General features: G+C 39.1%; 44 protein-coding genes and 1 pseudogene (1 of these 45 cut by a window edge). 7 read left to right on the top strand and 38 right to left on the bottom strand.

Annotated elements, in window-relative coordinates:
• Positions 1-866: 866 nt before the first annotated feature.
• The 3 genes and pseudogenes from M3Z76_RS19815 to M3Z76_RS04030 form a co-directional block, all read left to right on the top strand.
• A pseudogene (locus M3Z76_RS19815) lies at positions 867-995 on the top strand (thiamine biosynthesis protein MoeB); the annotation flags it as partial.
• 125 nt (positions 996-1,120) lie between these two features.
• Positions 1,121-1,642: an isochorismatase family protein gene (locus M3Z76_RS04035; protein WP_293920792.1), complete on the top strand. Its 522-nt coding sequence runs from the start codon at positions 1,121-1,123 to the stop codon at positions 1,640-1,642.
• A gap of 620 nt (positions 1,643-2,262) precedes the next feature.
• Entirely contained in the window at positions 2,263-3,444 is a 1,182-nt protein-coding gene (locus M3Z76_RS04030; RefSeq protein WP_293920793.1) for an FtsW/RodA/SpoVE family cell cycle protein, read from the top strand.
• A gap of 230 nt (positions 3,445-3,674) precedes the next feature.
• Here the strand turns inward: M3Z76_RS04030 and M3Z76_RS04025 are convergent, their stop codons facing one another.
• Positions 3,675-4,058, bottom strand: coding sequence for a hypothetical protein (locus M3Z76_RS04025; RefSeq protein ID WP_293920795.1), 384 nt, complete (start codon positions 4,056-4,058; stop codon positions 3,675-3,677).
• Positions 4,059-4,323: 265 nt separating this feature from the next.
• On the opposite strand from M3Z76_RS04025, the gene M3Z76_RS04020 reads away from it, so the two are divergent.
• From M3Z76_RS04020 to M3Z76_RS04005, 4 genes are read left to right on the top strand one after another with little or no spacing between them, the layout of a single operon-like run.
• Positions 4,324-4,488 carry a hypothetical protein gene (locus M3Z76_RS04020; protein ID WP_293920797.1) on the top strand — a complete coding sequence of 55 codons (165 nt, stop codon included), beginning with the start codon at positions 4,324-4,326 and terminating at the stop codon, positions 4,486-4,488.
• Between the two features lie 12 nt (positions 4,489-4,500).
• Complete coding sequence (locus M3Z76_RS04015) at positions 4,501-5,379, top strand: polyprenyl synthetase family protein (RefSeq protein ID WP_293920798.1); 879 nt, start codon at positions 4,501-4,503, stop codon at positions 5,377-5,379.
• Positions 5,380-5,391: 12 nt separating this feature from the next.
• Positions 5,392-7,458, top strand: coding sequence for a sensor histidine kinase (locus M3Z76_RS04010; RefSeq protein WP_293920799.1), 2,067 nt, complete (start codon positions 5,392-5,394; stop codon positions 7,456-7,458).
• Positions 7,448-8,053, top strand: coding sequence for a response regulator transcription factor (locus M3Z76_RS04005; protein ID WP_293920800.1), 606 nt, complete (start codon positions 7,448-7,450; stop codon positions 8,051-8,053). The genes M3Z76_RS04010 and M3Z76_RS04005 overlap by 11 nt, the downstream gene beginning before the upstream one ends.
• A 176-nt stretch (positions 8,054-8,229) precedes the next feature.
• Here M3Z76_RS04005 and M3Z76_RS04000 read toward each other — a convergent pair whose 3' ends face one another.
• The 37 genes from M3Z76_RS04000 to M3Z76_RS03820 all read right to left on the bottom strand — a co-directional run.
• Positions 8,230-8,538, bottom strand: a complete 309-nt coding sequence (locus tag M3Z76_RS04000) for a hypothetical protein (RefSeq protein ID WP_293920801.1) — start codon at positions 8,536-8,538, stop codon at positions 8,230-8,232.
• A gap of 12 nt (positions 8,539-8,550) precedes the next feature.
• Positions 8,551-9,360 carry an enoyl-CoA hydratase/isomerase family protein gene (locus M3Z76_RS03995; RefSeq protein ID WP_293920802.1) on the bottom strand — a complete coding sequence of 270 codons (810 nt, stop codon included), beginning with the start codon at positions 9,358-9,360 and terminating at the stop codon, positions 8,551-8,553.
• 12 nt (positions 9,361-9,372) lie between these two features.
• The gene (locus M3Z76_RS03990; RefSeq protein WP_293920803.1) at positions 9,373-10,365 is read right to left on the bottom strand and encodes an acyl-CoA dehydrogenase family protein; all 993 of its coding nucleotides are present in this window, start codon (positions 10,363-10,365) and stop codon (positions 9,373-9,375) included.
• Positions 10,362-11,507 (bottom strand): acyl-CoA dehydrogenase family protein, encoded by a 1,146-nt coding sequence (locus M3Z76_RS03985; protein ID WP_293920804.1) that lies wholly within the window; start codon positions 11,505-11,507, stop codon positions 10,362-10,364. The genes M3Z76_RS03990 and M3Z76_RS03985 overlap by 4 nt, the downstream gene beginning before the upstream one ends.
• Before the next feature lie 80 nt (positions 11,508-11,587).
• Positions 11,588-12,361 carry a DNA repair protein RecO gene (gene recO, locus M3Z76_RS03980; RefSeq protein WP_293920806.1) on the bottom strand — a complete coding sequence of 258 codons (774 nt, stop codon included), beginning with the start codon at positions 12,359-12,361 and terminating at the stop codon, positions 11,588-11,590.
• A gap of 148 nt (positions 12,362-12,509) precedes the next feature.
• Entirely contained in the window at positions 12,510-13,427 is a 918-nt protein-coding gene (gene era, locus M3Z76_RS03975) for a GTPase Era (protein ID WP_293920808.1), read from the bottom strand.
• Entirely contained in the window at positions 13,402-13,821 is a 420-nt protein-coding gene (locus M3Z76_RS03970; protein WP_293920810.1) for a cytidine deaminase, read from the bottom strand. The genes era and M3Z76_RS03970 overlap by 26 nt, the downstream gene beginning before the upstream one ends.
• A gap of 23 nt (positions 13,822-13,844) precedes the next feature.
• Positions 13,845-14,195 carry a diacylglycerol kinase family protein gene (locus M3Z76_RS03965; RefSeq protein ID WP_293920812.1) on the bottom strand — a complete coding sequence of 117 codons (351 nt, stop codon included), beginning with the start codon at positions 14,193-14,195 and terminating at the stop codon, positions 13,845-13,847.
• Entirely contained in the window at positions 14,195-14,671 is a 477-nt protein-coding gene (gene ybeY, locus M3Z76_RS03960) for an rRNA maturation RNase YbeY (RefSeq protein WP_293920814.1), read from the bottom strand. Before ybeY ends, M3Z76_RS03965 begins: the two co-directional genes overlap by 1 nt.
• Before the next feature lie 11 nt (positions 14,672-14,682).
• Positions 14,683-16,782 (bottom strand): HD family phosphohydrolase, encoded by a 2,100-nt coding sequence (locus M3Z76_RS03955; RefSeq protein WP_293920816.1) that lies wholly within the window; start codon positions 16,780-16,782, stop codon positions 14,683-14,685.
• A gap of 149 nt (positions 16,783-16,931) precedes the next feature.
• Positions 16,932-17,891 (bottom strand): PhoH family protein, encoded by a 960-nt coding sequence (locus M3Z76_RS03950; RefSeq protein ID WP_293920819.1) that lies wholly within the window; start codon positions 17,889-17,891, stop codon positions 16,932-16,934.
• A gap of 11 nt (positions 17,892-17,902) precedes the next feature.
• Positions 17,903-19,021, bottom strand: a complete 1,119-nt coding sequence (locus M3Z76_RS03945) for a sporulation protein YqfD (RefSeq protein WP_293920820.1) — start codon at positions 19,019-19,021, stop codon at positions 17,903-17,905.
• Positions 18,993-19,226, bottom strand: a complete 234-nt coding sequence (locus M3Z76_RS03940) for a hypothetical protein (protein WP_293920821.1) — start codon at positions 19,224-19,226, stop codon at positions 18,993-18,995. Before M3Z76_RS03940 ends, M3Z76_RS03945 begins: the two co-directional genes overlap by 29 nt.
• Before the next feature lie 57 nt (positions 19,227-19,283).
• Positions 19,284-19,745, bottom strand: a complete 462-nt coding sequence (locus M3Z76_RS03935) for a hypothetical protein (protein ID WP_293920822.1) — start codon at positions 19,743-19,745, stop codon at positions 19,284-19,286.
• Positions 19,746-19,777: 32 nt separating this feature from the next.
• On the bottom strand, positions 19,778-20,773 hold the full coding sequence (floA, locus tag M3Z76_RS03930; RefSeq protein ID WP_293920823.1) for a flotillin-like protein FloA: 996 nt from the start codon (positions 20,771-20,773) through the stop codon (positions 19,778-19,780).
• Position 20,774: 1 nt separating this feature from the next.
• The gene (locus M3Z76_RS03925) at positions 20,775-22,100 is read right to left on the bottom strand and encodes an NfeD family protein (RefSeq protein ID WP_293920825.1); all 1,326 of its coding nucleotides are present in this window, start codon (positions 22,098-22,100) and stop codon (positions 20,775-20,777) included.
• A gap of 188 nt (positions 22,101-22,288) precedes the next feature.
• Positions 22,289-23,233, bottom strand: a complete 945-nt coding sequence (gene mdh, locus M3Z76_RS03920) for a malate dehydrogenase (protein WP_293920827.1) — start codon at positions 23,231-23,233, stop codon at positions 22,289-22,291.
• Positions 23,233-23,586, bottom strand: a complete 354-nt coding sequence (locus tag M3Z76_RS03915; protein WP_293920830.1) for a BMC domain-containing protein — start codon at positions 23,584-23,586, stop codon at positions 23,233-23,235. The genes mdh and M3Z76_RS03915 overlap by 1 nt, the downstream gene beginning before the upstream one ends.
• Positions 23,579-23,863 (bottom strand): EutN/CcmL family microcompartment protein, encoded by a 285-nt coding sequence (locus M3Z76_RS03910; RefSeq protein WP_293920832.1) that lies wholly within the window; start codon positions 23,861-23,863, stop codon positions 23,579-23,581. The genes M3Z76_RS03915 and M3Z76_RS03910 overlap by 8 nt, the downstream gene beginning before the upstream one ends.
• A 58-nt stretch (positions 23,864-23,921) precedes the next feature.
• Positions 23,922-24,782, bottom strand: a complete 861-nt coding sequence (locus tag M3Z76_RS03905; protein ID WP_293920834.1) for a phosphate propanoyltransferase — start codon at positions 24,780-24,782, stop codon at positions 23,922-23,924.
• Positions 24,783-24,794: 12 nt separating this feature from the next.
• On the bottom strand, positions 24,795-25,379 hold the full coding sequence (pduL, locus tag M3Z76_RS03900; RefSeq protein WP_293920836.1) for a phosphate propanoyltransferase: 585 nt from the start codon (positions 25,377-25,379) through the stop codon (positions 24,795-24,797).
• A gap of 176 nt (positions 25,380-25,555) precedes the next feature.
• Entirely contained in the window at positions 25,556-25,843 is a 288-nt protein-coding gene (locus M3Z76_RS03895) for a BMC domain-containing protein (RefSeq protein WP_293920838.1), read from the bottom strand.
• 15 nt (positions 25,844-25,858) lie between these two features.
• The gene (locus tag M3Z76_RS03890; RefSeq protein ID WP_293920839.1) at positions 25,859-27,352 is read right to left on the bottom strand and encodes an aldehyde dehydrogenase family protein; all 1,494 of its coding nucleotides are present in this window, start codon (positions 27,350-27,352) and stop codon (positions 25,859-25,861) included.
• 16 nt (positions 27,353-27,368) lie between these two features.
• Positions 27,369-28,019 (bottom strand): ethanolamine utilization microcompartment protein EutL, encoded by a 651-nt coding sequence (eutL, locus tag M3Z76_RS03885; protein ID WP_293920840.1) that lies wholly within the window; start codon positions 28,017-28,019, stop codon positions 27,369-27,371.
• An 11-nt stretch (positions 28,020-28,030) separates the two neighbouring features.
• Complete coding sequence (eutC, locus tag M3Z76_RS03880; protein WP_293920841.1) at positions 28,031-28,993, bottom strand: ethanolamine ammonia-lyase subunit EutC; 963 nt, start codon at positions 28,991-28,993, stop codon at positions 28,031-28,033.
• A 9-nt stretch (positions 28,994-29,002) separates the two neighbouring features.
• A complete protein-coding gene (locus M3Z76_RS03875) occupies positions 29,003-30,370 on the bottom strand; it encodes an ethanolamine ammonia-lyase subunit EutB (protein WP_293920842.1) in 1,368 nt (455 codons plus the stop codon).
• A gap of 6 nt (positions 30,371-30,376) precedes the next feature.
• The gene (locus M3Z76_RS03870; RefSeq protein ID WP_293920844.1) at positions 30,377-31,792 is read right to left on the bottom strand and encodes an ethanolamine ammonia-lyase reactivating factor EutA; all 1,416 of its coding nucleotides are present in this window, start codon (positions 31,790-31,792) and stop codon (positions 30,377-30,379) included.
• Positions 31,793-31,813: 21 nt separating this feature from the next.
• Positions 31,814-32,311, bottom strand: coding sequence for a EutP/PduV family microcompartment system protein (locus M3Z76_RS03865; RefSeq protein WP_293920845.1), 498 nt, complete (start codon positions 32,309-32,311; stop codon positions 31,814-31,816).
• Positions 32,312-32,321: 10 nt separating this feature from the next.
• Positions 32,322-32,663 (bottom strand): ethanolamine utilization microcompartment protein EutS, encoded by a 342-nt coding sequence (eutS, locus tag M3Z76_RS03860; protein ID WP_293920846.1) that lies wholly within the window; start codon positions 32,661-32,663, stop codon positions 32,322-32,324.
• A 50-nt stretch (positions 32,664-32,713) separates the two neighbouring features.
• Positions 32,714-33,946 (bottom strand): ethanolamine utilization protein EutH, encoded by a 1,233-nt coding sequence (eutH, locus tag M3Z76_RS03855; RefSeq protein WP_293920847.1) that lies wholly within the window; start codon positions 33,944-33,946, stop codon positions 32,714-32,716.
• An 80-nt stretch (positions 33,947-34,026) separates the two neighbouring features.
• Positions 34,027-34,605, bottom strand: a complete 579-nt coding sequence (locus M3Z76_RS03850) for an ANTAR domain-containing response regulator (RefSeq protein ID WP_293920849.1) — start codon at positions 34,603-34,605, stop codon at positions 34,027-34,029.
• Positions 34,598-36,013, bottom strand: a complete 1,416-nt coding sequence (locus M3Z76_RS03845; protein ID WP_363320660.1) for a sensor histidine kinase — start codon at positions 36,011-36,013, stop codon at positions 34,598-34,600. The genes M3Z76_RS03850 and M3Z76_RS03845 overlap by 8 nt, the downstream gene beginning before the upstream one ends.
• Positions 36,014-36,290: 277 nt before the next feature.
• Positions 36,291-36,464, bottom strand: a complete 174-nt coding sequence (rpsU, locus tag M3Z76_RS03840) for a 30S ribosomal protein S21 (protein ID WP_004227078.1) — start codon at positions 36,462-36,464, stop codon at positions 36,291-36,293.
• A 219-nt stretch (positions 36,465-36,683) separates the two neighbouring features.
• Positions 36,684-37,352, bottom strand: coding sequence for a deoxyribose-phosphate aldolase (deoC, locus tag M3Z76_RS03835; protein WP_293921124.1), 669 nt, complete (start codon positions 37,350-37,352; stop codon positions 36,684-36,686).
• Positions 37,353-37,461: 109 nt separating this feature from the next.
• Positions 37,462-39,714 carry an ATP-binding cassette domain-containing protein gene (locus M3Z76_RS03830; protein ID WP_293920886.1) on the bottom strand — a complete coding sequence of 751 codons (2,253 nt, stop codon included), beginning with the start codon at positions 39,712-39,714 and terminating at the stop codon, positions 37,462-37,464.
• A 322-nt stretch (positions 39,715-40,036) separates the two neighbouring features.
• A complete protein-coding gene (gene mtaB / locus M3Z76_RS03825; protein ID WP_293920888.1) occupies positions 40,037-41,371 on the bottom strand; it encodes a tRNA (N(6)-L-threonylcarbamoyladenosine(37)-C(2))-methylthiotransferase MtaB in 1,335 nt (444 codons plus the stop codon).
• Between the two features lie 20 nt (positions 41,372-41,391).
• Positions 41,392-41,710 carry the final stretch of a 16S rRNA (uracil(1498)-N(3))-methyltransferase gene (locus tag M3Z76_RS03820; RefSeq protein WP_293920890.1) on the bottom strand. 425 nt of this gene lie beyond the right edge of the window, so the window shows 319 of its 744 coding nt (coding positions 426-744); its start codon lies off the right edge, out of view; the stop codon is at positions 41,392-41,394.

Below are 41,710 nucleotides of genomic sequence, written 5' to 3'. Positions count from 1 at the left end.
TTTTTTTATGCAAAGATAAAATTACTGAAAATTTAGATTTTTATAAAGCGTTGAATTATTTTAATGCGACACTAGTGAGTTTGGATATTTTTATAAAATTATTCACAAAAATAACCTGTAATGAATTCATCTTGTTCCTTTAGGAAACTCTAGCAATAAACCGAGTCCTATTGAGATTTATTTTATAATTCGTAACCTCCTTAAATTTATGACGATTGAAACAATATCAGAGATTTCAGCAACATTTCAAACAACCGTTGCGCACCAGTTTATCTATGGAATAATGTTGCTTATCATAACTCTAACAAAATCAATAAACAGTGTATATCCGTATTTACCGCAATTTCCAAATTTAAGTTTTTTGCGGTAAATACGAATATACATTCATTTTTAATTATGCTAGAATTCTCAAATGAAATAATTAGGAGGTTTTTTAAATGAACTAAAAAATCACTGGAAATCATTAGACTTTCTTCAGAAAAAAAGTTTAATGGATAAGCATATGTTGAAGGGCATTAGGTGCCGATACATTTCAATTATTGCGGGAACAGACCAAGGATGCTATTAATCATATTTCAGAACAGTCGCATTGATTTTTTATGGCACATCGTAAAGCAATTTAACTGTTTATTCAAAATCTCTAAAAACGAGTGATTAGTAACATACCTCATTATAATTTTTAATATTTTTTTCACATTTAATATTAAATATTAAAGAAAAGGAGAAATAGTAGTAATCATTACTATTTTTGTTGTGCAAGAAATGGAATTATTCAATATAAATTTATCATTATAGAATAACCATTTTATACACAATATTTATTCGCATTAAAAGAGCAGCTACCAGCAGAGAAGATCACCCATTGCAATGATTTTCTTATTAGCTTTCATGTAAAAGAGTATCAGCTTACCGCATTTAAGGATGGCCGTGTCTTCGTACATGGCACTGCCGATATACAACAGGCAAAAAGCATTTATTATCAATATTTTGCTTAATAAAGGAAAAACAAGAATCAAATAGAATATATTAATATAGATAACTTAAAGGAGCAAATAACTAGATGAAAACACCACCATTTACAGCATCCTCAATTTAAATTCAAATTGGAGGAGGAAACTTCATGCAAGCTTTATTCATCATCGATGTACAAAATGGCTTAGTTGATTTAACACAATGTGACGATACATTAACAAAAATCGAACAATGTATTCAAACATTTCAGGTACAGGAAAAGCCTATTATTTTTATTCAGCATTTCGACGAGGCACAGGAAAGCGTGCTTCATCCTACTAACAAAGGCGCACAAATTATCGAACGCTTTCAACCATATATAGAGCATCTTGTGATCAAAAAAACACCAAGTGCCTTCTATCAAACAAACTTGCAGGAGCTGTTAGGGAATTTTGGTGTTGAGCATGTCTATATTACAGGCTTTAATACGGAGTTTTGCTGTCAATTTACAGCGATTGCTGCCTATGATCGAGGCTTCCGCACAACCTTTATCGAGGATGCAACAAATACAGTGAATAATGTCGAAACCTACGAAATGACAGGCTTAGATATTCGGGATTTTGTTGGCACTGTGCTGCATTGGTCGAATGTCATTGAAGTGCTAGATATGGAAGAGTATTTAGAGAGTTAATAGAAAAAGCAACCTCCCTTTTTTGGTGGTTGCTTTTTCTTGTAGTATCATTCCATTTATATAGAAAACATCGGTATATCAAAAATCTTCAAATATTTGTCGATTAAAAGTTTAGAGGGGTAAATATATTAAGAGAAAATATTCATTAATTCCCATAACTTACTCTATTGCGGTAAATACGGATATACATTCATTTGGAATTATGCTAGAATTTCCAAATGAAATAATTAGGAGGTTTTTAACATGAACTAAAAAATCACTGGAAATCATTATACTTTCTTCATAAAAAAAGTATAGTTGAAGAGACATTAGGTGCGGATACATTTCAATTATTACGGAAACAGACCAAGGATGTTATTAATCATATTTCAGAACAGTCGCATTGATTTCTTATGGCACATCGTAAAGCAATTTAACTGTTTATTCAAAATCTCTAACAACGAGTGATTAGTAACATACCTCTTTATAATTATATTTTTTCGCATTTAAAATTAAATATTAAAGAAAAGGAGAAATAGTAGTAATCATCACTATTTTTGTTGTGCAAGAAATGGAATTATTCAATACAAATTTATCATTATAGAATAACCATTTTATACACAATTTTAGGAGTTAGCTTTATGAAATTTAAAATAAAACTAGATTATTTAATCATTACTTGTATTTTTTTGCTTTGTATAGCGAGTTGTTTATTTATTTATTCAAGCAGCTCGATAAATGGACAATATGTAGGGGCTATTAATTTTGTTTATAAACAGATAATATTCTATATTGTAGGGTTTATACTAATAATTTTCATCTCACAATTAGATGCCAAACAAATAAAAGCCATCTCTTTAGCTATGTATTTTATTTTATTTATTTCGTTAATAGGTCTAATCTTTGCACCCGAAAGTATCGCTCGACCTGTTAATGGAGCAAAAGCATGGTATCAAATTCCTTTTATCGGCACTTTCCAACCATCAGAATTCTTAAAATTTTCTTTTTTGATAATAACTAGTTGGATAGTTGTTCATCACAATACAAAATATGAAGTGCATACATTTAAGTCAGACATTCTATTACTTTTAAAAATAGGTATTCTTACTTTACCTCCTGTTATTTTAGTGTATATACAACCTGATACAGGAATGATTTTGTTATATGTATCAATGCTATTTCCAATGTTATTTTTTTCAGGTATCCAAAAAAGAATTCTAATTTCAATCTTGGGTATACCCTTGATTCTGATAAGTTTTATCGTAACTTGTTACTTATTTTTCCATGAATTTTATCAAAATAAAATACTCAGTCTTCTATCACCTCATCAAATTTCTAGAATTAATGGTTGGCTTGACCCTTTCAATCATGGGGACTCTGCTTATCAAACCAAACAGGCATTATTAGCGATTGGTTCAGGTGAAATATATGGAAAAGGATTTATGAAAAATAATGTATATATTCCCGAAAAGCATACCGATTTTATTTTTGCTAATATTGCAGAAGAAACTGGATTTTTGGGTGCTTCTGTAATAATAATATTATTATTCATATTAATTTTTCGATTTGTACAAATTGCATTGCTTGTCAATACACAATTCGCTATTCTCTTGATATCAGGAATTATTGGTTTGCTTTCATTTCAGGTATTTCAAAATGTAGGAATGACAATAGGATTATTACCTGTAACTGGTGTCACACTTCCTTTTTTAAGTTATGGAGGAAGTTCTCTGCTTTCGAATATGATGTTAGTCGGGATAATAATCTCTATCAAAAATTCATATAGATACTTTATGTTTGAGAATACGGGAGAGGAAGAATAAAATGGATTCAAAACAACTTAAGGTTCGGGTTTATGTTCTTTTTTTTTATGTATAACCTTATTATTTTGTGTATATGTAATATACGTTGTTCTTACATATTTATCATAAGATATTGCATTTAAATTTTTCATAAAAAAAAGAATTCATTTTGTTTAATCTTTCATCAAAATGAATTCTTTTTATATTGAATTATTTATATGTTGCAGATCAAAATAACAATATATGTAATCTTAATCCCATACAGTTACAATATGATACACAGTTCTGAAATTATCTTTGTGTAAATTGTAAGCTCCCCTAGATAGCCCACTCCAATTTGCACAATTATCCCCTGAAACTCCTGATGTTGTAGCCAATGTTCCCGGTAGTGGTATTCCGATATCTCTAGCTAAATTAAAAGTAACTTTATCTGTTCCTGCGACGCATGCTTTAAGATTGCCACCGTCTGATCCAAATGCAACAACACTTTTCATAGACCAAGTGCCCAAATTTTGCCACCCCGCCGCAGCTGGAGCTACTTCTTGAAATTCTGATGCACTAGCATCTTTCAAATTAAATAATGATATGCTCATAAAGCTTACAACTACCATTAAAATTAACTTCATTTTTCTCATTTTAAATTACTCTCCTTTACTATTGAAACTAATTTAAGCAATACAAATAACACTTTTCGACATCATAACAACTGGTGCGCATCCAGATTGTTGTACGAAAGTATCGTACATATTGCTTAACTATACTTTAGCAAAACTTATAACTCATGAATATCCGTATTTACCGCAATTTTAATAATTTGTTTTATTACGGTAAATACGGATATACATTCATTTAGAACTATGTTAAAATCTCATAAATGAAATAAATTAGGAGGTTTTCACAATGAATCAAAAATTATGGGAAGTTATTCAACTTTTTAAGGAAAAAAATTTTATTGGACAAGCGGAATGGGCATATGCGGAAGAAGTATTAGATACGGATATGTTTCAATTATTGAAGGAACAAATGGAGGGAAAAATTCAACTAATTTCTGAGCAATGGAAATAGTTTAAATCTTTTATGACAACAAAAAAAACAATCCAACTCTTTATAAAAAATTTTCTAGTCACAAGGAATTTGCACCCAAAAATGAAACAAATCATTTTTGGCTTATTACATAGTGAAGGGAAAATATTTCACGAAAATAGCCAGTTCACTTGGGGAGAGTTTTCTTATCACATTTCCTTTTTAATTGTGGGAGAATCTCTTATTTCTCAAGCAGCCGCAATGGAATTATTATTATTAGCAACTGATTTATTTGATGATTTTGTTGATGGAGATAATCCACAATCATTGTCTCCTGCGAAACAAGGTGTTCTAGCACCTGCCTTATTAATGGAAGCGCTCCATTTGTTTAGGCAAGAAACAACACAGTCATTTCCTACAACTTGGAACTGTATTTATCAAAATTTACAGCAGGCAAGTAACGGACAGTGGCTCGATATTTCAATTACCGCTGATCATCCTACCGCAACAGAACAATACTATTTTCAAATGATAGAGAAAAAATCCTGTTCCTTTATACAGCTTATTTTTGAGCTGTATAATACAAAACAAAATCCAGTCTTAATTGAAATTGCAACAACAATTGGCTATGCAGCGCAATTAGCTAATGATATAGGAGACATTTTTGCATCAAATAAAAATGATTTACAACAGAAAAAAGCGACTTTGCCGCTTATTATGGCATTAAAAAAAGATGACGGTTGGTTAAGGGCACAATTGCAACTTCCCAATTTTGATGTAAAAGAAGTCCAAACATACATAAAAGAAACAGGTGCGATAGATTATTGTACAATTTTAGCTAAAAAATATAGTAAGCAGGCAAAAATATTATTACAGCAACAGTATCCAAATAAACCGCGAGAAATTGCACATATCATGGCAATGATTGAATAGAGGTTTTAAATCATGTATCGACATATTTTACTATTTATAGCACTACTGACGATTTGGGTATTTGCTTTTTGGCATGGCTATGCATATCGCCTGTCTTACACTAGTATAGAAAATTCCAGTATCAGGGATTTTATAATCATTACACTATATAACGATTCTACTTATTTTATTGGAGCAGCATTTTTAATTATTGGCTTTTATACGTATACGAAAAAGCCAAAATCCATTGTCATACAGCGCTATTTTTATTTAATGTCTGTTGCAGGAATTGCGATTACCTATGCGAAACCTTCAAGTTATAGAATTCCTATTGCCTATGAAATTGAAACACTTGCTGTGAGTTTTTCTGCTTATTTTTTACTGTATTTTTTTGAACGTTTTCCTACAACAAATCAATCAAAATTGTTCTATCAAATAAAATGGTTTATGTTTGGACTTGCTCTTATTATTAATATTTTAGAAATAGTTAGAGGGTTACTTAGCCTTCAAGATAGCACCTTGTTCAGTAGATTAATTCCTATATTATTAATTACCAACCTACTGATTACATTGCTTTCATGCACTGTCTTAATCATTCGCTTATGGTGCTTCAATACAAAATGGATTCGTAATCAATTAGCTATTTTTCTTGTTAGCTCTATTCTAGCATTTAGCCCATTACTAGGTAGTTTAATTTTAGATGGGCTATTCCACCTTGAAAATTTGCCATTTAACTATACAATACTTACTATCATTCTATTTCCTCTTACGTTAATGTATTTACTAACAAAACAAGAAGTTTTCGATTTTAGTTATTTGGCTAGTCGAGTATTGATTCCTGTAAGTGCATTGGTCTTGATGCTGAGTGTGCTAATTACTATTTTACATTTTATTGTGGAGCTACCAACTAAACAAATAATGCAGAATCTTATTATTTTAGGAAGTGGTTTCACCCTTTTTCTTCTTATACATAAGGGACTCAGACGCTTAGAAAAACCGCGCATAGAGGTACAACTTATTGCCATGCATCAACAACGAAGACAGATGCTCAAAGAATTGTATCATCAAACCTTTTTACCACTTTGCGCGGAACATACGGTAAAACTAATACAGCGTATGCTTGATGTGCAACATGTTGCCGTTATTTGGGCTAGCCCTATGGCAACTGTTTTGTATGATACTGGGCTTTTGGAGAAGCAGGATATTCAGTCATTGTTAAAAAAATATGAAAATACAAGCCAAATAAATTACCAATATCCTTATCATCTATTACCGATTACAGATGAATCTAAATTACTTGGACTTGTAGTTATTGGACAAAAAATAAATTTGGCAGAATGGACAAAAGATGAGTTAATTTTACTAGAGAGCATTTATTTTGAGGTATTACAATTATTTTTGCATGCCCAAGCTTTAGTACAACTCGAACAAGAGTTAAAATCCACTGAACATGCTTCTTCCCTTATACGACATACTAATAAACGATTACTTGCTAGTGTGGAGGACGAGCGAAAAAACCTTTCTATCTTTTTACATGATGATATTTTACAGCAACTGCTTGTACTATTATATGAAATACGTGCAACTAACTCTTATCAAGTTCTAGATGAGCCGTTAGCACAAACAATTGCTACAATTCGTGAGAGATGTCAGGAATTATATCCAACCATTGTCGAAAATTTAGGGCTAAGATTAAGTTTACAGTCATTACAAAAAAGCTTGCAAACACAATATCAAATCCCTATCTACCTATCTTGTGACATAGATGATACCATTCTAGCACCAGAGCTTGCCAAACATATTTATCGTAGCATCAAGGAGCTACTGCAAAATGCAGGAAAACATGCAAATGCGACATCGATTACAGTGACACTTGAAGCTTATCTAGACTCGCTTGTTATAATTGTAGAGGATAATGGTGATGGCTTCACACTGCCAGATGACGAATATTTATATGCTGAGCAACATTTTGGTTTACTTACATTAAAGCGTAGAACAGAGCAATTTGCTGGAACAATGATGATTTCTTCAGTCTTGCAACAGGGTACAAAAATAACTATTACGCTACCACTTGAAAGGAATGAAACAGATGGCGATTAATGTATTGCTTGTAGATGACCATATCGTCGTGCTGGAAGGATTGAAAAAGCTATTAGAAAATGATGCGGAAATACACGTTATTGCTATGATTTCAGATCCTAGTACGCTTGCGAATACCATAGATCAACTTCAACCCGATATTATTTTAATGGATATTCAAATGAAGGGCTATAACGGATTACTTTTAACAAAGCAGCTTTTAAAAAGTAATAAGGAGCTGGCGATTATTATGCTGTCAGGCTATAACGATGATGCCTATTTACAGGGGGCCTATAATGCAGGAGCTCGCTCTTTTGTAGCGAAGGACCAACCGCCACAAGAGCTGATTGCTACAATTAAATCCGTCTATGAGGGAAGTTCTGTATTTCCTCCATTTGTAGAAGGACAAGTTGATTTTTTGTTAACGTCGAAAGAGCAGGAAGTTTTACACTGGCTATCGGCAGGAAAAAGCAATATAGAAATTAGTGAAACACTCCATATTAGCAAACGCACAGTGGAGCATCATATTACCTCACTTATGCGCAAACTACATGTAGATAATCGCATGCAAATTGTATTAAAGGCGATGGAGGATGGCTTACTTAATACACAATAGCCTAAAAAAGCAACTACCCTTTTTATGGTAGTTGCTTTTTAATTTTAATGACTATTCATAGAATCCTTATATTGCTTTAGCAAATCCTCAACCGAATGATCCACCGTATAATTAGCTGTTATTTTTTCTTCTACCGTCATCTGATTGATTAGCTTCTCTACTCTCAAAGTATTTTCCTATTGTGCTAATATATCTGAGTGTGTGAAGTAATCATCTATTGACACATTATATTTTTCTGCTAACAATTCTATGATTTCTTGCATTTGTGGTGAGTAGGTTTGTCGGAATCCCATTTTAGTTTGAAGTGCATAGTCCATCACCTCATCATCGCTGACTTGCATATTTGACTCATTCGCGATTTGTTGAAGAAGCCATTGTTCAAGCATATGGTTCAGTAATTCCTCATCTGTTAAATGAAATTCTAACCGATTTAATTCATGCACAAGCGCTAGAAATAACAAACACAATGCTTGATAACCATGCATAGTTTATTTTACTCATTCCGTAAACCTCGGCTTACGCTTCTCCACCACTGCTTGCACACCCTCATGAAAATCAGCAAGCTCTGTGACAAGCCCCATTTGTGAGGATATATAGTCAAGCGATGAACGTAAGGACATCGTTTGGCTTTGATAAACAGCGCGTTTAATAAACTGAATCGCCGTTGTTGGTCCATTTGCTAACTTTTCTGCATAGGCTTGTGTGTATTGCGCTAGCTCCTCGTCCGGTACAACAAATGTGACAAGCCCTGCCTCTTTCGCCTCATCCGCAGATAATATACGTGCTGTCCATAGCATATCAAGTGCTTTATCAATGCCAACAAGCTTCGGTAAAAAGTATGCGCCACCGTCGCCTGGCACAATACCAACATTAACATAGCTCTCGGAAAATTTCGTAGACTGTGCAACAATGCGAATATCGCACATTAACGCCATATCAAGCCCTGCACCAAAGGCAAAGCCGTGCACTTGTGCAAGAACTGGCTTATCGATTTCCTCCAGTAACAAAGGTACACGTTGAACACGCTTCCATAGAGAATTTTTGCGGGCAAGGGCCGTTGATGTAATATCAGCCTTGCTTTCAAAAAAGCCTTTACCTGCCGCCATCGCTTTAATATCGCCACCTGCACAAAAGCATTTACCATTCCCTTTGACGATTAGTACACGAATTGCATCATCATCGCGTACCGTTTCAAGTGCTTGAATCCACCTTGTAAGCATATCCTCGCTAAATGCGTTCATTGCTTCAGGGCGATTGAGCGTAATTGTTGCAATTCCGTCCTGTACATCGAATAATAAGTCAGCCATTCAAAGTCCCCCTTATTTCGTCGTCATCCATGCCCATAGGTCTTCTATTTGTAGCAATTCTTGCGCTAACTGGTTTTGCCAGTGATGTGCAGTGAAGCCTTCATCGCGCCATGCCCATAGGCGGCGTGTGTAGTGCTGTAAGCTATGCTCATATGTCACACCGATTGCGGCATGCACTTGGTGTGCAGAGGTTGCCACGATTTTACTTGCTTCATCTAGACGGATGCTGGCGAATGCTATTTCAGATCGTTCCATTCCATGTGCTATATTTTCAATTGCTGCTGTTGCAATCGCAGCTTCCCCTGCAAGAATCGCTATGTGTTGCTGGATGAGCTGGAAGCGATGAATAGGACGACCAAATTGCTCACGTTCCTTTGAATAACGCACTGTCAGCTGGAATGCTTTATCGAGTGCACCACTCATTGCAGCTAGCTTCGCTGCAGTGCTATAGCTAATAAGTTGTTGCAGTTGCTGCTTAGATAAAGCTACCTGTGCGATAATCCCAGCTTGTTGGAAGCTGACCGTATCGCGCGGTTCGGCTGCTAAATTCGTTGCTTGTGTAATGGTTGCCTGTGATAAATCAATGACCATTAGCTGCTTTTTTGCCACAAGGACAAGCTGTTGTGCAACCCTTGCCCATGGAACATGATGCAGGGTACCATCCGCCTTATCATACTGCTCATCAAATAAAATTGTTGTTACTGTTGAATAAGGGGTAAGTCCCATCGCTTCCAATATAAAGTTAGCAAGTGTATGCTCCAGTATAGGTGCTGGCACAGCATAGTAGCCTACTAGCTGATAGAGCGCTAATAAATCTGCAATATCGCCATTTGCTCCACCGTGTTGCTCTGTTACAGCGACTTTCAACAGCTCATTGTCCTCTAGCTGCTGCCAAAGTGCACTTGCCCATTGTCCTTCCTCTAGTAAATCTACTGTCTCCTTTGTAACGAAGTCTTTGCACATTTTTTCAAACACATCTGAAACGATTTCTAGCATTTCACTCATTGCGCAATAACCCCTTTCGCTACAATGCCGTACAGTACTTCTGATGTACCGCCTCTTATTGTAAAGCCTGGCGCATGCAAAATGGATTGTGCCATATAGCGGTCAAATGCACGCTCCGCTTGCAGGCTCGGATATGCTCGCACGAGGAGCCTTGCGATTTCAGGTGTTTTTTGTTCAAATTTTGTACCGATGCTTTTGACGAGCGCTGCTAGAATTGCTACTTCGCCACCTTCTTCTAACACCTGTGCAACGCCGAGCGATAAATTGCGTAAGCTCCACATTTCGGCTAATAGTTTGGAGGCAGTTGCTAAGCCAACTATATCATTAGCCTTTTTTAGCTCCGCAATTAATTCATTTAATAATGGAAATGTGCTTAAAATGCGCTCAGGTCCACTACGCTCAAAGGCAAGCTCTGCCAAGCCTTGCGCCCAACCATTGCCAAGTGTCCCAACAACCATATTATCAGGAATGAAAACATTATCGAAAAACACATCATTAAAATGACGCTCACCTGTTAAATAAGGAATCGGCGTAATTGTTACACCAGGTGCATGCAAATCAATGATTAATTGACTTAAACCTTTATGCTTATGCTGCTCATCATAAGGCGCTGTGCGCACAAGTGTCACCATATAGTGCGCATCATGTGCGTTACTCGTCCACGTTTTTGCGCCATTGACAAGCCAGCCCCCCTCCACCTTTTCGGCCTTCGTTCGTACAGACGCCAAATCAGAGCCGCTATTTGGCTCACTTAAGCCAATTGCAAAAAAACATTCCCCTTGAATGATTTTGGGTAAGAAAAATTGGCGCTGCTCCTCTGTGCCAAAACGCAACAACAAAGGCCCTGTCTGTCTATCAGCAAACCAATGTGCTGCAACAGGTGCACCAGCTGCCAAAAATTCCTCCGTTAAAATATAGCGCTCAATTGTACTGCGCTCTGCCCCACCATAATGCTTTGGCCATGTCATACCAATCCAGCCCTGTGCTGCGATTAACTTTGAAAAGGCTGAATCACTTCCACTTAACCATGAATCACATTTCGTTTGAAATGTCCCCGCTTTAAGATGCTGCTGTAAAAAAGCACGTACCTCTAAACGAAATGCTTGCTGCTCTCTCGTAAACTGCACAACTGGTAATTTCATTTCTCCCATCCCCTTTTGTCATGCTTCTACTTTATTTTATCGCTTGCCAAGTATGGATGTCTAATAATTTCGAATTGTCCTTAATTTTCAGAATTGTTTGTGTGCCAGGCACCTCCCATTTTGTCTAGCTGCTCGATAAAGCTTCTGGACTTCAAACGAATGCCCGTTTGCTCCTCATAAATTGTTGTCACAATTTTTTTAATAAACATCTTCGTTTGCGGCTTTAAATCAAGCTTCCCTACTTGCTCAATTGGCATCATATAAAACATCCGAATCAGCTTAAGCTGGGTTGGTGATAAGCGAATGATATATGGATCATGGTGGAAGCAGCGATGGCATAAAAAGCCTCCCTGTGCAAAGGAGAAGGCGAATTCTCCATCTGAGGAGCCGCAGCTTGCACACGCATGTAAAATTGGTTGTACTCCTGCGAACGGCAGCATTTTCCAATCTACAAATAAGGCAATCGCTTCTGGGTCATAGCCTTCATCGATAGCCAGTAGTGCTTGTCTAACTACTTCAAAGGCGAAGGGCTGTGGTTCACCTTCTTCTACTAAGCGGTCGACAAGCTCTCCGATATAGCTTGCATAAGCTGTTGCACGGATATCCGTTTGCAGCGTACGCATTGCATTTAAATGCTCTCCTTGCTGCAATGTGCCCATTCCTGTTGTACGTTGCACTAAATACAAGCCATACATGAAGGGCTGTGTAATACCTGCTAAGCGACTTGTTGGCTTTTTGGCCCCACGTGCCATCACAGCGATTTTCCCTGCCTCACGCGTTAGCAATGTGACGATTTTGTTGGACTCACCATAGGCTCTTGCCTTGAGGACGATTCCCTCCCATTTGTGTAGCATTTTGATTGCACCTCCCTTTTATTCCACATTTTTCGAGATTTATTCCACGTTTTCGAAAGTTTATTCTACGTTTTTTCAGTTTTATTCCACGTTTCCCCCAATGTAAGCAAAAGAAACTCCCACATTGCAGCGGGAGTTTTCATTTTCCTTAATATTCATCCTCGCGGAAGCCAAAGTCACGTAAATGTGTTTGCTTGTTGCGCCAGTCTTTTTGTACCTTTACCCAAAGCTCTAAATAAACTTTTGAGCCAAGTAGCATCTCGATATCTTTGCGTGCTAATGTGCCGACTTCCTTCAACAATGCACCACGCTTGCCGATAACGATGCCCTTTTGCGAATCGCGCTCAACCATGATTGTTGCTTGTACACGAATCATATTTTCATTTTCTTCATCGCGCTTAATTTTATCAATGACTACTGCAATTGAATGTGGAATTTCCTCACGTGTTAAATGCAATACTTTTTCGCGAATCAGCTCGGAAATAATAAAACGCTCTGGATGGTCTGTCACTTGGTCTGCTGGATAATATTGCGGCCCCTCTGGTAAGTACTCCCCCAGCTTTGTTAGTAAGTTTTCAACATTGTTCCCTTGTAATGCGGAAATTGGCACGATTTCGCTGAAAGGGTATTTATCTTTATACGATTCAATAATCGTAATAAGCTCATCTGGGTGCACTTGGTCGATTTTATTAATCACTAAAAAGACAGGTGTTTGATTGCCCGCTAAAAGCTCTAAAATAAATTCGTCCCCTTTTCCGATTTTTTGCTCAGCATTGACCATAAATAAAATAACATCGACTTCACGCAGCGTATTTTTTGATACTTTTAACATAAATTCGCCTAGCTTATGCTTTGGCTTATGAATGCCTGGTGTATCGATAAAAATCATTTGCGAATCGTCCTGCGTCAGTACACCTTGCACTTTATTGCGCGTCGTTTGTGGCTTATCTGACATAATCGCAATTTTTTGTCCGATGACACGATTTAAAAACGTTGATTTCCCTACATTTGGTCGGCCAATAATGGAAATAAAGCCCGATTTATAGGGATTGTTTGCTTGCTGCATAATCTAAATCCTCCGTTGTGAATGCACCTGGTAACAGCTCACCAACTGTTGTTTCTTGTACATCACCTTTTAAGTTTGTTAAATACACAGGCATGTCTGGTGCAAAAAACTCGCTCATTACTTGGCGACATGCACCACATGGAGAGCAAGGCTTATCCGTATCTGCAACGATTGCAATTGCTTTGAATTTTTTAACGCCTTCTGATACTGCTTTAAAAATAGCAGTTCGCTCTGCGCAGTTTGCCATGCTATATGCTGCATTTTCAATGTTGCAGCCTAAATAAACTGTGCCATCCTCCGCTAATAGCGCTGCACCTACTGGGAATTTTGAATAAGGTACATACGCCTTTTGACGTGCTACCTTTGATTGTTCCATTAATGTATTTTTATCCATTCCTTTTGCCTCCTCTAACTACATTAAAACCATTTTGGGAAAAAAATGAGTACCCCGATTATAACACTGCCAATTGCAAATACAAGTACCGCGCCTGCTGCTATATCTTTTGCAGCCTTTGCCAATGGATGAAGCTCTGCTGTAGCTAAATCAACGACGCGCTCAATGGCACTATTTATCATCTCTGCTCCAATGACAAGCATTATTGCCACCACAATCGCTATCCATTCCATTGTCGTTAAGCCTGTGAAAAAGCCTGCAATGCTGACGATACATGCACTTATTAAATGAAAGCGCATATTTTGCTCCTTTGTTGCCGCTATCATTCCTTGAAATGCGTAAACAAAGGAGCGCATAAACTTGCGGATATCCATTATACCTCGCGTCCTAAGCCAAAGGAAGTTAAAATCGCATTTTGTTTAGCGAACATTTCTTTTTCATCTTGCTCATTCATATGATCATAGCCTAGTAAATGTAAAAAGCCGTGTACAGCTAAAAAGCCTAGTTCTCGTTCAAATGAATGACCGTAGTCATCTGCTTGCTCCTGTGTGCGCTCCACCGAAATAATAATATCGCCTAAAACACGCGGTATACCTTCGCCAACAATTTCAATTTCTCCTTCTCCTAGCTCCTCTAACGCAAAGGAAATCACATCTGTTGGTTGATCTTTATCACGGTACGTTCGATTGATTTCATGAATGGCTTCATTTGTCACAAATGTAACAGATAGCTCACTGCCATCATCTAGCTGCTCTTCGTTTGCTGCATGCTGCAGTAAATGCTCTACTAAGTTAATATGTGCCTCTTGCACAGTGTTTGTTTCATCTAAAAAGTCAATTATTAATGCCATCAATGGTCCTCCTATTTTGGATATTCAATGCGAGAATGGAATGTCCCATTTAATGTTGTACATAATACATCTTCAATTAATTTTAATTCCTTTAATGAAATATCACATTCATCAAATTGGTCATCCTGTACACGGTCCTGAATAATAGACTGTATAAGTTTTTTAATTTTTTCAGCAGTAGGCTCCTTCATTGAACGGACCGCTGCCTCCACACTATCTGCAATGCTAATCACCGCTGCTTCCTTCGTCTGCGGCTTCGGACCTGGATAACGGAATGCTGACTCATCAACATTCATGCCCTCTTCCTTCGCTTTATAAACGAAAAACTTTAATAAGCTTGTACCATGGTGCTGTAAAGCAATATCAATAATTTCCTGCGGCATTTTATGCTTGCGCAATAGTGCTGCTCCATCTGTTGTATGCGCAATAATAATATCTGCGCTCGATTGTGGCGGCAATGTGTCATGTGGATTAATGCCTGACATTTGATTTTCAATAAAGAAAGTAGGTCTTCTCGTCTTGCCAAGGTCATGGTAATAACAGCCGACACGCGCTAATAGTCCATCAGCACCAATCGCTTCACATGCTGCCTCTGCTAAGTTCGCTACCATAATGCTATGATGATAAGTCCCTGGCGTTTCTGTTAATAGTTTTCTAAGCAACGGATGGTTCGGATTTGATAGCTCAATTAAGCGCATTGTTGATAAAATACCAAATGCTGACTCAAAGAACGGTAGTAGCCCCATTGTCAACGCGCCAGAAAGCACTGCTGAAATGACTGCTGCTGTAAAGTAGAAGCCAACCTCTGTTAAACCGTAGCCTGTTTGCGACATTAGTAAATAGAAGCTAATAAATAAAATGTTCATAATCGCTAAAATGCCGCATGCCTGCAACAAAGCAGAACGCTTTTCAAGGTTGCGCATAAAGTACAACATTGCGAAGCCTCCAAACAAAATGTACAAGGCAATATCCATCTGCAACACGGCTGCATAGCCGCTATGGAACATAATACCTGCTGATGTTGCAGTCATTACAGTAATAATTGCCGCAACACGGTCATTTACAAGTAAGCGAATCAGCATTGTTGCAAGAGCTGTTGGGAATAAAAAGGCAATTATCACATCGAAATTAACTGCCACGATGCTCATTAATTTCATCATTACGATGCATAACGTGTAAACAATTGTTGTTACAAGCAATTCATTTCGACGCTTAGCTATCGGTTTTTTTGAACGATCAAAAACGATATAAATAAAGGACATTTGCAGGAATATTAAAATAAGCAAGCCGAAAACAGGCTTTAACGATTCCTTCGTATCAAGCATGCCTAATAGCTCTAATTGTCGGTATACCTCGCGATCAATGAGCTCACCCTCTTGCACAATAATTTGCCCTTGTAAAATACGTGTTGGCTCCACCATTTCGCGGGCTTGTCGCACACGTAAAGCCGTCTTTTCCTCATCCAACACTTCCGTTTCAATAATTGCGGCTCGTCCAAGCGTAATCGCTGTGTTGAGCAGTGGCTCTGCGATTGTTGATTGCTGACGTATTTTACTATCAATTTCATTGCGGATTGTTAATATTTGATCTTTACGAAACGGACGATCTAACGCATTTTCGACAATTTGTGCTAAGCTTTCCTTCGTATGAATTAATAGCTCCTCATCGATTGTTAACAATACTTCAAGCTGCGTATTGCTAAAGCTTAAGGAATTTTGAGCTTCTGTAATATCCTTCAAGCCCTCTTTTAGCTCTTCAATCTTTTTTTCTATTGTATCATCTTTTGTTTCTCTTCGTACATCTAGCACAATATCAAAAACGGATGTAACAATGGCTGTCCGATGGTCTACCACCTCTTCATTAAAAACATACACAGGCTCGACAGATTTTTCCGCATTATCACGCTCTCTTTCTGTTTTAACTGTATCTTCTACTGTTTTCACCGAGCGGATTGTTTCGGGTGCAAGTTGCAGTAATTGTATATCATATGTAATGCCCCTTACATTACCTGTCATAAATAGAAATTGAATCGTCGCTGTAATGAAGAGGACTACGATTAAAAAATAACGAAATTGAACGATTTGCATTATGTTTTTTAATTGTTTTTTCATTGCACACCTCCACTTCTTATTTTACCAATTTTTGAGCGTGATTTCATGTTTATTTCATGTCATTTTCGTGGACTAGGAAAAATGCTTTATTGAATAGCAACAAAGGCTGCTTGAAAAGTATAGCTCTTTTCAAACAGCCTCCATGTTCACTATAGCTCTTGTTCTGAGTATGCTTGGATTACTTTTGCTACAAGTGGGTGACGCACGACATCGCCCTGCTCAAGAATTTGGAAATGAATATCTTTCACATATTTCAATGTGCGCTCTGCGATAATCAAACCTGATTCTGTATTTTTCGGCAAGTCAATTTGTGTTTTATCACCTGTAATGACCATTTTCGATCCGAAGCCTAAACGCGTTAAAAACATTTTCATTTGTTGATGTGTTGTATTTTGCGCCTCGTCTAAAATAACGAATGCATCATCCAACGTACGACCACGCATATAGGCTAACGGTGCGATTTCGATTGTCCCGCGCTCGATTAAACGCTGCGTTTGCTCCACGCCATAAATATCATGTAGTGCATCGTACAGTGGGCGCAAGTACGGATCGACCTTCTCTTTTAAATCCCCTGGTAAAAAGCCTAGTGATTCACCCGCTTCTACAGCAGGTCGCGTTAAAATAATGCGCTTCACATGCCCATTTTTTAATGCCTGTGTTGCCATCACGACCGCCAAATACGTTTTACCTGTACCCGCAGGACCGATGCCAAAAATTAAATCACGATGGCGGATGGCACGTATATACTCACGCTGCCCAATCGTTTTTGCACGAATCGGCTTACCTTTCGTATTGCGTGCAATCTCTTCCTCATAAAGTGCAGGGAAGTATTCAATCGTTCCTTTATTAGCCATTTCAATCGCTGTTGACACATCACGTTGGTCAACATTAATATTTTTTCGAATAACTTGCAATAAAGCATATAAAACAGATGTCGCCTGCTCCTTCTTTGCTTCATTATCACCTGCGATTTGCACAACTTCTCCACGTGTAATCACTTGTACATTATACGTTTCTTCAATTAATTTAATATTTGCATCCGACATGCCTAATAGCATCACGGCTTCATTCGGATTATCTAGCTGTAACTGTGAAATTTTTTCTGACATTCCAACGCTCCTTAATGAATAGGATAAGGTTTTGCAATATTTTCATTTATTAAATAAAGAACCTTCCCCTTTACTTTACCACCTTCAAATTGAATGTGTAAAAGGTTTTCTTTCTTAATTCTACTTTTCATTGGCAATGATTGACTCATTTTTTCATGCAGCAATGGTAAAATACGTGATTCAATATGTTCCTCTGTCAATGTTTCAACAACTTTTTTTCTTGTCTCTACCTTTACGACACGCACATAACGCGCTAGCCACTTAGGCAATGCCAGCGATTTTACTTCGGTTGGTAGTCCGTCCTTCGCAAAAGCAATATGCCATGCTTCCTCTGTCACGACTTCATACTGCACTTTTTGCGGAATAACAAAATCACTTTCAAGCCAATAATCGGCATAGACATCCCCAACTGCACCAATTAACAACTGCTTCTCTCCTACGACCATAAGTCCGGATACGAGCGTATCTCCTTTATAGACAGTCATATTTGGCGTTACTTTGCGTTCACCACTTTTTATATCAAAGTGTGTAATCACACCGCTGTTTCTCGCAATGAGATGATAGTAGTCATCTTTATTTTCCTGCACTTCATTTTTTGGTGCTAGCTGTGGCTGAATCGTCATTTTACTGCCTACTTTTGCGACGTGCACCCACGAATATTCACGAAACTTTTGCATAATAAGCTCCCGCACCTCTTGGTCTGCTGGTAAACGATTTTTTAAAATAGGTGCAGCAAACTCCTCCTGCACTAAGCGTTCAATGGCAAGTTTCTCCTCAGGTGTTGTTGCTTGTATGTCAATTTCCCAAATCCAATAATTGCAAAATATCGGTATTAGCCAAAGACAAAGCAAGCTAATTAGCGTGATGAAACGTCTTGGCAGAAGCTCGTCTGTTGTTAAATAATCTAGCTTTACTTTGACGCCATATTTGCTGCGAGCTTTGCGTAATACGCTAATATGCTGTCGGGCTATCTCAAATTGTAGCGCATCCTTCGTTGTTCGCACATGATGAATGGCGATATGATGGCTATGTAAATATTGTAGTAAATCATTTGTTTTTGGATTTTTCGCCACCGATACACGAACGCGTCGATAATCGATTTTATGCATGTTTTTCAATTTGTAGTGCATGTAATTTTTCACAGGAAACGGTGAAGCCATTTGTCGCTAAAACCGTTACAATAATGCGTTCTCCCATAATATGCACGACATAATCTTCAATCATACATGAGCAGCTCGCCTCTGATGCAGCTAAAATGCGATAGTTACCCTGCCATTTAAATAATTGAAAATTGGTCATTTCAAATATAGCAGCCATTTGAAATAATTTTTTCATAAAAACAGCCTCCCTTTCTCGTACTATATGCATTAGAAAAAGGAGGCATGTATAAGTTTAACGTACTTGACGCTGTTTTGCTTTTGGTGGACCTAAAATTTCTGCAGCAACAATCGCTTGCACGAGCGCTTTTTTCGTTGTTGGTGGTGTGAATACAGCCGCTTCTCGCTCCTTCATCTGCACAACGCGTGTTGATTTTTCAATATTTGGTCGCGTTGTTGGTGGCTTTTGAGCGTCTTTTGGTAGTTCTATCTTTTCCACTACAGCTCGCTCCACTTGCACAGGTTTAGGCGCTTCCCATTGCTGCTGTACCTCCGCCTTTTTTTGCTCAAGCTGCCCAAAAATTTCATTAGCGAAATCCTCTAAAGATCGAGCTTGCTTCGGTTTAGGCTGACGCTGCTCCTGTTGAGATTGTGATTGATTAAATGGTGGCATGCTTTTCGTGTTTTTAGACTTCTCCTTTTTACCGAATAAAGAGGAGATAATCGCAATAACCGCAAAAATAATTAACGATTCCATTTAAGCAACCTCCCTTCTAAATGATGCGATACTTATTTATTTTGCGTATTGTCATCATTTGTTGATTTCGCAATAGAATCACGCATCATCGTATCCGCTTGAATGTTTTTATAGTTCATATAGTCCATAATACCAAGGTTGCCTGAGCGTAAAGCTTCCGCCATTGCCATTGGTACTTCCGCCTCTGCTTCAACAACTTTCGCCTTCATCTCTTGAACTTTCGCAACCATTTCCTGCTCTGTTGCTACTGCCATCGCACGACGCTCCTCAGCTTTTGCCTGTGCAATGTTTTTATCTGCCTGTGCCTGCTCAATTTGTAGCTCTGCACCAATATTTTTACCAACATCTACATCTGCAATATCAATGGATAAAATTTCGAACGCTGTACCTGAGTCTAAGCCTTTTGATAACACTGTTTGTGAAATTAAATCTGGGTTTTCTAATACAACTGAGTGTGATTTAGAGGAACCAATTGTTGAGACAATCCCCTCACCAACACGCGCAATAATTGTATCCTCACCTGCACCACCGACTAAACGATCTAAGTTTGTACGCACTGTAATACGTGCTTTCGCTTTTACTTCAATCCCGTTAATTGCTACACCTGCAATAAACGGCGTTTCAATTACTTTTGGGTTAACCGACATTTGTACTGCCTCTAATACGTCACGACCTGCTAAATCGATTGCAGCCGCACGCTCAAATGATAATTCAATATTAGCGCGGTGTGCAGCGATTAATGCGTTGACTACGCGGTCTACGTTACCACCTGCTAAATAATGTGACTCTAATTGATTAATCGTTACTTCAATTCCCGCCTTATGCGCCTTAATTAAAGGGTTAACAATGCGCGATGGAATTACGCGACGTAAACGCATCCCGATTAATGTGAAAATACTTACACGAACACCTGCTGCTAATGCACTAATCCACAACGTTACTGGAACGAATGTGAAGAAGATTGCTAAAACGATAAAAATAGCAATGATAATAATTGTTAAACCAACTACTCCTGCTGTTTCAAACATACTATAACTCCTCCATTTCTTCTATTGCTCGCACAACAATGCGTGAGCCTTCTACCTTAATAATTTCTACTTGCTTACCAGCATCAATATAACTACCATCTGACACGGCATCAATGCGCTCTCCATCAACGGAAACAACACCTGCTGGTCTAAATGGCGTCATCGTTTTCCCTTTTTTACCAATAAGCTCAATTCGATTGACGTTGGATACATAGCCTTCCTCCGTCGTCGTTGCATCCTTTAACACAAGCTTGTTAAACATATGCAACTTTTTGCCAAAGAATTTCATAAGAATCACCATTCCTACAACCGCGATGAACATCGCAATTAAAATTGAATAGCCCATTTGGACAAAATTAGCGCCTGCTAAAAGCAAGCTTAATATAACTAGTGCACCACCTATAATGCCGACGATGCCACCTGGGACGAAAAATTCTGCAATGATTAGAATGATACCAATAAATAGTAATAATATTGATTCATATCCTGCAAACCCTGCAATTAAATGCCCAAAGAAGAATAGCCCTAGCGCTGATAAGCCCATAATGCCAGAAACCCCGAAGCCTGGTGAATATAGCTCAATAACTAAGCCGAGGCTGGCAATCGATAATAAAATCGGGATAACGATTGGATTCGTCACAATGCGCGTAATGTGCTCCGCAATTGTTGGCTCCATATCAATGATTTTGCTATCCGCTAAATTTTCTGCTATTAAAACTTCCTGCAAGTCCTTCACAGTGCCATTGGAGTAGCCCACTTCCAATGCTTCTGTGGCTGATAGTGTTAAATATTCACCTTTAGGTGCTCGGTATTCACTCATATCAATGGATGGATCAGCCATCGCTTGCGCATATTCAGTTTTTCGCCCTGTGCTTTCAGCCGCAGCCATCATTTGCGCAATCCAAGCGCTTTGTGCCTTTAGCTCCGCTGCATTGCCAGCACCATCCACAACACCTGCTGCACCGATTGTCGCATCTGGTGTCATATAAATTTTATCTGCATTCAATGCGATAAATGCTCCTGCTGAATGCGCTTTCGTATTGATAAAGGCAATGACAGGTATATCGGATTGCTTGATGATTTTTGCGATATTATCTGCTGCATCTGTAAAGCCACCGGGAGTATGTATTTCAAGTACGATTGCTTCCGCCCCATGACTTTCTGCATCCTGAAATGCACGTTGTAAAAATGCTTCTAACCCTTTTTCTACATTATTTTCAATCGGTACATGGTAAACTTTGCTTTCGGCAAATGCTTGTGTAGGAAAAGCTAAGGCAATGGATAGCATCAGCAAGAAGAGCCAACTAAGTATTCTCATCCTTTTCATCTCGTCTCCCCTTTCTATAAATTCGATTACCTGTTTATACGAAGCAAATGTCTAAAAGTTTCAAAAAAAGTATAAAAACTTTCCTTGCACTTTAAAGTATAGCCTATTTATTTGTGTAACAATAATGATATGCTGACAAACAACAGAAAAAGCAGTGAAGAAATAAAAATTTTCCTCACTGCTTTTTATTAAATATTACGGCAAATCTCAATGACTTGCTGTACCGCTTGCGCGGAATGCTGTAGCGCTTGCTTTTCCTCTGCTGTTAGCTGTAATTCAATGACAGACTCAATGCCGTTACCACCTAATATCGTTGGTACGCCTAAAAATAAATCATTATAGCCGTACTCGCCCTCCAATAAAGCAATTGATGGGATGATTTTACGCTGGTCTTTCATAATGATTTCCACCATCTGTGCACAGGCTGCTGCCGGTGCATAGTAGGCGCTACCATTGCCAAGAAGGCCAACGATTTCACCGCCACCTTTGCGCGTGCGCTCAACGATTTGCTCTAGTCGTTGCTGAGGAATAAGCTTTTCTAAAGGAATACCGCCTGCATAGGAATAGCGGATTAATGGAACCATTTCGTCTCCATGTCCACCTAATACAAAGCCTGATACGTCCTCAGGTGCAATCTGTAATTCCTGTGCGACAAACGTATTGAAGCGTGCTGTATCTAAAACACCTGACTGACCAATGACACGGTTTTTCGGAAAGCCTGTTTCCTTATAGCACACATATGTCATCGCATCTACTGGATTGCTTAAAATCAGCACAATGCTGTCAGGTGCATACCTTTTAATTTGCGCAGATACTTGCTTAATAATATTGGCATTTGTTGTTACTAAATCATCGCGACTCATCCCTGGCTTACGAGGAATACCTGCTGTAATCACCACGATACTAGCGCCTGCAATGTCTTCGTAATTGCTAGTCCCTTTTACAGAAACATTAAACTTCTCAATTGGACCTGTTTGCAATAAATCCAGCGCCTTCCCTTTTGTTGGGTTTTCTGCATCTGGAATATCAAGTAGCACAACATCGCCTAGCTCCTTTTGCGCTAAAAATAAGCTCAGTGTTGCCCCTGTATGCCCTGCACCAATAACTGCAATTTTATGCTTTTGAAATGACATTATGCTTCACCGCCACTTTCTGTTGGAGCTGTTTCTGTCACTTTCTTTCCACGTGCTGGAGCTGGCTTTTTCTTTGGTGGCTCTTGGCCTTTAATCATTTGATAGACATCGCCATCAGGTCGAGGAATAACATGTGCGGATAATAATTCACCTACACGTGTCGCCGCCGCTTTCCCTGCCTCAACTGCTGCTTGTACAGAGCCAACATCGCCTTGAACAACGACCGTCACAATACCACCATCTACAAACTCCTGCTTCACAATTGTTACATCGGAAGCTTTAATCATTGCATCTGCTGCTTCGATAGAGCCTACTAGCCCTTTTGTTTCAATCATACCGATTGCACTACTCATCGTCTTCACCTCGCATTACTTCTGTAGAATCTATAATTCCTATGATGACCGCATCAATTGGTAGCGGATTATCCTTCATAATATAGCGTGAAGATCCACCACTTGTAACTAGAACGTCATCGCCTATCCCTGCACCGATACGATCGGCAGCAACAAGCTCAGTTCGTATCGGCTGTTGATTGGAATCGATTGGTTGAACAATTAATAATTTTAAGCCGTTCAAGCCATCCTCTTTACGAGTTGCCCAAACATTGCCAATCACTCTTCCTATCTGCATTTGCTTCACCCTCTATTCTGCATTCATGAATTGTCAGAATTGTTTGTGTGCCTGGCACTCACACTATTGTTAATGTTTTATTCAATTCCCGAATTTTATCATGTGCTAATGCTGTCACAATCGTCTTTTTTGATACGACAATTTCCTGCTCTTCAATCGCCGCTACTTGCACTTGTGAAAGTAGTTTTTTTGTAAAGTGATACACCGATTTTTGCTCAGGTGATGGTATTGTAGGCTGCATGACTGGCTGCGGCGCTTGCTCAATAGACTGTGCTTGCACAATTTCAGCGCAAGCCCCTTGCTTAATTAAGCCGGCATTTGCTTCGTCTGTATCAATATGCATCTCTAAGCGATAGCGCTCTGATACACGAATAATGACATCTGATAAAATAATTGGTCTTATACCACTTAGCTTTACTTGTACGCTTTGTCCGTCTTTTACTTGTAGGCGAGCGCTGTCAGCTGGCGTCATATGGATATGTGCCTTTGCTACAATAAGCCCTTCCTTCAACACCACACTACCTTTTGGTCCAATTAAGGTGATAGGGCTTGAGCCTTTTACATCACCAGAAATGCGAAGTGGTGGTGCTACGCCTAGCTTAATAGCATCTGTGAAGCTAACTTCCACTTGGGATAAAGAGCGTGCTGGTCCTAAAATTCGTACTCGCTCAATCGAGCCTTTTGGACCAGCAATAACAACCGTTTCCTCTGCAGCAAATTGACCAGGCTGTGAAAGCTCAAATTTCGGTGTTAGTTGGTAGTTTTGCCCAAATAGCTGCTCTACCTCTGTTTGTGCTAAGTGAACATGACGTGCTGAGACGCCGACTGGAATTTGATGATCATGCTGAAGGGAAGGCTGATTTTTCAACACTTGCTGTAACACTTCTTCTACAATTTTTTGTACTAGGTTCTCTTGCATCAAACCTCCTCCTTACTTTGTTGTTTTAAAAATCGTACCTTTAGCCTGCTGCTCGATAAAGCCAGCATTCGCTTCATCTGTATCGATATGCATTTCTAAGCTGAAGTTGTTAGATACGCGCACAACAACACCACGCAATGTAACAGGACGCTCACTTTCCACTTCAACTGAAACAATCTCATTGTTTTCTACATTGAATTGTTTTGCGTCTTCTTCCGTCATATGGATGTGCGCTTGTGCAATAATGGCACCTTGCTTAATTGTAATCGCTTTATCACCATTGATAATTTTAATGCTTGCTGAGTTTTCAACATCACCTGATTGTCTTAATGGTGGATTGATACCAAGCTTTAGCGCATCTGTTTTGCTTACTTCTACTTGTGTTGCAGGTCTTGCTGGTCCTAATATACGCACATTATGAATAATACCTTTTGGTCCTTCAATCGATACGCGTTCCTTTGCTGCATATTGCCCTGGCTGTGAAAGGTCAAAATCCTTTGTTAAGCTCGCATTTGGACCAAAAAGCGTTTGCAAATCTTCTTCACTTACATGAATATGTCGCGCTGAAATCGCAACAGGAATTGTTTTTATGCTCATGCGAGTCACCTCTGATTTGAATTTGTATAGTTCCAAAGTAATAATTCGCTCAACCAAAGCCAAAATTCGCTCAACGAACGTGGAAAATCGCTCAACCACCAACTAAATTCGCTCAACGAAAATAAAGCATGGGGCTTGTTGATAAATTTTAGACAAGCCCCGTTTTAGCTACTTAATTATCCTTCATACTTTGGTAAAATTAATTCTAACTCGTTATGTGGGCGTGGGATTACGTGTACAGATAATAATTCGCCTACGCGCTCTGCTGCTGCTGCACCTGCATCTGTTGCTGCCTTTACTGCACCTACATCACCACGTACTAATACTGTTACAATACCGCCACCAACATGTACTTTACCTACTAAGTTTACGCTAGCTGCCTTTACCATTGCATCAGCTGCTTCAATTGCTCCTACAAGACCTTTTGTTTCTACCATTCCTAAAGCTGTACCTTCTCTGTTCATTTTTCATTCCTCCAATTATTTGTTTTGTAATGTAATTTGTTTTAATACTTGATCTACAATTTGCTGCACCATATCAGCATCAACCGCTTCTGTCTGAGCAACTTGCTTTTCTACAATCGCCTCTAACGGCTCGTATTCTGGCTCTGGCACTGTTACATTTTTCGTGCCATATGCCATGCGCTTAATATTGATTAAATGTCTTGCTGTCACATTATCAGATGTAATGTTGCCACCGAATGTGCCACAGCCAAGTGTGAAGGATGGTGCTAAACCAGTTGTGCCACCAACTGCTCCAATCGATGATAATGTGTTAATGACAATACGTGATACGGGTAAATCCACTGCAAATTGCTCTGCTAATGCCGCATTTTCAGTATGGATTGAGCACGTATGTCCACGCCCACCGATATTGAGTAAATCCGTGATGACTTTCTTCGCCTCTACACTGTCCTTCACTGTGTAAAGAGCGAAAATTGGTGATAGCTTTTCAAGTGAGAATGGAATTTCCTTTCCTACTTTTGTTTCTAAGCCAATCAGTACCTTCGTTCCCTGCGGTACTGTCAAGCCAACTAAATCCGCTAGACAAGCAGCCGATTTCCCAACAATTTTTGGATTCACTTTACCTGGTGTAGGAGAAATGAGCTTTTCCATTTTTTTCTTTTCTTCAGCTGATAAAATGTAGGCACCGTTTTTTTGTAGCTCAGCCATTAATTTTTCTGAAACAGCTTCCTCCACTATAATGGACTGCTCTGTTGCACAAATTGTACCATTATCAAATGATTTACTTTGCACTAAATGCTGCGCAGCCTTTATGATGTTCGCTGATTTCTCAACATATGCTGGTACATTCCCTGGACCGACACCGTACGCTGGCTTACCAGAGCTATAGGCAGCTTTAACGAGCGCCCCACCACCTGTTGCTAAAATCAAGTTCACCTGTGGGTGCTTCAGCAATTGCTGTGTCGCATCCATTGAAGCCATTGTTAAGCATTGTAACAAGCCTTCTGGTGCACCTGCTTGCTCTGCGGCGATACGACAAACGTTTAACGCTTCCTCCGTACATTTTACCGCATATGGGTGTGGACTAACAACAAGCGCATTGCGTGTTTTCAATGAAATCATCGCTTTAAAAATCGCTGTTGACGTTGGGTTTGTTGTTGGGATGATGCCCGCAACAACACCGAATGGGCTAGCAATTTCTGTTACCTTTGCAGCGCGGTCATAGCCAACGATACCTACTGTTTTTAAGTCTTTAATATCTTCATATAAATCTCGTGAAGCTACTTCATTTTTTATTTTTTTATGATTAGGAACGCCCATGCCAGTTTCTTTTACAGCCATTTTTGCTAATCTATCGGCTTCCTTAAAAGCTGCATCTGCTACCGCTTTGACAATTTTGTCAACTTGCTGCTGTGAAAATTGCATATAAGCCGCTTGGGCTTCGCTTGCTTTTTTCACCGCATCACGCATCTCCTGTATTGCTAATAAATCTCGATCTAATGTAGGCACTTGCGTCGCCTCCTTTCTAAATGATTGGGTTTCTTGCCAGGTTTTCGATTGCTTCTCTAAATGCGTCCGCAGCCGCTTGGCAAGAGGATTGCGAGCCACTCAATAGTCCACCACCAAAGTTCGTTTCAGATGGCGGTCCGAAAAATGCTTTTAGCTCGACATCTGCTGCCTTTAATGCAGCATCCAAACCGACAACTGCTTCAAGCGGCGGAGCAATTAAGTAAGCGATTGCTGTTCCAACTGGTACGCTCGCTTGCTGTGCAAGATATGTGCCGCAGCTAGCAACAGTATGTGCAAATAATGCATGCCCATCGTTGCCAAGAATCGCTTCAAAATACGTATCGAACTGCACCTTTTGCTCAATTGCCTCTAAGCCACTGCGCACTTCATCGGGAGAGCTACCTGCAATAATGCCAATTACCTCACCTGATAATGGGCCAGAAGCATGCGCAGCGCCCGCATAAAAGCTTTTTGCATAAACGACGTCGACATCGGCTTTTTTCGTTGCTTCATCCAAGGCCACATAGCCTACATCATCAATCGTTAATGTCACAAGCCCTAAGCTTGTATGATGTGGCTGCAATGATAGCTGCTCCGCAAGCTCGTTATTGACACGAGGAATAATTTGCATCGCCAAAATTTCTGCCATTATTTTTTGAGGATTCATATGATAGCCCCCTAGCTTTCTTTCTCTACAAGTGCGACACCGCTCGCCTTGTGTTGTAAAATTCTTTGTACAACGGTTCCTAAATAAGCGCCAGCCTCTAATGGTGGAATACCGCCTTTATGGATATTAGAAATAACCATACGCTCCGCCTCCACTGTGCCAATGCGTGGCTTATAACATAAATAAGCACTCATTGATTCAGCAGAAACAAGTCCTGGACGCTCTCCAATTAAGTAAACAACGACTTCAGGCTGTAAAATTTCACCGATTTCATCCATCAATGCGACACGCCCTTTATCAATATAAAACGTTGTCCCCATTTCAATATTCAAATTGCTTAAGCTTTGCTGCAGCGATAAGTAAACATCCATTATGTTTTCTTCAATTGCACTTGCGCTTAAACCGTTCGAAATAATAATTTGCACTTGCGGGTTGCTTTTGCAATTCGCTTGAATAAATTCCTTTGATTCATCCGATAAGCGTCGCCCTAAATCTGGTCGTGTAATGTATTCCTCTTTATCCGTTACACGCGTCGTTACCGTTGAAACATTAAGCTTTTGTAGTAGCTCTTCGGATACTTCGCCATATACCGCATCTACCGCTGCCGCATGGTCAAGTCGGAATTGCAACCATGTTTTTGTTTTCGGTCTTGTTCCCGCTCGCCCTACACCAATTCTTGCTGGTGTATTTTTGCGGGCTGCTTGTACACTTTCAGAAAGGTTGTCCTCTTCAAATCGGAAGGCTTTTGCGTTAGCTTCTGCAGGCTCTGCATAGCTTGTTTGCTCGCTTGCTGGCGCACTGCTATATAGCTTAATTAACGTATTGGATTCGTCAGCTACTACTGTATCTGGCGTTTCAAGAATGCGCAATGTCGTGTTGCTTTGCTGTGTTTCTGCTGTCTGCTGTGGCTCAGCCTGTCCATTCATTTTTTCCATTACTAGCTGTGTAATTTTCGCTACTAATTCTTCATTCACATCATCCACCTACCTTTCAAACAGCGATAAATCGCCAGCTCTCGAAGAAAGACGACCATTTTCATAAATGCCCATTTTTTCTAGCCAAGCTAAATAGGCTGGTGCTGGTGTTTTCCCTAAAGTTTGCAGCAATGTTGCTACATCATGATAGCTCATTGATTGATAGTTGAGCATAACATCATCACCCATTGGCGCAGCGATAATGAAATTAACACCAGCGGCGGTTAATAGCACGCCTAAATCTTCAATATCATTTTGATCTGCTTTAATATGGTTCGTGTAGCAAATATCTACTCCCATTGGTAGGCAGTGCATTTTCCCCATAAAATGATCTTCAAGACCTGCACGAATTACTTGCTTATTATTGTATAAATACTCTGGTCCAATAAATCCAACAACCGTATTCACGATGTATGGATTAAAATGTCTAGCAAAGCCATAGTTGCGCGACTCTAGTGTTAATTGGTCAACACCATAATGCGCTTCAGCAGATAGCTCTGAACCTTGCCCTGTTTCAAAGTAAAATAAATTTGGTCCAGTGCCTGTGCCCTGCTTTTTAATAAGCTCTTCAGCCTCTCGAATTAAATCGGCTGAAATACCAAACGAGCGGTTTGCAACTTCTGTACCTGCGATACTTTGGAAAATCATATCTGCTGGCGCACCTTGCTGAATAGACTTCATCTGTGTCGTAATATGCGCTAGCACACAGTTTTGCGTTGGAATATCCCATTCATTAATAAAGTTTTTTGTTGCATGTAGCACTCTTTTTACGCTTTCTACTGAGTCGTCTACAGGGTTAATGCCAATAACAGCATCCCCAATACCGTAAGATAAGCCTTCTTTTAGCGAGGCGATAATTCCATCGATATTATCTGTAGGGTGATTCGGCTGTAAGCGTGAAGATAGCGTGCCTTTTTGTCCAATGGTAATATTGCATGTCGATAAAATCTCCACTTTATTTGCAGCATGCACAAGATCTAAATTGGACATGAGCTTTGTAACAGCAGCGATAATTTCAGAGTTCATTCCTTTGCTAAGGCGCTTTAGCTCTCGATCGCCAGTCGTGTTGGATAAAATATATTCACGTAGCTGCTCAATGCTCCAGTTTTTAATTTCTCCATAAATTTGTTCATTAACATCTTTTTCAATGATGCGTGATACTTCATCATCCTCTGGAATAAGTGGGTTTTCACGAATGTCTTTTACTAATAATTCACTTAATACAGCCTTTGCTGCGATGCGCTCCTGCACCGTCTCTGCTGCAATTCCTGCAAGGCGATCGCCTGATTTTTCTTCATTCGCCTTCGCCATTACTTCTTTCAGTGATTTAAAATTGTATTTTTCTCCACCCAATATAACTGATAAGTTCACGTTCATCCTCCTTTACTGTGAGTGGAATGCAAGTGTTTTCACAACAACGGGCACAACGCCTGATGGCAATACTTCACCGATGTCGATATAGTCACCTGTTTCTACCTTAATTTGATCAATACAAATGATTGGCTTCGTTGCATCAATCGCTTGAATCGTTTGCCCAATGACCTTCGCATAATCCGCTTGCAATATTAAAATAAGCGGTACGTTATTTGTAGTAAATTGCTGCAAAAGTATCTCGCATAGCTTATGCACATCTTGAAAGCTCAAGTAAGGTAATTGACTAAAATACAAAGCGAAGGGTGTGTCATTTTCTTGCACAGAAAATAGCGTATTTGCTTGCTTTACAGCATTTGCAATAATTTGCTCAATATGCGCCATTGACGCGTTCATATTACATTGAAAAACAGGGACATTTTTCAATGGTAAAACTTCCGCATCCACTTGAATTGTGGCACCGCTAATATCGGTTGTTTGTGTGCCGGCTCCTGTGACAGTGGCGCGTGCCGTTTCCTCTGGTGTTATCCATAAAAACGATTGCAGCGATTCATGCTGTTGCAGTGCTTTCGCCAGCCTTTCACCGATATCATCATATTGACGCATCGAGCAATTATCTTCATAAATACAAGCTGCGACTCCGCCAGAAAAAACGACTGCCTCCACTTGCTTTGTCCAATTTGGCAAATGCCCTAATAATAAAGGATGCTGTGCATCATGCAATTGATTGTTAAGCACATCAGCAAGCACTGTCACCATTTCCTCTATACATTTATCAATACGCAGATCATTTGCGGCATCGCCCACTTTGAGTGGATTATCCCAGCGCTGCATTAAGCGCGCTAAAGGTGGTGAAATGGAATGAATGACACCATTGTGAAACTCGATTAATCGACCACCGATATGCAATGTACAAGTACCAATGACTTCACCATATTGCACAACAGCAATATTTGCTGTCCCTCCACCAATATCGATATTGGCAATAATTTTTCCCGTTTGCTTGGATTTTTTGACAGTACCAGAGCCTTTTGCCGCAATGATGCCCTCTAAGTCAGGGCCTGCCGTCGCTACGAGGAAATTACCTGCGCTATTGGAAATCGTATGAATAACTTCACTTGCGTTATGCTTTGTGGCGGATTCACCCGTAATAATAATGGCACCAGTCGCAATATTTTCTGGTAAAACATTCGCCAATTGATATTGCTCAAAAATAAATTGTTCTATTTTCGCCATATCAATGACTTCTTTGCTCGTAAAGGGTGTTTTAATAATCGGACTTTGGTGTATGAGCTTTTTCTCAATAATTTCAATACGTGGCACATGCGTTAAGCCAGCTACATTGCGTAGCACAAAGCGACTTACAACCATCTTCGTTGTACTCGTACCAATATCGATTCCTGCACTCAAAATTTCTTCTGTTGTCACCTCACCCTTCCCCTCCATTCATTATTCGCGATATTCAAGATACGGGCTTGCACTTTCTTGCACAAATTGCTTAATAGCGGCTATATCATTAAGCTCAATCAACGGTGCGATAAATTCGATTCCGCGTTTTTCTAACGCAGAGGTTTTAACAATTGGACCTTGCATCATCACATTTTTCAACAAGCTTGCCGCTCGCTCCACATCCGCTTGCGGGTGATCAATTTTTGTAATGACGCCGATTTGTATTTTCGGAATGCCAAGACTGAATTGTGGTGGAAAGACGCTACGTGAAGATGTTGCATCCTGTAAATAAATGACATGTGTCACTTCTAGTGATGTCGCCATAATATTACGGTAATACATCGGGTTTTCAATATATTCGCCTGGTGTATCAACAATCCAATCCTCATATACAAGCGCCTGCGTTTTATTGGCAGTGCTTTCTTTGCCTAGTAACGCATTCATTAACGTCGATTTGCCTGTTTGAACTCCGCCGATGATCATGACACGATTTTTCATATCGGCACCTCTATGACTTCGTTATTTGTGATGGTGTATAGCCTAGGTTTTCAGATAAAAATCGATTAATTTCAAGCATTGCCATTTCCACTTCTGATACGCTTCCTACAATGACTAGACTACCTGTAAAGCGATCAAGGAAGCCGAGGCGAACATTGGCAGACTTTGTTGCTAAATCACCTGCAATAATTACTGTCTCACTCGGTGTACATGTCATAATGCCTAATGCCCCTGCCTCCTGTATTCCTAATTTTTGAAACATATCTGGATCTGGGTTTGCAATCAAATGACTTAATGTTAATTGTTTACCAGGAACGAATTCCTGTATAAATCGTTTTTTCTCCTCGCCCACACCATCAACTCCTAACTTTTTCTATATTTTTGAAGCGGACTGCTACTAGCTTAAGATAAGTATTCGCCCTCTTTAATAATGCCAGCTTTGCGATCCTCTGCCTCAAGCTTTAAAGCAGTTGGTACAGATAACTTATAAGCTAAGTATATCGCAATAACGCCCGCTAAAAACTTCCCTGCGATTACTGGTAAAATAATCGTTGGTTGGAAATTTGCTGTAAATGATAAATGATCTCCTAATAAGAAGGCTGAACACACACCAAATGCGATATTGATTACTTTATCTTTTGGTGGCATATCACGTACGAGTGTAAACATCGCTAAAATATTGGCAACAGTTGCTAAAAGACCCGCACTTCCTGCTGCTGATAAACCAAGTTTTCCACCCATTGCCTCTAATGGCTTTGAAGCATATTTACGAATTAAGTACACCATTGGGAACGCACCTGCTAGCATAATCCCGATATAACCAGCCGTTTCTAATGCACGGAATTGGTCAATTTCATCTGCCATGATTGGATCAAAGCCCCATGCGCCAAATATCTTTGTGAAAAGCCCTGTGAAAATTTCGACAATTGAAAGTACTAATACAATTTTAATCCCTGCATCCATAAGGCGTCCAAATAGCATAAATCCTGTAATCATCATATTTGGAATCAATTTTAAACCAAGTGCAATTAAAATAACAAAAATAAATAGCGGTAATAAATTAATTAAAATTTGCAAAACGGAAATGGCAAATACATATGTAGGTGCCTCTGTCGTGCTAATTACTTCGCGAACTTCCGTGTTAAATGCCACAATCATAATAGATGAAATGAATGCACCAATCGGAATTGTTAGTACCCCAGCCATAATACCTAACGACATATATTTATGGTCGCGCTTGTCCAACATCGCAAGTCCCATTGGAATAGAGAAAACGATCGTTGCTCCCGACATAAAGCCAACTACTAACGCCATAACCCAGCCTTCATAGGAAGTTTTTAATGCGTTTGCTAGCTGATAACCACCCATGTCTGAGGCTAAAATTGTTGTTGCAGCAATTGCTGGGTCAGCCCCGATCACTTCAAAAATTGGGCTTATAAAATTGCTTATAAACCAAGTTAAATATGGAATAGCTGCCATAATACCCGCAGCAGGTACGAAAATATGACCTACTGTATGTAAACCATTCATGAACTCTTTCCCAATTCCATATTCAGCATCTCGGATTGCACCGATTGCTCCTAAAACTGCACAAATCATAATAATATAAACAATGACTGTTCCTATCATTTCCATAGATTTACACACCCCTTTTTTGTTTTATCTATATAAAAAAGGCGCATTAAAGAAAATATTTTTTCTTTAAGCGCCTTTGCTTAGCTATTTACTTGTTGTGTATTGAGTATTTGTTGTGCGATTTGCACCATTTCCTGCTGTGTCCGCATGCTTTCATTACGAATTCTTTTGTAAGCCTGATCTTCGCTAATATTTTCTAACTGCATTAGGAGCCCCTTTGCTCGCTCAATGACTTTACGTTTTTCCATTTGATGTTGTGCTTGTAGCAATTTGCCATTTAAACGGTCAAATTTCTCAATTTGATGAAAAGCGACTTCCAACGCTGGCAGTACATTTTTCTCCGAGAATGGCTTCATTACATAACCGAGCACATTATCCTGCTTCATATAGGATAGCAGCTCTTTTTCACTATAAGCTGAAATGAAAAGAATCGGTATGCCAAACTGCTGTTCAATAATTTTACTTGCTTTCAAACCGTCTAATTTAGGCATTTTAATATCCATTAATATTAGCTGTGGACGATAGAGATGTGCTAGTTCAATTGCCGTTTCTCCATTTTTTGCATGTGCTACAACCTCGTAGCCGTTATCTTCCAAAATAAATTGCAAATCAATTGCAATAAGCGATTCATCTTCAACAATCATTACTTTCCTAGTCATTTAGAATAAATACCTCCTCACATACAGGGAACTGAATTTGAGTATGTGTACCTCTATCGCTAGGGATAATCGTAAAAGTACCCGCTAGATCATATTCAACAAGCCGTGTAACAATTTCCATACCTAATGATGGCTTTGCTTCATGCATACCAACACCGTTGTCGGAAATATGAAGCGATACAGCCGCATTTTCTTGGCAAAAATGAATGCTGATTAAACCTTCTTGATGACTTGTAAAAGCATATTTTAATGCATTTTGCACTAATTCACAAATGATAATCGCAAGCGACACCGCTTTTTTAGAATGACAAAACAGCTGCAAATTATCGTGTTGAACGTGTAATTGAACATTTGCTGTATGTGCTGTATCAATCATTTTGTTGCCAATTTTTTTCGCTAATGCAATAACATCTACCTTTTCCTCTGCGTTATCCTCATTTTCTAAAATAAGCTCATATACGGAAGAAATGCTATAAATTCGATTTAGTGCTTCTTGAAAAGCCGCTGTGTGTGATGCTGATACAGCGTTACGCATTTGCAGGCGTAGTAAGCTTGTTACCGTTTGCAAATTATTTTTCACACGATGATGAATTTCACGAATGGCGAAGGTTTTCATCATCAGCTCATTTTCTTTCAATTTCAGCTCTGTCAAATCATGAATAATAAGCAATGTCACCTTGTCGCTTTGATTGCGAATCGGTATCTTTTTAACGATAAATGATTTTCCATCTACAGTAATTTCTAAAAAAAAGACATCGTCGTCTTGATTATAAACTTGCTGTAAAAATGGAAAAATTTCATCTAGTGCTATATTATCAAATGAATCTCGTCCTGATAGCTCAGATATAAAGCGGTAGCCAGCAGGATTCGTATAAATCACTTTATTTTCATGATTTGTTAAAATAATCGACTCTACTAATAAATCAGAAACAACAGGCACTGGCTGAAAATCAGGCTTTACGATATGCTCAATCAATGCAAATGGCATTTGTTGAACAACTTCATCGCTCTTCTCTTGTGCTTCCATCCGCTTTTCCTTAATCAACACAGCAATCACTTGTTCATCGTCATTAAAAATAGGAATGACATGCTGCTCAACTGTAATCCCTTCTTGTGTGATTGCCCTAGAAACAGAAGCCTTCTCCCCTTTTCGAAAAGCAGAAAATACAGCTGGTTCAAAGCTTTCAAAAACAATTTTGCCAATTACAGATTGTTCGTATAAATGATTTTGCCCTTTAGGAAATGCTTCAGCTACGACAATCGCATGAGATTGGTTGTCCACCATACAGTCAATAAACATATAGCATTCTGCCAATTCAGCATAATATGCAAGTGTAGTTTCTAGTTGTTGCAGCTTTGCAATATCTGATATAGATAGATTCGTATATTTTCTACAAAGCTTTTCTATTTTTGACAGGCCAAAAACCCCCTGTTACAAAATACACAAATTTGTACTGAATTTTTGTCATTATTATACCCATAACATTATTCAATTTTCAATAGCAATTTGTTTTTTATGAACAAAAATTATGCATTTTTAAGAATTTTATCGATTTAACTAACTATAAAGCAATAAAACGCAAAACACCCCGATTTTTACAATGTAAAAATCGGGGTGTATCATTGTTGTCTGCTCAGTGAATCATCAAATTGCGTGTTTTGAACGTAGGGATTTTAGGAAAAAATTACCACTTACGTTTACGTGCAGCTTCTGATTTCTTTTTACGTTTTACGCTAGGTTTTTCGTAGAACTCGCGCTTTCTAACTTCTTGAATTGTACCACTTTTTGATACAGTACGTTTGAAGCGGCGAAGAGCATCTTCAAGCGATTCGTTTTTGCGAACGACAGTTTTTGACATCTCTCTTTCCCTCCCTCCGAACACACGTCAATACAACACTAACAACTTCGTTAGTGTGTACTAGAGAATTATAACTTAATATATGCTTTCAGTCAACAGAAACTATATAAATCAATTATACCTCCGTGTCACTATATTCAGATTTTCTTCAAGCAAGCTTGTAAAATCTGCGATAGCTAACGGAGGCTGAATGATACTTTCATAAAAATCGTGCCAGTATTAATAATTAGATTCAGAAGTTAAGCCATTCATAATTGCTACACCTGAGCTTGCGCCAATACGCGTTGCTCCGTGCTCCACCATTTTTTTCATATCTTCTAAATTACGAACACCACCAGATGCTTTTACACCAAGCTCTGGCCCTACAGTTTTGCGCATTAATGCGATATCCTCAGCTGTTGCACCACCTGTCGAAAAGCCTGTAGAAGTTTTTACGAAGTCCGCACCAGCTTCAACAGATAATTGACATGCTTTTATCTTTTCTTCCTCTGTCAGTAGGCATGTTTCAATAATTACCTTTACAAGCGTTCCGTTTGCAGCCTCTACAACCGCCTTAATATCCTCACGTACAAGCTCATATTCACCATTTTTTAATGCGCCAATATTAATAACCATATCAATTTCACCCGCACCGTTTGCAATCGCATCTTTTGTTTCAAATGCTTTTGTTGCAGAAGTAGATGCACCTAATGGGAAGCCGATTACCGTACATACTTTCACATCCGTGCCTGTTAAAAGCTCTGCGCTATATTTCACCCATGTTGGATTTACGCAAACAGAGGCAAAATCATATTGCTTTGCTTCTTCACAAATTTTCGCAATTTGCTCGCGTATCGCATCTGCCTTTAATAAAGTGTGGTCAATCATTTTTGCATAATTTTGAGTCATCATGATCGCTCCTTAAAAATATTAGTTGTCCGTACAACTATATCATAGTTTGTCTATAAATGCGTTATTTTATATAAAAAAGCGAGGATTCCTCCTCACTATTCTAAAACTAGCTTATTGCCGTTAAGTGCTTCGCTGTAATTGAACGCTCACAATTGACAATATTTACTGGTGGTCCTTCAAATAAAATTTCACCGCCACCAATTCCACCTTCTGGACCAATATCAATAATCCAGTCGCTATGGCGAATTACATCTAAATTATGCTCAATAACGATAACCGTGTTGCCTTTGTCAACAAGCGTATTCATAATATTTAAAATTGTCGCTACATCTGACATATGTAAGCCTGTTGTTGGCTCATCTAAAATATATAAATTGCCCTTCGTTGACATTTCCTTCGCGAGCTTTAAACGCTGGCATTCCCCGCCTGACAATGTGTTGAGTGGTTGTCCTAGCGTTAAATAGGATAAACCTACCGTATTTAAGCTTGTTAATTTGCGCTTAATATCCTTTGCCTCGAAAAATTCTACCGCCTCTGCCACTGTCATATCCATTACATCGACAATATTTTTATCTTTATACGTATATTGCAGCACTTCTTGTTTATAGCGTGTTCCATTACATTGTGTACATACAACCTCTGCTTTATCCATAAATGATAAATTTAATTCTACCGTCCCTGTACCACCACAGCTCTCGCAGCCACCCGTTGAATTATAACTAAACAGCCCTGCATCCACCCCATTGGCATCAGAAAAGGCTTTGCGAATGGAATTCATCACGCCTGTATAGGTCAATGGGTTTGAGCGACTATTTGCATGGACAGCACTTTGATCGATGCGAATGGCCTCAGGATATTTTTTTGCAAACACTTCATGTACAAGCGTGCTTTTTCCTGAGCCAGCTACACCAGTAACCGCCGTCAATACACCTGTTGGCACTCGCAAGCTAACATTTTTCAAATTGTGCAATGTGCTTTTGTCACTCTCTAAAAATTCTGTAGCAGGACGTGGATTCGCTTTGATTGTTGCTTCCGATTTTAAATATTGTGCCGTTAGCGTATCTGCTTTTAACAGCTCCTCGTAGTTACCACTAAACATAATTTGCCCACCATGTGAACCAGCAGCTGGACCAACATCAATCACATGATCTGCAATTTGAATGACATCTGGGTCATGCTCTACAACTAAAACCGTATTACCTTTATCGCGTAGCTTAATAAGCAAATCATTTAAGCGATAGACATCGTGTGGATGCAAGCCTGTACTCGGCTCATCAAAAATATAGATTAAGCCTGTTAAATTGCTAGATAAATATTTGACCATTTTTACACGCTGCGATTCCCCGCCTGATAATGTTGGCATTTCGCGCGTTAACGTCATATAGCCAAGCCCGATATCGCATAAACTTTGCAGCCTTTCTGTAATTCCTACAACTAGCTCCTTTGCTAAAGGCTCTTCAATTTTTTGCAAAACTGCCATCAATTCATCTAGCTGCATCGCCGTCATATCATAAATCGAATGACCTAATATTTTTGAAGAAAGCACTTGCTCATTATAGCGTTTACCATCGCATGTTGGACAGCTACACATCGTTGTAAATTGCTCTAATTTACTTGCGGCTGCCTTTGTTGTATCTTTATCCGTTTTGACATTTTGTCGCATAAACTTTACTGCAATACCTTCATAAGTGGCATTTATTTCGCTGTTTTGATACGTTACTGTTACTTTTTGCGGCTCTGCATACATTAATTGATGCAGCTCTTGCTCGGTGTAATCTTGTATTTTTTTGTCATTATCGAAGAAGCCTGATTCTGCATACGCCTTCCATTGCCATGTGCCTACACCAAAGCCTGGAAGCAAAATAGCTCCGTCATTTAATGATTTTTCTTTATTTAATGTTGTGTCGATATTCAATGTGATAATTTTACCAATGCCTTCACATTGCAAACACATGCCGCTCGGATCATTAAAGGAATAAGCATTTCCATAGCCGATGCTCGGCGTAGCAAAGCGTGAAAATAATAGTCTTAACAGTGAATTGATATCTGTTGCAGTGCCTAATGTTGAACGTGCATTACCACCGAAGCGCTTTTGGTCAACGACAATCGCTGTCGATAAATTATGAATTGCATCCGCCTCAGGTCTGCGGTATTTTGGCAAAAATGTGCGGACAAAGCTACTATACGTTTCATTCAATTGACGCCCTGCTTCTTGCGCCACTGTATCAAAAACGATAGATGATTTCCCTGAACCTGATACCCCTGTGAAAACAGTGAGTTTCCCTTTCGGAATTTGCAGGCTGACATTTTCCAAATTGTTTTCTCTCGCATTGACAATTTCAATATACGTTTGCGCCATGGAAGTTCCTCCTTTAAAAGTGATGCTTTCTAACTTTAGCGTAAGTTGAAAGAGATGGCAAGAATGAGCTAGAGAAAAGCTGCGTGAATTTTTAGAGGGATTATTTATCTGCGATTTTTAAAAATATATCTGCGTTTTACGTAGAGTTATCTGCGAAATTTGCTAGGTTATCTGCGAATTTCTAGCACTTATCTGCGTTTCACAAAATATCAAGGGCTTGCTGCGATACATCGGCGCTTTTTAGAAATATATCAGCGAAATCCATAATATATCAGCACCTTGCAAAAAAACACAGCCTACGCAATGTAGACTGTGCTTTCTCTTAACTCATTTGCTCCTCTAATACACGAACGAATTGCCCTTCATTGTATGGGTAGCCTGCTTTTGTGATTTTTACTTTGACTAATTTGCCAATCATGTCTTCCGTGCCTTCAAAGACTACTTTTAAATAGTTGTCTGTGTAGCCAACATATAGATTTGCGTTTTCGCCTTCTTTGAAGCGCTCCTCTGGAATCACTTCCATCACTTCATTTTCAAAGCGAGCTGCGTATTCCTTCGCTAACTGGTCGTTTAAGGCAATTAAGCGATGCACGCGCTCATTTTTAATTTCCTCATCCACTTGGTCTTCCATACGTGCAGCTGGTGTGCCTGTACGCTTCGAATATGGGAAGACATGTAACTCAGAAAACTTATGGTCGCGGATGAAGTTATATGTTTCCATAAACTCCTCCTCTGTTTCACCTGGGAAACCAACGATCACATCAGATGTTACCGCTAAATTTGGCAACGCTTCTGCCAATTTCGTAATGCGCTCAGAGAAAAATGCCATCGTATATTTACGACGCATACGTTTTAATACCGTATCTGAGCCTGATTGAATCGGAATATGCAAATGATTTACAACAATATTTGACTTGCGTAATACATCGATCACTTCATCGGTTAATTGCGATGCTTCAATTGACGAAATACGCAGGCGCTTTAAGCCTTTTACTTGCGCCTCTAAATCACGCAATAATTGTGCTAAATTGTAATCTTTAAAATCTTGCCCATAACCACCTGTATGAATACCAGTCAAAACGATTTCTAAATAGCCTGCATCGACTAATTGCTGTGCTTGACGAATCACTTCCTGTGGATCGCGTGAGCGCATTAAGCCACGTGCCCAAGGAATAATACAAAATGTACAGAAGTTATTACAGCCTTCTTGAATTTTTAAAGATGCGCGCGTACGGTCTGTAAATGCAGGGACATCCAATTCCTCATAAACTCGATTTTTCATAATATTGCGCACTGCATTAATTGGCTCACGCTCCTCACGGTATTGCTCGATTAAGCCAAGCAGCTTATGGCGATCTTGTGTACCAACTACAATATCGACCCCTGGAATTGCCATAATTTCTGCTGGTGATGTTTGCGCATAGCAGCCTGTTACACAAATAACGGCATCTGGATTGCGACGCACTGCACGACGAATCACTTGACGCGATTTTTTGTCTCCCGTATTCGTTACCGTACATGTATTAATGACATAGACATCTGCCTGCTGTTCAAAGTCGATACGGTCGTATTGCTGCTCTTTAAATAATTGCCAAATTGCCTCAGTTTCGTAGTGATTTACTTTGCAGCCCAGCGTTTGGAATGCTACTGTTCCCAAGACTTCGACACCTCTTTCTTTCATTCAAATTCATATGAAATGGCAGAAAGCGCATATAATGGTGCGGTTTCTGCGCGTAAAATTCTAGGACCAAGCGACATCGTTTCAGCACCTGCCTGTAATAAGCTTGCTGCTTCTTGACGAGAGATGCCACCTTCTGGACCAAAAATACATAAGATTGATTCCGATTTACTATCATACACTTTTTTTAGCTTGTCCGCAAACTTTGTGCGTTTGATTTGCTTTGCATCTTCTTCATCGGCAATAAAAACAGCGTCGTATTGTGGCACAAGCGCTAACAATTGCTTAAATGAAATAGGCTGCTGAATTTCAGGGACA

This window comes from Metasolibacillus sp. (assembly GCF_025291715.1).
Taxonomy (GTDB): domain Bacteria; phylum Bacillota; class Bacilli; order Bacillales_A; family Planococcaceae; genus Metasolibacillus; species Metasolibacillus louembei.
Note: the sequence above shows the minus strand (reverse complement) of the source record. Positions and strands in the feature narration are given on the sequence as shown.

Excerpts from the sequence above, each read along its gene's own strand:
- M3Z76_RS04035 (WP_293920792.1), top strand. The coding sequence starts at position 1,121 with ATGCAAGCTTTATTCATCATCGATGTACAAAATGGCTTAGTTGATTTA.
- M3Z76_RS04030 (WP_293920793.1), top strand. The coding sequence starts at position 2,263 with ATGAAATTTAAAATAAAACTAGATTATTTAATCATTACTTGTATTTTT.
- M3Z76_RS04025 (WP_293920795.1), bottom strand. The coding sequence starts at position 4,058 with ATGAGAAAAATGAAGTTAATTTTAATGGTAGTTGTAAGCTTTATGAGC.
- M3Z76_RS04020 (WP_293920797.1), top strand. The coding sequence starts at position 4,324 with ATGAATCAAAAATTATGGGAAGTTATTCAACTTTTTAAGGAAAAAAAT.
- M3Z76_RS04015 (WP_293920798.1), top strand. The coding sequence starts at position 4,501 with ATGACAACAAAAAAAACAATCCAACTCTTTATAAAAAATTTTCTAGTC.
- M3Z76_RS04010 (WP_293920799.1), top strand. The coding sequence starts at position 5,392 with ATGTATCGACATATTTTACTATTTATAGCACTACTGACGATTTGGGTA.
- M3Z76_RS04005 (WP_293920800.1), top strand. The coding sequence starts at position 7,448 with ATGGCGATTAATGTATTGCTTGTAGATGACCATATCGTCGTGCTGGAA.
- M3Z76_RS04000 (WP_293920801.1), bottom strand. The coding sequence starts at position 8,538 with ATGCATGGTTATCAAGCATTGTGTTTGTTATTTCTAGCGCTTGTGCAT.
- M3Z76_RS03995 (WP_293920802.1), bottom strand. The coding sequence starts at position 9,360 with ATGGCTGACTTATTATTCGATGTACAGGACGGAATTGCAACAATTACG.
- M3Z76_RS03990 (WP_293920803.1), bottom strand. The coding sequence starts at position 10,365 with ATGAGTGAAATGCTAGAAATCGTTTCAGATGTGTTTGAAAAAATGTGC.
- M3Z76_RS03985 (WP_293920804.1), bottom strand. The coding sequence starts at position 11,507 with ATGAAATTACCAGTTGTGCAGTTTACGAGAGAGCAGCAAGCATTTCGT.
- recO (WP_293920806.1), bottom strand. The coding sequence starts at position 12,361 with ATGCTACACAAATGGGAGGGAATCGTCCTCAAGGCAAGAGCCTATGGT.
- era (WP_293920808.1), bottom strand. The coding sequence starts at position 13,427 with ATGCAGCAAGCAAACAATCCCTATAAATCGGGCTTTATTTCCATTATT.
- M3Z76_RS03970 (WP_293920810.1), bottom strand. The coding sequence starts at position 13,821 with ATGGATAAAAATACATTAATGGAACAATCAAAGGTAGCACGTCAAAAG.
- M3Z76_RS03965 (WP_293920812.1), bottom strand. The coding sequence starts at position 14,195 with ATGGATATCCGCAAGTTTATGCGCTCCTTTGTTTACGCATTTCAAGGA.
- ybeY (WP_293920814.1), bottom strand. The coding sequence starts at position 14,671 with ATGGCATTAATAATTGACTTTTTAGATGAAACAAACACTGTGCAAGAG.
- M3Z76_RS03955 (WP_293920816.1), bottom strand. The coding sequence starts at position 16,782 with ATGAAAAAACAATTAAAAAACATAATGCAAATCGTTCAATTTCGTTAT.
- M3Z76_RS03950 (WP_293920819.1), bottom strand. The coding sequence starts at position 17,891 with ATGTCAGAAAAAATTTCACAGTTACAGCTAGATAATCCGAATGAAGCC.
- M3Z76_RS03945 (WP_293920820.1), bottom strand. The coding sequence starts at position 19,021 with ATGCACTACAAATTGAAAAACATGCATAAAATCGATTATCGACGCGTT.
- M3Z76_RS03940 (WP_293920821.1), bottom strand. The coding sequence starts at position 19,226 with ATGAAAAAATTATTTCAAATGGCTGCTATATTTGAAATGACCAATTTT.
- M3Z76_RS03935 (WP_293920822.1), bottom strand. The coding sequence starts at position 19,745 with ATGGAATCGTTAATTATTTTTGCGGTTATTGCGATTATCTCCTCTTTA.
- floA (WP_293920823.1), bottom strand. The coding sequence starts at position 20,773 with ATGTTTGAAACAGCAGGAGTAGTTGGTTTAACAATTATTATCATTGCT.
- M3Z76_RS03925 (WP_293920825.1), bottom strand. The coding sequence starts at position 22,100 with ATGAAAAGGATGAGAATACTTAGTTGGCTCTTCTTGCTGATGCTATCC.
- mdh (WP_293920827.1), bottom strand. The coding sequence starts at position 23,233 with ATGTCATTTCAAAAGCATAAAATTGCAGTTATTGGTGCAGGGCATACA.
- M3Z76_RS03915 (WP_293920830.1), bottom strand. The coding sequence starts at position 23,586 with ATGAGTAGTGCAATCGGTATGATTGAAACAAAAGGGCTAGTAGGCTCT.
- M3Z76_RS03910 (WP_293920832.1), bottom strand. The coding sequence starts at position 23,863 with ATGCAGATAGGAAGAGTGATTGGCAATGTTTGGGCAACTCGTAAAGAG.
- M3Z76_RS03905 (WP_293920834.1), bottom strand. The coding sequence starts at position 24,782 with ATGCAAGAGAACCTAGTACAAAAAATTGTAGAAGAAGTGTTACAGCAA.
- pduL (WP_293920836.1), bottom strand. The coding sequence starts at position 25,379 with ATGAGCATAAAAACAATTCCTGTTGCGATTTCAGCGCGACATATTCAT.
- M3Z76_RS03895 (WP_293920838.1), bottom strand. The coding sequence starts at position 25,843 with ATGAACAGAGAAGGTACAGCTTTAGGAATGGTAGAAACAAAAGGTCTT.
- eutL (WP_293920840.1), bottom strand. The coding sequence starts at position 28,019 with ATGAATCCTCAAAAAATAATGGCAGAAATTTTGGCGATGCAAATTATT.
- M3Z76_RS03875 (WP_293920842.1), bottom strand. The coding sequence starts at position 30,370 with ATGAACGTGAACTTATCAGTTATATTGGGTGGAGAAAAATACAATTTT.
- M3Z76_RS03865 (WP_293920845.1), bottom strand. The coding sequence starts at position 32,311 with ATGAAAAATCGTGTCATGATCATCGGCGGAGTTCAAACAGGCAAATCG.
- eutH (WP_293920847.1), bottom strand. The coding sequence starts at position 33,946 with ATGGAAATGATAGGAACAGTCATTGTTTATATTATTATGATTTGTGCA.
- M3Z76_RS03850 (WP_293920849.1), bottom strand. The coding sequence starts at position 34,605 with ATGACTAGGAAAGTAATGATTGTTGAAGATGAATCGCTTATTGCAATT.
- rpsU (WP_004227078.1), bottom strand. The coding sequence starts at position 36,464 with ATGTCAAAAACTGTCGTTCGCAAAAACGAATCGCTTGAAGATGCTCTT.
- deoC (WP_293921124.1), bottom strand. The coding sequence starts at position 37,352 with ATGACTCAAAATTATGCAAAAATGATTGACCACACTTTATTAAAGGCA.
- M3Z76_RS03830 (WP_293920886.1), bottom strand. The coding sequence starts at position 39,714 with ATGGCGCAAACGTATATTGAAATTGTCAATGCGAGAGAAAACAATTTG.